This window comes from Agrobacterium sp. CCNWLW155 (assembly GCF_036888815.1).
GTDB classification, from domain to species: Bacteria; Pseudomonadota; Alphaproteobacteria; order Rhizobiales; family Rhizobiaceae; genus Agrobacterium; species Agrobacterium radiobacter.
Genome location: NZ_JBAKFW010000004.1, coordinates 115,344 through 171,623, shown reverse-complemented (window position 1 = coordinate 171,623; position 56,280 = coordinate 115,344). Strand labels below are relative to the sequence as shown.

Genomic DNA, 56,280 nt, shown 5'->3' with positions numbered 1-56,280 from the left:
AGCCCTTCGCCACCATGTCGGATCTGCGAGCCGCTCAGATGGAGCTTGACGAGGCGCTGATCGCATTTGTCGATGGTTTGGACGAAGACGGCCTTGCGGCCGACGTCAATATTCACCGCGGCAGGCGTATCCAGCGGGATCGCTGCGACGATGTTCTGTCCCATCTCTTCCAGCACCAGACGCATCATCGCGGGCAGGCGCATGCGATGTTATCAGGGACCACGGTCAAGCCGCCGCAACTGGATGAATTCATTGTGGGAGATGATGCAAAGACGAGAAAAGACGAGATGGATGCGTTAGGGTGGACGGAAACCGATTTGATGTTTCCAGCCCGCAGGCCAGCACCATGACACACGATACCAAGCAGGACACCCGCATCCGCATCAAGTTCAAGCCGAAGCGCATTTTCCAGATGCGTGTCGCGGGACTGGCGTTTCGTGATGGCCATGTGCTGGTGCACCGGGCGTCGCATGAAAAATTCTGGACCTTTCCGGGCGGCCGTGCCGAAATGGGCGAACGCTCCGAAGAAACGCTGGCGCGTGAAATGGTCGAGGAGCTTGGCGTTGAAGCCAAGGTGGGACGTCTTCTCTGGGCGGTCGAGAATTTTTTCCACTACGAGGGCAAGGACTGGCACGAACTCGGGTTTTATTACCTGATGGACCTGCCGGAAACGCTGGCCTTTCATCCGACTGACATCATTCACCGCGTTCAGGACGGCGATAACGAACTGGAGTTCCGCTGGGTTGCGGCAACCCGGCAGGCATTGACGGAGCTTGATATTCCGCCCTATTTCATCGCCGACGAAATAGAACACCTGCCGAAGACCACACGACACCTCGTCTGGCATGACGGCGATCTGGACGATAAATGATCTCTGCGCCTGAACGCCACATGATCCGGCTGGACCGGAAACCGCAGCTTTTCAGCATGCGGGTTGCGGCGCTGATCTTGCAGAATGAGCATCTTCTGGTCCAGCGCGGCACGAAGGACAGCTACTGGGCCTTGCCCGGCGGCCGTGCCGAAATCGGCGAAAGCTCCGAGGAAACCATCATCCGCGAGATCGGCGAGGAGCTTGACCGGGATTGCTCGGTCGAGCGTCTCCTCTGGTCGGCCGAAAATTTTTTCGCCTATGACGATTATGCGGCGCATGAGCTGGGATTTTATTATCTTATTTCGCTTCGCCAGCCTCTGCCGTTCCATGAAAACGATATCGTGCATCGGGTGCTGGATGGCGTCGAGGTGGAGTTCCGCTGGCTGCGCGCGCAGCCATCAGCGCTTTTGAAGAGCGATCTGAGGCCCCGTTTCATCGCGGAGCGTATCGAGGCGCTGCCTCAACGGCATGAGCATCTTATCATCCGCGAAGGTCGTTCCGATGCTGCCGAAATTCTCAAGGAGATAGTATGAGCGAGCTTGTGGTTTCGCTTTCGGGTGAACTGATCGAACATGGCCACCGCCTGACGCAACGGGTCTATTATGAGGATACGGATTTCTCCGGCCTCGTTTACCACGCCCGTTATCTGCATTTTCTCGAGCGCGGCCGCACCGATTACCTGCGTTGCCTCGGCTGCGAACAAAGCGCGCTTTTGACCGCCGATGAGGAGGGGCTGGTCTTCGTCGTGCATCGCATGGAGATCGATTTCAAAAGCCCGGCGCGGATGGATGACGTGTTGACGATCACGACCATCACCGAAAAGGCCGGCGGCGCGAAAATGGTGCTCAATCAGGAAATCCGGCGGGGCGAAACCCTGCTGGTCGCCGCCAAGGTCATCATCGCCGTCATCAATGCCAATGGCCGCCCGAGGCGTCTTCCGGAGGCGGTTGCCGAAAAATTCCTGAAGTAATTGACGGCTCCGTCCAGTAAATCCATCCGGCGTGGCCCGGCTGTAACACTCCTTTAACCATAATGGTGTCTTACTTTAGCAACTGGCATTTGTGCGGCGCACGCCTTCCTTTCACCAAATTTATTGGCAAGTAAGGCTTACTGGCAAGTATCGGGGTATGGCTAAGGGGTTGGCGGCTGCGGCTGCAGGACTTCGAGCGTTAACACGCGTTTGAATCGCCCGGTCCCGTACCGGGCGTTTGGATTCGGGGATTGGATATTTATGGAACAGGCAGGTTTGGCAGCGGCGACGCACGATGTAAGTCTCTGGGCGCTGTTTATGCAGGCGGGCCTCATCGTGAAGCTCGTGATGATCGGACTTATCGCCGCCTCGGTCTGGACGTGGGCGATCGTCTTCGACAAATATGTGAGCTTCGGCAAGGCAAAGCGCCAGTTCGACCAGTTCGAACAGGTCTTCTGGTCGGGCCAGTCGCTCGAGGAGCTTTATCGCACGCTGGCGGAACGCCAGAATGGCGGTCTTGCGGCAATTTTCGTTTCCGCCATGCGGGAATGGAAAAAATCATTCGAGCGCGGCGCGCGTTCGCCCATTGGTCTGCAGATGCGTATCGACCGGGCGATGGATGTGACGATCGCGCGTGAAGGCGAACAATACGAGGCGCGCCTTGGTTCGCTCGCCACCATCGGTTCGGCTGGTCCCTTCATCGGTCTCTTCGGTACGGTTGTTGGTATCATGACCTCGTTCCAGGCGATTGCCGGTTCGAAGTCCACCAACCTTGCGGTCGTGGCGCCGGGTATCGCTGAAGCGCTTCTGGCAACGGCCATCGGCCTTGTCGCGGCTATTCCGGCAGTTATCGCCTACAACAAGTTCACGGCCGACGCGCACAAGCTTTCCGCCCGCATGGAAGGTTTTGCCGACGAGTTCTCCGCGATCCTGTCGCGCCAGATCGATGAAAAACTTCAGACGCGGCAGGCCGCCCAGTAAGCGGCCGCATGCTGTGCATGCTGTGCAGTAATTTGCCGCAAGGCAAAATGGAGTAGATGATATGGGTATGTCAGCAGGTGGCAGCGGCGGTGGTTCCGGTGGACGCCGGGGTGGGCGCGGCGGACGACGCAAAGGCGGCGCGATCAGCGAGATCAACGTCACGCCGCTGGTCGACGTCATGCTCGTGCTGCTCATCATCTTCATGGTGGCGGCGCCGATGATGACTGTCGGCGTGCCGATCGACCTGCCGCAGACCTCCGCCAATGCGTTGAACTCGGACACGCAGCCGATCACCATTTCCGTTAATGCCAATGGCCAGATCCATCTGCAGGAAACGGAAATTCAGGCGGCCGAAGTGGCCGACAAGCTGCAGGCGATCGCCACGACTGGTTATAACGAACGCATCTTCGTGCGTGCGGATTCCGTTGCCGCCTATGGCGTCGTTGCCGACGTGATGGCGCGTATCCAGGCGGCAGGCTTCAAGAATATCGGCCTCGTGACCCAGCAGAAACAGGACAATTGACGTAAAACGATGAAGGGCAGCCTTACCACATCCGCGATCGTGCACGCGTCGCTTCTGGCTTTCGCCCTCGTTTCCCTGGGCTCGCCGGAACCGCTTGACGTGTCGCAGGCCGAGGCCCTGCCTGTCGAGCTGGTGCCGATCGAGGAATTGACCCAGATCCAGCAGGGTGACAAGAAGGCACCGAAGGCCGAAAAGTCCGCTCCTGTTCCGACCACACGTCCTGACATCATCGAGAACGCCCAGAATGTCGGCAACAACACGGCCGATCTTGACGCGCCCCCGACGCCTACCACCAAGCCTAACGACAATATTAGCGCGGCGGCTCCGCCCAAGCAGGAGAAGCCGCAGCCGGTCGTCGATACCAAGGCGAACGAGGTGAAGGAAATCGTCAAGGAAGAAACCTCGGCTCCCAAGCCGCAGGAAATGGCCGCCTTGCCGCAGACCAAGCCTGAAATCGCGCCGCAGCCGAAGACGGAACCGCCGCCGCAGGAAACCAAGGCCGAAGAGCCGCCGCCGGCAACGCAGGAGCCGGCCGAAATTCCCGTGCCGCAGAACGTGCCGCGTCCGAATTCCCGCCCGGAGCCGCCGAAGCCGGAGGAGCCGAAGCAGGCCGAGACCAAGCCCGCCGAGCAGAAGCCCGCGGAAAAACCGGCCGAGACCAAGCCCGATCAGGCGAAATCCACCGATAAGCCTTCCGACAAGAAGCCGGGCGAGAAGAAGCAGGAGACTGCAAAATCCGCCTCTTCGAAGGAAAGCGATTTCAACGCTGACGATGTTGCAGCGCTTTTGAACAAGCAGGCGCCTTCCGGCGGCGGCGCCAAGCGCTCCACCCAGCAGGCGGCCCTTGGCGGCAAGAAATCGACCGGCGGCTCTACACTCAGCCAGACGGAAATGGATGCGCTGCGCGGCGCAATCCAGAAAAACTGGCAGATCATTCCCGGCATGGCGGATGCCTCGGACGTTCGCGTCCGGGTCACCATGAAGCTTGACCGTGATGGAACCATCATCGGTCGGCCCGAGATCGAGGCAACCGGCGGTTCGGAAGGAACGCGCCGTGCTCTTTCCGGCGGAGCCTATCGCGCCATCATGCGTTCTGCTCCGTTCACGAACCTTCCTGCCGACAAATATGACGCATGGAACGAAGTCGTCGTGAACTTCGATCCCAGTGAATTGCTATGAATGCTGAAAGGCCTGGCAACATGAAGATATTTTCGCCGATCCGGCTGGTGCTCGCTGTCGCGGCCCTCATGTCGGTTTTCTCCGCACCGGCTTTTGCGCGGGTGGAAATCAACATCAACAAGGGCAATGTCGAGCCGCTGCCTATCGCCATCACCGACTTCATGTCGAGCGATGGTATCGGTGCGCAGGTTTCCGCGGTCATCGCCGCCGACCTGCAGCGTTCCGGCCTCTTCGCGCCGGTCAACAAGAACGCCTTCATCGAAAAGATCAGCAATCCGGATCAGCAGCCGCGTTTCGAGGACTGGAAGGTCATCAACGCCCAGGCGCTCGTGACCGGCCGTGTCACGCGTGAAAGCGATGGCCGCCTGCGCGCCGAGTTCCGCCTGTGGGATACTTTCGCAGGCCAGCAGATGACCGGCCAGCAGTTCTTCACGCAGCCGGAAAACTGGCGCCGTGTCGCCCACATCATCGCCGACGCGATCTATGAGCGTGTCACCGGTGAAAAGGGTTACTTCGACACCCGCGTCGTTTTCGTCTCCGAAAGCGGCCCGAAAACCGCCCGCAAGCGCCAGCTCTCGATCATGGATCAGGACGGCTTCAACGTCCGCAATCTTACCAACTCGAACGACATCGTTCTGACGCCGCGTTTTTCGCCGAACCGTCAGGAAGTGACCTACATGTCCTTCGAAGGCCAGCAGCCGCGCGTTTACCTGCTGCAGCTGGAAACCGGACAGCGCGAAGTGGTCGGCAACTTCCCCGGCATGACGTTCTCGCCGCGCTTCTCTCCTGATGGCCAGAAGGTCATCATGAGCCTGCAGCAGGATGGCAATGCCAATATCTACACCATGGACCTGCGCTCGCGCACCACGACGCGGCTGACCAATACGTCGGCGATCGATACGGCGCCGTCCTATTCGCCTGATGGTCAGCGTGTCGCCTTCGAAAGCGACCGCGGCGGCCGCCAGCAGATCTACGTCATGAATGCCGATGGTTCCGGCCAGCAGCGCGTCTCCTTCGGTGATGGTTCCTATTCCACGCCGGTCTGGTCCCCGCGCGGCGATCTGATCGCCTTCACCAAGCAGTCGGGCGGCAAGTTCTCGATCGGCGTGATGAAGACCGACGGTTCGGGCGAGCGCATTCTGACCAGCGGGTTCCACAATGAAGGCCCGACCTGGGCGCCGAACGGCCGCGTGCTGATGTTCTTCCGCCAGAACGCCGGTGCCGGTGGTCCGCAGCTCTATTCGATCGACCTGACGGGATATAACGAACAGCTCATCAAGACGCCGACCTTCGCTTCGGATCCGGCATGGTCGCCGCTTCTGGACTGATATGACTGTCATGATGGCGCCAGCATGAACCGGCGCCATCATGTTTTACCTGATACCATGGGGAAGTGTGCCTCTTTCTTGCCGCAAAGTGTTGTGAGGGAGCAAAAAACTGGGACATTTTCTTTCTGTTAACCATAAGCGTTTGCCGGCTATTAACCGCGATCAGTTAGTGTCCGGAAACGTTATTGAAATCCTAAGGAGAGACCGGCGATGAGCCGTACACACATTTCGGCACTCAGCCCCATGCAGAAACTGGCCCGTAACCCGGCTGTCATCGCCATGACGCTCGCGCTTGCTCTCGCAGGCTGCGCGAACAAGAAGAACATGCCGAACAGCGCCGGTGAACTCGGCCTTGGTGGCGCGGGCTCCGCAACGCCGGGCTCCCAGCAGGACTTCACGGTCAATGTCGGCGACCGCATCTTCTTCGACACTGACTCCACCTCGATCCGCGCCGACGCCCAGCAGACCCTGCAGCGCCAGGCCCAGTGGCTCGCCCGTTATCCGAACTACGCCATCACCGTTGAAGGCCATGCCGACGAACGCGGTACGCGTGAATACAACCTTGCGCTCGGCGCCCGTCGTGCGGCTGCAACCCGCGACTTCCTGGCTTCCCAGGGCGTTCCGGCAAACCGCATGAAGACGATCTCCTACGGCAAGGAAAAGCCGGTCGCGGTTTGCGACGACATTTCCTGCTGGTCGCAGAACCGCCGCGCCGTGACGGTTCTCGGTGGCGCGGGCATGTGATTGCCTGACGTTATTGTGATCTTGAATGGGAGGCGGTCTTCGGGCCGCCTTTTGTTTTTTTCATAGTTTGGCCGAAGTTAAGTTGCTTTTTCGGTTGATATGGAAAAAATCCGGCTTGCGCCATTCCGGTGCAAATCAGTTAAGGCAGGACGAATGAGATGAAGAAACTTGTCGTGGCGGGAATGCTGGGGCTTGCAGCCTGCACCGGCTTGAGCGGCGCAGCCGTTTCGGGTCCGCTGTTCGGTGCGGGGGGTAGTTTCGGCACGATCAACTCTCAACAGCAGCTCCCGGTCGTCCGGGTTCAGGCCAATGAAGCCTATCGGGTTCAGCAGCTTGAAGAACAGATCCGGCAGCTCAATGGCCGTATCGAAGAAATGAGCTTCCAGCTTCTGCAGATGCAGGAAACGATCCGCAAGGCGCAGGAAGACAACGAGTTCCGCTTCCAGGAACTGGAAGGCGGCAATGCCGGCGGCAAGGGTGCAAGCCCGACCGCTGCACCGAAAAAGAAGGCGGAAGCCAGTCCGGTCAATCCGGCCTCGCCGCCGACCGACGACGTTGCAACGATCATCGAAACGCCACCCGAGGGTGGCGCTTCCGTTTCTCCCTCTGCTCCCTCCAGTGCTCCGACAGGCGCACCGGGAGAGACGACGCTCGGCTCGATCGAGCTTGATTCCAAGGGAATGCCGATTGGCGGCACGCTCAATTCCGGCGCCAGTAATTCCTCCGGCAACCTTCCCGGTGTGACCACCGGCAACAGCGCCCGCAAGACCGATCCTGTCAACACGGCGGCGCTGACCAGCGAAGGCGACATCTATCAGGCCGCCTACGGCCATGTCCTTTCCGGTGACTACAAGCTGGCGGAACAGGGTTTCCAGCAATATCTGCAGGGTTACCCCAAAGGCACCAAGGCCGCCGATGCGAGCTTCTGGCTGGGCGAGGCGCAATATTCCCAGGGCAAGTTCAACGAGGCCGCCAAGACCTTCCTGAACGGCCATCAGGCCTATGGCAAGTCTCCGAAAGCGCCGGAAATGCTGATGAAGCTCGGCATGTCACTTGCCGCTCTCGACAATACTGAAACCGCCTGCGCCACGCTGCGCGAGGTGCCGAAGCGCTATCCCAATGCTTCGAAGACCGTGCTGACCAAGGTCGCCAGCGAACAGAAACGGCTGAGCTGCTGATTTTCCCCTGCCATGGCGGGTATTTCCATGCCGGTTGATGCCCGCACTCCGAATGAAAAGACAGTTGCGCCGCTCGCGGCGGCACAGTTTTTTGTCGGAAATCTACAAAACCCCGCCCATATCCTCGTCGCAATCTCCGGCGGCAGTGATTCCACCGGCCTGTTGCTGGCATTGCATGAGGCAACGGCGGGAGTGGGTAAGGACCGTTTGCGGCTTTCCGCCGTCACGGTCGACCATGCGCTGAGAGCGGAATCCGCCGATGAGGCGTGCAAGGTCGCCATGCTCTGCGCCGAACTTGGCATCCCCCACGTTACCCGCCGGTGGGATGGTGCCAAACCGGCCTCCGGCCTTTCCGAAGCCTCCCGACTTGCCCGCTACCGCCTGATTGCCGAGGTCGCCCTTGAGACTGGCGCCGATCTTGTCGTGACGGGGCATACAATCGGCGACCAGCGTGAAACCGTGGCGATGCGCGCCGCCCGCAACGGCGGCAGTAATAATCTCGGTCTATCCGGCATGGCGGACGCGGTTTTATACGATAGCCGCTACTGGGTCATGCGGCCGTTCCTGATGTGTGAGAGGCAGGCGATCCGTGACTATGTATCGTCCCGCGAGCGCGGGTGGCTTGACGATCCGAGCAATGAAAATATCAGATATGAGCGGGTGCGTGTTCGGCAGGCGCTTCCCGTCTCCCCCGCGTTGATCGATGCGGAGGTCTCTTTCAAAAGACGGGCGCTTTCCGACAAAACAGCCGTTTTCCTGCGCGATCACACGCAGATTTTCCATGCTGCTCTCGCCAGACTGGCCGACGATGCCGTCAATCCCGATCTTCCCGAGTTCCGGCACGGGTTGGCGGCGCTGATCGCCATCCTTGGCGGAAGGGCATATTTTCCGGCCGCAAGCGGCATGGAGCGCGTTTTGCGGTTTCTCAAAACGGGTGAAAACGGACGAATGACAGTCGGCCGTGTTCTTCTCGATCGGCGGCGGGATGGGCTTTATTTGTTGCGCGAGCAGCGAAACCTGCCGGAGCTTCATGTCGGCGCGCATCAGCAAGGGCTGTGGGACGATCGTTTCCTTGTGAAGAATGGATCGGCTTTTCCAATCCTTGTCAAAGCGGGCAGGGTTGGTGATGCCGTGGAAATGGCCGCGCATTTTCCGTCGGTGCCATCAGGGGTGACAAAACCGGCGATGGCGGGTCTGCCGCAAATTGCCGCAGCGGCCGAAGGGGAGGTTTCCATGCCGCAGGCCGTCACCATCACGCCGAGGCTTGCACCTTTCGATCTTTTCCTGCCGCGCTTCGACCTTGAGTTGGCAAATGCAATCGCCAATTTATTCGGACGGACGGCCTATCCACAGCCACCGGTTTAAATCCGGCCTCTTTTTCGTGAATTGCCATGGAAGAGTTTTTACACCAAAACGCATCAGATAACGCGCTTTGCCTTGGCAACGGCGGATGTCGTCCTTATGTTAGGGGCACATAATAGCGGGCAGCAGATATGCCCGTGTGAGTTCGGGGAGTTCGATGAACCCAAATTTCAGAAATTTCGCCTTGTGGGCCGTGATCGCCCTCTTGCTGATCGCGCTGTTCAGCATGTTCCAGACCTCGCCGACGCAAACGGGCTCGCGGGAAATCCCGTACTCCCAGTTTCTTCGCGATGTGGATTCCGGGCGAGTTCGCGACGTGACCGTCACCGGTAACCGGGTTCTCGGAACCTATACCGAAAACGGCACGGCCTTTCAGACCTATTCCCCCGTCATCGACGACAGCCTGATGGAGCGCTTGCAGAGCAAGAACGTCACCATCGTCGCGCGTCCCGAAAGCGATGGTTCCTCCGGTTTTCTGAGCTATCTCGGCACGCTTCTGCCGATGTTCCTCATTCTCGGCGTCTGGCTGTTCTTCATGCGGCAGATGCAGGGCGGTTCCCGTGGCGCGATGGGCTTTGGCAAGTCCAAGGCCAAGCTTCTGACGGAAGCGCATGGCCGCGTGACGTTTGATGACGTCGCAGGTGTGGACGAAGCCAAGCAGGACCTCGAGGAAATCGTGGAATTCCTGCGCGACCCGCAGAAGTTCCAGCGCCTCGGCGGCAAGATTCCGCGCGGCGTGCTGCTTGTTGGCCCTCCGGGTACCGGTAAGACGCTTCTGGCGCGTTCCGTCGCCGGCGAAGCCAATGTGCCGTTCTTCACCATTTCCGGTTCGGACTTCGTGGAAATGTTCGTCGGCGTCGGCGCAAGCCGCGTGCGTGACATGTTCGAGCAGGCTAAGAAGAATGCACCCTGCATCATCTTCATCGACGAAATCGACGCTGTCGGCCGCCATCGCGGCGCCGGTCTTGGCGGCGGTAACGACGAGCGCGAGCAGACACTGAACCAGCTGCTGGTCGAGATGGACGGTTTCGAGGCGAATGAAGGCATCATCCTCATCGCTGCCACCAACCGTCCCGATGTTCTTGACCCCGCACTTCTGCGTCCAGGCCGTTTCGACCGTCAGGTCGTCGTGCCGAACCCTGATATCGTTGGCCGCGAGCGCATCCTCAAGGTGCATATCCGCAACGTGCCGCTGGCGCCGAATGTCGATCTCAAGATTCTGGCCCGCGGCACTCCCGGTTTTTCCGGTGCGGACCTCATGAACCTCGTCAACGAAGCCGCCCTGATGGCTGCCCGCCGCAACAAGCGCGTGGTCACCATGCAGGAATTCGAAGACGCCAAGGACAAGATCATGATGGGTGCGGAGCGCCGTTCCTCCGCCATGACCGAGGCCGAAAAGAAGCTGACGGCCTATCACGAAGCCGGCCATGCCATCACCGCGCTGAAGGTTGCCGTGGCCGATCCGTTGCACAAGGCGACGATCATTCCGCGCGGCCGTGCACTGGGTATGGTTATGCAGCTGCCGGAAGGCGACCGCTATTCCATGAGCTACAAGTGGATGGTGTCGCGCCTGGTCATCATGATGGGTGGCCGCGTTGCCGAGGAATTGACCTTCGGCAAGGAGAACATCACGTCAGGCGCGTCTTCGGATATCGAGCAGGCCACCAAGCTTGCCCGCGCCATGGTCACGCAATGGGGCTTCTCCGACGCTCTCGGCCAGGTGGCCTATGGTGAGAACCAGCAGGAAGTCTTCCTCGGCCATTCCGTCTCTCAGTCGAAGAACGTCTCCGAGGCGACGGCGCAGACGATTGACACCGAAGTCCGACGTCTGATCGACGAGGCCTATACCGAGGCACGGCGTATCCTCACGGATAACCACGATGGCTTTGTCGCAATTGCCGAGGGTCTTCTCGAATACGAAACCCTGACGGGCGACGAGATCAAGGCGCTGCTGAGGGGTGAGAAGCCGGCGCGCGATCTGGGTGACGATTCTCCGGGCAGCCGTGGTTCGGCGGTGCCGAAAGCCGGCGCCAAGAAGGACGGCCCGAGCGAAGCGAAGGGTGACGGTGAGGCCGAAGGCGGCATGGAGCCGCAGCCGCATTGATCGTCCGGGCATGTTAGAAATTGTAAAAGGCCATCCGGGTTTCCGGGTGGCCTTTTCATTTTGGTAACAAGATATAAGCCATTTTTGCGGTAATTTACGTGCTGTTTATCGTGGTTTGTGGCATCTAGCCAAAAACGCTTCCGGCTGTTTTCAGCTTTTGCCGGAATGCCCGAAAGATTTGGAGTTCAAATGGCACGCCGTTATTTCGGAACCGATGGTATCCGCGGACAATCGAACGTATTCCCCATGACGCCTGATCTGGCGATGCGTGTGGGCATTGCCGTTGGAACGATCTTCCGCCGGGGCCATCATCGTCATCGCGTGGTCATCGGCAAGGATACGCGGCTTTCCGGCTATATGCTGGAGAACGCACTGGTTGCCGGTTTCACCGCCGCCGGCCTTGATGTCTTCCTGCTCGGCCCCATCCCGACGCCCGCCGTTGCCATGCTGACCCGGTCGCTGCGCGCCGATATCGGCGTGATGATCTCGGCTTCGCACAATCCCTTCTCCGATAACGGCATCAAGCTTTTCGGACCTGACGGATACAAGCTCTCCGACGAGCTGGAGCTGGAGATCGAGGACCTTCTCGACAAGGATATCTACGCCCAGCTCGCCAAGCCGAGCGAGATCGGCCGCGCCAAGCGCGTGGATGGTGACATCTATCGTTATATCGAATTCGTCAAACGCACCCTGCCGCGCGATGTGACGCTGAGCGGGCTTCGGATCGCGATCGACTGCGCCAATGGTGCTGCCTACAAGGTCGCACCCGCTGCGCTCTGGGAACTCGGTGCGGAAGTCGTCACGATCGGCAATGAGCCGAACGGCATCAACATCAATCTCGAATGTGGCTCCACCCATCCGGAAGCTCTGCAGAAGAAGGTGCATGAAGTACGGGCTGATATCGGCATTGCTCTCGACGGCGATGCGGACCGTGTCATCATCGTCGATGAGCGCGGCGAGATCGTCGATGGTGACCAGCTGATGGCTGTCATCGCTGATAGCTGGGCTGCCGACAACACGCTGCGCGGCGGCGGCATCGTCGCGACTGTCATGTCCAATCTCGGGCTGGAACGCTTCCTCGGCGACAAGGGCCTCACTCTTGCCCGCACCAAGGTGGGCGACCGTTATGTCGTCGAGCACATGCGCAACCACAATTTCAACGTCGGCGGTGAACAGTCCGGCCATATCGTGCTGTCGGACTATGGCACGACGGGCGATGGCCTCGTCGCGGCATTGCAGGTTCTCGCCAAGGTCAAGCGCTCCGGCCTCACGGTCAGCGAAGTCTGCCGCAAGTTTGAGCCGGTGCCGCAGCTTTTGAAGAACGTGCGTATCTCCGGCGGCAAGCCGCTGGAAAATCCTGTTGTGCAGCAGGCGATTGCGGATGCGGAAAGCGCATTGGCCAATAATGGCCGCCTCGTCATCCGCCCCTCCGGCACCGAGCCGCTGATCCGCGTCATGGCGGAAGGTGATGACAGCGCGAAGGTGGAGCAGATCGTCAATGATCTCGTCGGCGTCATTGCCAATGCTCGCTCGGCCGCGTGAGCCGAGGCGTCAGTAATGCCCTAACAAAGCCGGCTGCTCAGCCGGCTTTTTCTTTGCGTATTTGCTAATAAATATAGTGAATGATCGTGGTTAATCGGGACTTAACCATTTTACGTCAATCTCCATGACTGAACAGTTCACTGGCATCTGCTGCCGAAAACGCACGTGCCTCTTCTGGAGTGGAAGTCATGAAAAACGCCCTGGCCGGATTTCTGGCCGTCCTGCTGACCGGTACCAGCGCTATCGCTGCCGATCTTTATCAAGCCGAACCCGCACCGGCCTATGTCGAGGCCCCCGAGGTCGCGATCACCCAGGCGAGCGGCTGGTATCTGCGCGGCGATGTCGGTTATTCCTTCAACAAGCTGCGCGGCGCCCATTATTATCAGGGTGGCCCGGGTGGCTATCTGCAGGATTTTGATACAGCGACAATCAAGGACAGCTATGTCATCGGCGGCGGTGTCGGTTATCAGTTCAACAACTATTTCCGCAGTGACGTGACCTTTGACTATATGGGCAAATCGGATTTCAGAGGCTCCACGAGCGGCTTCTGTGGCTCTGTTCCCGGTCGTTGCGTCTCGGCGGATCTTAGCTCCCTGCGAGCCTACACGCTGATGGCCAACGCCTATGTCGATCTCGGCACCTATGGCCGCGTCACACCCTATGTGGGCGGCGGTATCGGCGGCTCTTACGTGAAATGGGACAAGCTGCGCAACACGTCGTGCAGCGTCAATGGCCTTGGCTGCGACCCGACCACCGAACATGGCGGCAAGGGCAAGTGGCGCTTTGCCTACGCTCTGATGGCCGGTGCGTCCATTGACGTCACCTGTAACCTGAAGGCCGATATCGGCTACCGTTTCCGCCACATCAACAAGGGCGATATGTTCGCTTATGAGAATGGCGGCGGTCCGGGCCGTGACAAGGGCCTTTATTCACATGAAGTGCGCGTCGGCGGCCGTTATGTCTTCAATGGCTGCGATACGGCGCAATACATGCCGCCCGCTGATATTCCGCTGCAGCCTGCCGTTTATAAATAAACGTCACGCACCGCTGGTACTTTCCGACCGTCCGCATCCTCCGGGTGCGGGCGGTTTTGTTTTACCGGCATCGGACACCGCGCATGACGCATATGGACCAAAATTCTTCTGCGCAGCGACATATTCCGCTTGACTGGGATCGGCGACAGGAATAGCAACGGCGTCAGGACACTCCACCCTAACGTGGAGCGCCTATCTGGAAGGGTAGTCAAATGACAGATATAGTGAAGCCGGACGTGCGTCCGGGCAATACGCATTTTTCCTCTGGTCCCTGCTCGAAGCGTCCCGGTTGGTCGCTAGATGCTCTCTCCGATGCGCCGCTCGGTCGCTCGCATCGCGCCAAGGTTGGCAAAGCCAAGCTGAAGCAGGCCATTGATCTCACCCGTGAAATTCTTGATGTTCCTGCCGATTATCGTATCGGCATTGTTCCCGCATCCGACACCGGCGCTGTTGAAATGGCGCTCTGGTCGCTGCTGGGCGAACGCGGCGTTGACATGCTCGCCTGGGAAAGCTTCGGCGCTGGCTGGGTTACCGACGTCATCAAGCAGCTTAAGCTGAAGGACGTGCGCAAGTTCGAGGCCGATTACGGTCTGCTGCCGAATCTCGCCGAAGTCGATTTCGACCGTGACGTCGTCTTCACCTGGAACGGCACCACCTCTGGCGTTCGCGTTCCCAATGCCGACTTCATCCCTGCCGACCGTAAGGGCCTGACCATCTGCGACGCCACCTCGGCGGCCTTCGCGCAGGACATGGACTTTACTAAACTCGACGTCGTCACCTTCTCCTGGCAGAAGGTTCTGGGCGGCGAGGGCGGCCATGGCGTCATCATTCTTTCGCCCCGCGCCGTCGAGCGCCTGCTGAGCTACGCGCCGGCATGGCCGCTTCCGAAAATCTTCCGCATGGTCTCCGGCGGCAAGCTCATCGAAGGCATATTCACCGGCGAAACCATCAATACGCCGTCCATGCTCTGCGTTGAGGACTATATCGACGCTCTGCTGTGGGCGAAGAACCTCGGTGGCCTGAAGGCGCTGATCGGCCGTGCCGACGCCAATGCCAAGGTCATCTACGACTTCATTGAGAAGAACAACTGGATCGCCAACCTGGCCGTCAAGCCGGAAACCCGCTCCAACACCTCCGTCTGCCTGAAGATCGTTGATCCCGAGGTGCAGGCGCTGGATGCCGCCGCACAGGCCGATTTCGCCAAGGGCGTCGTCGCCCTGCTCGAAAAGGAAAATGTCGCCCTCGATATCGGCGCTTACCGCGACGCACCGTCCGGTCTGCGCATCTGGGCCGGCGCGACCATCGAGACGGCCGATATGGAAGCCGTCATGCCCTGGCTCGCCTGGGCTTACCAGACGCAGAAGGCAGCACTTTCCAAGGCTGCCGCCTGATTTTGATACCGGCCCTGCGCTGATGCAGGGCCGCACATTCCCCGTTTTCAAAACTGCACCGCTTTTCAAGGAGCCCGTGAACCATGGCACCTCGCGTACTCGTATCCGACGAACTGTCGGAAACCGCCGTCCAGATTTTCCGTGATCGTGGCGTCGAAGTCGATTTCCAGCCGAAGCTCGGCAAGGACAAGGACAAACTTGCCGAAATCATCGGCAATTACGATGGTCTGGCCATTCGTTCCGCCACCAAGGCGACCGAAAAGCTGATCGAGGCGGCAACCAACCTCAAGGTCATCGGCCGCGCCGGCATCGGCGTCGACAATGTCGATATTCCGGCCGCCTCGCGCCGCGGTATCATCGTCATGAACACGCCGTTCGGCAACTCCATCACGACTGCGGAACATGCCATCGCGCTGATGTTTGCCGTTGCGCGCCAGCTTCCGGCCGCCGACAGCTCTACGCAGGCCGGCAAGTGGGAAAAGTCGAAATTCATGGGTGTCGAAATCACCGGCAAGACGCTCGGCGTCATCGGCGCCGGCAATATCGGCTCCATCGTCTGCTCGCGTGCGCTTGGTCTCAAGATGCATGTTCTGGCCTACGACCCCTTCCTGTCGCCAGAGCGCGCGCAGGAAATGGGCGTCACCAAGGTTGAGCTCGACGAACTGCTGGCGCAGGCCGATTTCATCACCCTGCATGTGCCGATGACTGACAAGACGCGCGGCATCCTCAATGCCGAAAACCTTGCCAAGACCAAGAAGGGCGTGCGTATCGTCAACTGCGCCCGTGGCGGTCTGGTGGATGAAGCGGCTCTTGCCGAAGCCATCAAGTCCGGCCATGTCGCCGGCGCCGGTTTTGACGTGTTCGAAGTCGAACCCGCCACCGAAAGCCCGCTTTTCGGCCTGCCAAACGTCGTCTGCACGCCGCATCTCGGCGCTTCGACCACGGAAGCACAGGAAAACGTCGCTCTTCAGGTTGCCGAGCAGATGTCGGATTATCTGGTCAAGGGTGCCGTCTCCAACGCCATCAACATGCCGTCGATCACGGCTGAGGAAGCACCGCGCCTGAAGCCTTTCATCCGTCTGGCGGATGTTCTCGGCTCCTTCGTCGGCCAGGTGCAGGAAAGCGCCACCAAGGAAATCGAAATCCTTTATGATGGCGCAACCGCCAACATGAACACCAAGGCGCTGACCAGCGCCCTCCTGGCCGGCCTGATCCGTAGCCAGGTTGCGGATGTGAACATGGTTTCGGCCCCGGTCATGATCAAGGAAAAGGGCATCATCCTTTCTGAAGTCAAGCGCGACAAGACCGGTGTTTACGACGGTTACATCAAGCTGACGGTCAAGACCGAAAACCAGATACGCTCGGTTGCCGGCACGGTGTTCTCGGATGGCAAGCCGCGCTTCATCCAGATCAAGAACATCAACATGGATGCGGATGTCGGATCGCACATGATCTACATCACCAACACCGACGTTCCCGGCATGATCGGCTTCATGGGCACCACGCTCGGCGAAGCTGGCGTCAACATCGCCAACTTCCAGCTCGGCCGTGAAAAGGAAGGCGGCGACGCCATCGCGCTGCTCTATGTTGACGGCCCGGTTTCCGAAGAGGTGCTGGACAAGCTGCGCGCCAACCCGGCCATCCGCCAGGTCAAGCCGCTGACGTTTAACGTCGACTGATCTATCGTTCCTCCCAAGGGGACAATAAGGACCGGTGCAGGGGCAACCCTGCGCCGGTTTTTGTTTCTCCAGTTGCCCATTTTATGGCAATCCGCGCCGGTCTCGCGCTTCGGTTGCATATCACAAAAAATTTAAGCCGAGTGGTCTAAAAATGATGATCATGAGTTGCTATATCGCCTGCTGAGATGCCGCTCATGGGAGGGCGGCCAACAGGAGATAACGATGTTTGCTGCCTTTCGGCGCTTCAAGGGTTTGTTCGCAGTCGCCGCGCTTGGTATCGCGGTGTCTTTCGTAGCTGTTGATATGGCAGAAGCACGCCGCGCCAGCGGTGGTTTCGGCAGCCGCGGCACGCGCACCTATTCGGCTCCGCCTTCGACCAGCACGGCGCCCGGCCAGACCGCGCCGATCAACCGCAGCATGACGCCCAATACTAATCAGGCAGCACCGAGCGCTGCTCAGCCGGCCCGTCCCGGTGCGCAGGCGCCGCAGCAAAATCGCGGCCTGTTCGGCGGCATGATGGGTGGTTTGATGGGCGGCCTGTTGATGGGCGGCCTGTTCGGCATGCTTCTCGGCGGTGGCTTTGGTGGCATGGCCGGTTTCTTCGGCATGCTGCTGCAGGTGGCGCTGATCGGCCTCCTCGTTATGCTCGCCATGCGTTTCTTCGCATCGCGCCGTCAGGGTCAGCCCGCTTATGGCTCGGCCGGCGGTTCGCAGCGCACGGATCATTCAAGTTCCTCCTATAATGGCGGTTCGCAGGCGGGTCCTTCCGCATCCTCGTTCAAGATTCCGAAGATTGGTGCTCTGGCCGGTGCTGCGGGTGGTGCTGCGGCTGCTACTGCGGCAACGGCAAAGCCCGTGCCCCACGCCAATGCCATCTCGGAAGGCGATGAAATCGGTATCACGCAGGGTGACCTCGAAACCTTCCAGAAAATGCTGGAAGATGTGCAGGCTGCCTATGCGGCCGAGGATTACGGCACGCTGCGCAAGCTGACGACGCCGGAAGCCATGTCCTATCTCGCGGAAGAACTGAGCGACAACGCGACCAGCGGTGTGAAAAACGACGTGCGCGACGTGACGCTGCTGCAGGGCGATGTCGCCGAAGCCTGGCACGAAGAAGGGCAGGATTACGCAACGGTTGCGATGCGTTACTCCGCCATCGACGTGATGCGTGACCGCACCTCCGGCAAGGTGGTCGAAGGCGATGAACAGCATCCGTCCGAAGCGGTCGAGATGTGGACCTTCGTCCGTCGCCCCGGCAACGATAACTGGCAGGTCGCCGCCATTCAGGCCGCCGCCTGAGGCAACAGCCCGAATTTTATAGAACGAAATGGCCCGGAGGTTCACGAACCTCCGGGCTTTTGTTTATCAGGACGCAAAGACGTCGACTGTCCTGAAATTTAGTCCCGGATACTCCTTGCCCTGGGCAGACGCGGCAGGGCAAAAAACCGATTGATAAATCTAACGGGTGATATCTCCGCCGATCATTGGCTGCAATTTCCGCTTCACCCTGCTATGCAGGGCTTTGAGCCCTGTTTGTCGTGGCATGTCGCCGGTGCATGGCTCGACCGCTTCACGGAATTGCCTTTTTTCATTCATCCGGCATTCAGTCCCTGCATCCTAACCAGAAAGCATACACGTCAATGTGACTTTTCGCGCCGGTTCTAAACCGCTTTGGAAAGGGAACCACAGCCGCAAAACAGCGTTGACAATCCAATTCCCGGCCCGCCTCCCGCAAGCCGGGCTGGGTGGCCGGGCAATGCAGGCCCTGCGAGAACGGAGAGCTATCGAGATGAAACGCTTCGACCTGATCGACGGGATGCGTGGTTACTTCCTCGTCTTCATGCTGATCAACCATCTGGTGTTTGCCGGCGGCTTCTGGCTGGTGGAAATCAATCACCGGCAGTTTGCCTTTGTCGAGGACGCGCAGGGCTTCGTCTTCCTGTCCGGCCTGCTGATCGGCATGGTCTATGCGCGCAAGATGATGAAATATGGCTATGACGCCGGCAAACAGATGATCTGGAACCGGGCGATGGAGCTTTATCGTTATGCGATGGGTCTCGTCATCGCCGTGCTGTTCTTCCGCATGGTCATCCCGCATGCGCCCTACATCTGGTACAACTGGCTTGGCATGACGACGTTCGACGATCCGCTGCGTCTGGCGGCGATTGCGACATTCCTTTTCCAGCCGACCTTCATGGATATTCTGCCGCAGTATATCGTCTACATGCTGTTTGCGCCGGTACTCGTTAAGCTCTGCCTTGACGGCAAGTGGGCCTACGTCATGGCCGGTTCCCTGCTGGTCTGGATGGCGGGCCAGCTTGGTCTTCAGCAGATCGTGACGACGCCGCTCAACGAACTCGTCAAGGGTGCGGACGAGCAGGGTATCCGCGTCAGCTTCAACCTGCTCGGCTGGCAGCTGGTTTTCTATTCGGCGCTGGTGATGGGCGCGATGACGGCGCAGAACCGCATTCCGTGGAAGGCGATCTTCTCGCCGCAGCACACATGGCTCCCGAAGGCAGCGCTTGTCATCTGCCTGTTCTTCATGCCGCTGCGCATTGCCACGGCCTGGGGCCTGATGCCGGAATTCATGATGGGCAAGTTCTCCACCATGGAAATCCGCGCCGATTTCGGCCCGGTTTACCTCATCAACTTCCTGGCGGTTGGCGTTGGCCTGACCTGGCTGGTGATTGCCGGTCCGCACCACCACCGTCCGCTTGTGCGCTCCATCGCCGAAGGCGTCATCTGGGTGCTGTCGTTGAAGTTCCTGCAACTGCTCGGCCGCCATTCGCTGCAGGTCTATGTCTGGCATGTGGCGATCGTCTACGGCGTCTATTATCTCGACGGCCGCACGGCGGAACTGTCGCAGCTGAACAAGACGCTGATCGCTTTCACGGCCATCGGATTGCTGGCCTTGCCGGCCCTGTGGCGGGAGCGCGAAAAGTGGTTCGGCAGCAGCGGCCAGAAGACGGCCGGCGCTTAACAGCCTGTCGCGGACCGAATCTGATTGCTTTGCGGGGCGGTTTTCCGCCCCGTACTTGCGTGCGCGGCCATTCCTTTCTATATGCAGCCCTTAAATCCGCAGGATGGCGAGACAGGACGGCCCGGTTGATGGCCATGGCTTCTCGCAGCGGATGACCGACAGGCGGCGGGGCCTTTACCCCCGTTATGACTGACGATGGGAAAAAACGTGAATACGCTCGATTTTGACAAGAGGCCGGAAGATACCCGGATCGTTGTCGCCATGTCCGGTGGCGTCGATTCTTCCGTGGTGGCCGGTATCCTCAAGCGCGAGGGCTATGATGTCCTCGGCATTACCCTCCAGCTTTACGACCACGGCGCCGCCGTGCACCGCGCCGGCTCCTGTTGCGCCGGGCAGGATATCGACGATGCACGCAGGGTCTGCGAAACGCTCGGTATCCCCCACTACGTGCTGGATTACGAAGCGCGATTCCGTGAAACCGTGATCAACCCCTTTGCCGAAGCTTATGCGATGGGCGAAACGCCGATCCCCTGCGTGGCCTGCAACCAGACGGTGAAATTCGCCGATCTGCTTGCCACCGCGCAGGAACTGGGCGCGGATGCCCTGGCGACCGGCCATTATATCCGGTCGCGCCCCAATCCCGTTGCCGGCCAGCCGGGGCGGCGTGCGCTCTATCGGCCGATCGACAGCGACCGTGACCAGAGCTGGTTCCTGTTTGCAACAACGCAGGAGCAGATCGACTATCTGCGCTTTCCGCTCGGCGGCCTCTCCAAGGCCGAAACGCGGGCGCTGGCGGAAGAGATGGGGCTTGTCGTCGCCAAGAAGGCCGACAGCCAGGACATCTGTTTCGTGCCGCAGGGCAAATATACCGATATCATCAACAAGCTGAAGCCGAATGCGGCATTGGCGGGCGACATTGTCCATCTCGACGGCCGCGTGCTCGGCCGCCACGATGGCATCGTGCATTATACGATCGGCCAGCGCCGTGGTATCGGTGTGGCGACCGGGGAGCCGCTTTATGTCGTGCATCTCGATGCGCGGGGCCGCCGGGTCATCGTTGGCCCGCGCGAAGCGCTGGAAACCCGCCGGGTCTATCTGCGCGACATGAACTGGCTGGGCGATGGCGAGCTGGTAAATGATGCAGGGCAGGGCTTTGCCTGTTTCGCCAAGGTGCGCTCCACCCGTCCGCCAACCGAAGCGATGCTGCATGCAGACGAAAACGGCATCTATGTGGATCTGATGACCGGTGAAGCCGGCGTCGCTCCTGGCCAGGCCTGCGTGCTCTATTCCGCACCGGGGGCCGATGCCCGCGTTTACGGCGGCGGTTTCATCGAACGGTCGGAACGCTCAGTGGATGCCGAGGCGTCGCTCAAGGCGCTTCTCGAAAAGCCGGTTGCCGCCTGAAACCATTCGCTTTTTGCAGCAATGCGGAAAGCGAATTTTTTGCGCATGTTGCGCTTGACACTTTGGGGAGCGGCACCTTATAAGCCGCTCATCCTGATGGAACGGCCGGTCACATGACTGTCACGTTTCCACTGTGGCGGGGTAGCTCAGGTGGTTAGAGCAGCGGAATCATAATCCGCGTGTCGGGGGTTCAAGTCCCTCTCCCGCTACCACTTTCCTTCATATGAAAAATCTAGCAAGTAGCGTTCTGCGCCTGTGTTTCGTCGCTTCTCCAAGCCCCGAGAAACGATGGATCAGATGGTGTTTGCCTGTAAGTTTCGCCCAAAAAAAGGGAAACCCGCTTACTGCAAAAATGCAGCCAGCGGGTCTCAACCTCTACCCCCTCCCACAAGGGCGGCTGCACAAAAGCACATTGAATGAATTATGGCAAGATCAAGGCGACCATATTGTTGCGGTGGAGGGCCCTGTTCTCCAGTTTATTGGTGGATGGCAAAGCGTGACCAGTTCCGTGTGCCGTTGGTAAGGGGAGCGGTAGGATACCAAGTTTTCGGTGCACCCCATTTTTTCAACGGTCCGCGGTTGGTAATGTGTCTTGTGCGGTGAAACCTGTTCGCGGCCATAAACGATCATGTCTGCGGCAAGCGAGGTGGTTGGTATCGACAGGACGGCGAATGCGGCAGTCAAAAGAATTCTTCTGGAATATGCGGACATGGCTCTTCCCCTGTTTATCAACGCAGGAGAACGTCCGGCGCATATGAGCCGTTCCAGGGTTGATGCTGTTATTTTCGCGCGTGGCGGCGCCAGCAAAAAAAGATGCCCGCTCAAGGCGGGCAATCAGAGGGGAACTGAGGTTAGGAGCCTCGTGTCTGAAACGGACATCTTCAACATAAGTTCCGATTGCGGGATAATTTCCGCAGCGCGTGCCGACGGGAGTGCTGTGAAGGCAAAGTATTCCAGGCCGCATCGCCCGGAACGATTCGGTGTGCGGAAACAATGGTGCTTTCCTGAGGATTCAATCTTTAGGGAAATTTGGAGCGGGCGAAGGGATTTGAACCCTCGACCCCAACCTTGGCAAGGTTGTGCTCTACCCCTGAGCTACACCCGCTCAAATCCACCGGTCCGGGGTAGTACGCTGAACCGTGGGCCGCCAAGCGGCAACGGGCGCTATATCGCTCAATCGATTCTGGAATGCAACAGGGAAATGACAAAAACGCGAAAATTTCTTTGAGAAATGCGACAAGCGGCGGAAATGATTGAGAATTTTTCATTTCACTGTTTTTTCCTGCGTTGCCAAGCGTCAGTTGCCCCCTTAATCAGGAAACAAGGAAAACGGAATCGACAGAGGCAGGCGGCAGGATATGGCGGAAAATTCCCAGAAGACGGCAAAGGAACTGTTCGAGTTTCTCGACGGGCTTGGCATTTCCCACACCACGAAGCAGCATGAGCCGGTGTTCACCGTCGCCGAATCCCAGTCGCTGCGCGACCTCATTCCCGGCGGTCATACAAAGAACCTCTTTGTAAAGGACAAGAAGGATCAGTATTTCGTGCTGACCGTTGAGGAAAACGCGGCCGTGGACCTGAAAAGCGTTCACAAGACCATCGGTGCGGCGAGCCGCGTGTCCTTCGGCCGGCCGGAAAAAATGCTGGAATATCTGGGTGTCGTGCCGGGTTCGGTCACGGTGTTCGGCGCCATCAACGACACGGACAGGCAGGTCACCTTCGTGCTCGACAGCGATCTCCTGGAAAACGAGTTGGTGAACGGCCATCCGCTTTCCAACGACCAGACGACAACGATCGCGTCCAAAGATCTCATTCGCTTTCTCGAGGCAACGGGACATGCGCCGCTTGTCTTGAAAGTCAGCGAGTGAGATACGATCTTTGCTTCAAATAAGACAGATGACAGAAGTTTACGGGAGACCGGCATGAGCGGCGACAATAATCCTTACGGCGGTTCCTATAGCGGGCAGATGACCGCAAGCGCGCATCACAATGGCGAGCTTAACGGTGCGGCCTCCGGCCACATCAAGGACACGACGACGGCCGGTTTCTCCAAGGATGTTCTTGAAGAATCCCGTCGCCAGCCGGTTCTGGTGGACTTCTGGGCGCCCTGGTGCGGCCCGTGCAAGCAGCTGACGCCGGTGCTTGAGAAGGTCATCAACGAGGCGAATGGCCGTGTGAAGCTCGTGAAGCTGAACATTGACGATCATCCGTCCATTCCCGGCCAGCTCGGCATCCAGTCGATTCCGGCAATCGTCGCCTTTGCCGACGGCCGGCCCGTGGATGGCTTCATGGGTGCCGTTCCGGAAAGCCAGATCAAGCAGTTCATCGAAAAGATTGCCGGACCTGACGCGGGCGATCCCAAGGCTGAGATCGAGGCCGTTCTGACCGACGCGAAGCAGCTTCTGGCAGATGGCGATTTTAACGGCGCAGCGCAGCTTTTCGGCGCCGTCATGCAGGCCGATCCGGAAAATCCCGCAGCGATTGCCGGTATCGCCGAATGCATGATCGCGGCCGGTCAATATGAGCGGGCCAGCGAGCTGCTCTCGTCCCTGCCTCAGGAACTCAATGACGATGCGGGCATTCAACTCGTTTCGAAAAAGATCGCGCAATATGAGGAAGCCCGCAAGATCGGCGACCCCGTGGCGCTGGAGCGCGAGCTGGCACTTGATCCCGATCAACACGAGGTGCGGGTGAAGCTTGCCAAGGTGCTGAACGCGCAGGGCCGACGCGACGAGGCGGCGGATCATCTGCTCTATATCATGCGCAAGGACCGGACCTTCGACGATGACGGCGCGCGCCGCCAGCTTCTGGAGTTTTTCGAGGCCTGGGGCTTCAAGGATCCGGCAACCGTTGCCGGCCGCCGGAAGCTTTCGGCGATACTGTTTTCGTAATGCGGGCATATCCCGGCCAGGGCGGTTGAACCGCCGGCCGGGCAGCAGTGAACAGGGGGCTTGATCCCATGCACGTCGGAAATGCGAGATATGTAAAGAACGACGACCTGCCGGAAACCGTGCCGGTCTTTCCACTTCCCGGTGCCCTGCTGCTGCCGGAAGGCCATCTTCCGCTCAATATTTTCGAGCCGCGATATCTTGCCATGATCGACACGGCACTGGCGGGCCACCGGCTCATCGGCATGGTGCAGCCGGCCCTTCATGTCATTGAGTCCGGCCTTGAGGGCGGACCTCTGAGCGCAGTCGGATGCCTCGGCCGCATCACCTCCTTTTCCGAAACAGGTGATGGCCGTTACATCATCTCGCTCACCGGTGTGTGCCGTTTCCGCCTGCTGGAAGAGGTTGGGGTGGGCGAGCCCTATCGCAGCTTCCGGCATGCGCCTTTCATCGCCGATCTCTCGGGCGAATACGACGAGGAGGCCGTGGATCGTGAAAACCTGCTGCGGGTATTCCGCTCGTTTCTGGATGCCAACCAGCTGGAAGCCGACTGGGAAAGCGTTGAAAGGGCCGGCAACCGTGTTCTCGTCAATTCGCTTTCCATGATGTCTCCATTTGGACCCGCCGAAAAACAGGCGCTGCTGGAAGCGCCTGATCTGAAGACGCGAGCCGAAACATTGATCGCCATCACCGAGATCGTTCTTGCGCAAGGATCGGGTGAGGGCGGCAACGTGCTGCAATAGGATCGCCGCCATGGACGACAGGATGAGCAGTGTCGACCCCAAGCTGCTGGAGCTTTTGGTCTGTCCTTTGACGAAGGGGCGTCTTTCCTATGATCGCGCCCGCAACGAGCTCATTTCTGAAAGCGCCAGACTTGCTTATCCAATCCGCGACGGCGTGCCGATTATGCTGATTTCGGAAGCGCGCAAGATAGAAGACTAACCTCCCCGGTTATCACCTCCACACATTGCGTGTCGCGAATTGACGAAGATGCGTTGACAACCATGCGTGGATTTGACCAGAGTCCCGCCCGACATATCTGATGCGGGGAGAATACTGATGTCGTTGCGCGCGCTCGTCCGGATTTCGTTGGTTGTGGCCTCGGCCGCCCTCATTTTTCCGCCAGCCATGGCGGCGGAGCCCTCCCGCAAGGTTGTTACCACCCAAAACGGCGATTATTTCGGCTTCGATCTTCGCACTGAGCAGAATGTCTCGCTGGAGCAATGCGGCGAGATTTGCGTAGGCGATACCGTCTGCAAGGCCTTCACCTACAATCCCAAGGTGAAATGGTGCTTCCTCAAATCGGATTTCAATCAGCTGAACGCTTTCCCCGGCGCGGTTGCCGGCAAGATCGTGGAAGTGGTAGCGGAAACCGATATCGGCGCGCCGCAACGCCTGTCCTTCGTCACTGACAGTCTGCAGCAGGAAGCGCGCCGGCTGAAATCCGGCCTTGCGGCGAATGACGGTGAAGGCGGACAGGGCGTGGAAGCCCTCGTGCAGACGGCGCGGCAGCAGGCAACCGCGGGCAATATTCCCGATGCGGTCACGACCTATAAACAGGCGCTTGCTATCACGCCTGACGACGGCGCGCTCTGGGCGGAGCTTTCCGAAAAGGCGGCGCAGGTCACCGATAATTATTCGATTGCCGGGCAGGCCGCTTCCGCCGCCATCAATGCCTACCAGCTGAGCCGCACCGTCAGCGCCCGCACCGAGGCCCTGAACCGGCTGGCGAAGGCTTTCGAAAGAACCCAGAATTATCGCGCAGCACTCAATGCCTATAAGGAGAGCCTTGCGCTTACCGACAATGCGCAGACCAAGGCGGCCTATGCCGATCTGCGCACGCGACAGGGTTTCCGCGTCATCAATAATACCGTGGATACGGATAGCGTCAGCCCGCGCGCCTGCGTGCAGTTTTCCGAGCCGCTGGTGAAGAACGGTGTCGATTATTCCTCCTTCATTACGCTGGATGGGGCAGCCCCCAAGGCCATCGAAGCGAAGGGCAGCGAGATTTGCGTCGAAGGCCTCACCCATGGCCAGCGTTACAAGATCGCGCTGCGCGCCGGTCTGCCTTCCTCGGTGGAAGAGCCGCTGGAAAAGCAGGTCGATCTCGATATTTACGTGCGTGACCGTGCCGCCAGCGTGCGCTTCACGGGTGAGAATTTCGTGCTGCCGGGTACTGCCCGTCGCGGTATCCCCATTGTCTCTGTTAATGCCGACAAGGCCGACCTGAAGCTCTATCGCGTTGGCGACCGCAACATCACCTCGCTGCTCGCAAACTCCCAGTTTCTGACGCAGATGGACGGCTACAATGCCGACCGCATCGAAAACGAGATCGGCGAACTCGTCTGGCAGGGCTCGATCGATATCCAGCCCAATCTCAATAAGGATGTGGTGACGAGCTTCCCGGTGGATGAGGCCTTGCCGGAGCGCAAGCCCGGCATCTATGTGCTGACCGCCGTGCCGCCTGGCACCGCGCCGGAAACGTGGGATTCACGCGCCACACAATGGTTCCTGGTCTCCGATACCGGCATCACCACCTATGCCGGAACCGATGGGCTGAATGTGTTCGTCCGAGCCCTTGGCAGCGCCAAGCCGCTTGCGGACGTGGATTTGCAGCTGCTCGCTAAGAATAACGAGGTGCTGGGCACGGCGAAAACCGATGCGGACGGCCGCGCGGTATTCTCCGCCGGCCTGATGCGCGGCACGGCGGCGCAGGCGCCTGCCATCCTCACCGCGCGTAACGGCGACAAGGACTACGTCTTCCTCGATATGACCCGCGCAGGCTTCGACCTCTCGGATCGCGGCGTGACGGGACGTGCAGCGCCCGGCGCGATCGACGTGTTCAGCTGGACCGAGCGCGGCATTTACCGCGCCGGCGAGACCGTGCATGCCGCAGCGCTTGCCCGTGATGTCGACGGCAAGGCAATCGAGGATCTGCCGCTCACCTTCATCTTCTCGCGCCCGGACGGTGTCGAAGACCGGCGCTTCGTCAGCGACGGCAAGGCGCTGGGCGGCCATGCGGTCGATCTGCCGCTGCAGGCGAATGCCATGCGCGGCACCTGGACATTGCGCATCCATACCGACCCGAAAACGCCTGCGATCAGCGAAAAGAGCTTTCTCGTCGACGATTTCGTGCCTGATCGCACCGAGTTCGACCTCTCGAGCAAGGCGAAACAGATCGATCCGGGAGCGGAGACCGCAATCGACGTCGATGGCCGTTATCTCTATGGCGCGCCGGCCGCCGGTCTGACGCTGGAAGGCGAGGTCGCGATCAAGCCGACGCGCACCAGCGCCGATTTCGAAGGTTATTTCTTCGGTCTGGCGGATGAGGAAAGCGAAGAGGAAAACCGCACCGCGCTCGCCGACCTGCCGGTGCTGGACGAAGTGGGCAAGGCGAGTTTCAATGTTGACCTCACCGATCTGCCCTCCACCACTCAACTTCTTTCCGCCAACATCACTGTGCGCATGCGCGAAGCCGGTGGCCGCGCCGTGGAGCGCTCGCTGACGCTGCCTATCAAGGCGGAAGCCTCTGTTATCGGGATCAAGCCGCAGTTTTCGGGCGATCTCGCCCAGAATTCCGTCGGCCGTTTCCATATCATCGGCGTCAGCGCCGATGGCGCCAGGCAGGCGATGAACGGCCTCAACTGGAAGCTCATCAAGGTCGAGCGGAACTATCAATGGTATCGTCAGGGCAATTCCTGGCGTTACGAGCCGGTGGAATATACCAAGCAGCAGGAAGCGGGCACCTTGTCCGTCGATGCCAATGGCGGCGAGATTTCCGTGCCCGTCACCTGGGGCCGCTACCGGCTGGAAGTGGAGGGCGCGGGTAACGGCGCACCGGTTTCCAGCGTCGAATTCGATGCCGGCTTCTACGTCGAGGCAAGCTCGACGGAAACGCCGGATGCACTGGAAATTGCCCTCGACAAACAGAGCTACAAGATCGGCGATACGGCCAAACTCAAGGTATCCTCGCGTTTTGCCGGTGAGTTGATGGTGACATCAGGTTCGGAAAAGCTGATTGCCGTGCAGAATGCCGAGGTCGGTGAGGATGGCGGCGAGATCGACATTCCGGTCACCGAGGAATGGGGTGCGGGCGCTTACGTCACCGCCACGCTGTTCCGCCCCGGCGATGCGCAGGAAAGCCGCATGCCGATGCGCGCCATCGGTATCAAATGGCTCGCCGTCGATCCGGCTGAGCGCAAGCTTGCCGTCACCCTCGGCGCGCCGCAGAAAACACTGCCGCGCCAGCCGCTTGAAATTCCGATCACGGTTGCGGGCACTGGCGTCGGCGAAAAGGCCTATGCCATCGTTGCGGCCGTCGATGTCGGCATATTGAACCTCACCCGCTATGAACCGCCAAAGCCCGATGAATGGTATTTTGGCCAGCGCCGGCTGGGGCTGGAAATCCGCGATCTCTATGGCCGGCTGATCGATGGTTCGCTTGGCGCCACCGGCCGGCTGCGCACCGGCGGTGACGGCGGAGGGGCGGCCCTTCAGGGCAGCCCGCCCACCGAAAAGCTCGTAGCCTTCTTTGCCGGTCCGGTCGAACTCGACGCTAACGGCAAGGCGACGGTGAGCTTCGATATTCCGCAGTTCAACGGTACGGCCCGCATCATGGCGGTGGCCTGGACGAAGACAGGCGTAGGACATGCCGTCTCCGATGCCATCATCCGCGATCCCGTGGTAGTCACGGCCAGCGCGCCGAAATTCCTCGCCCCCGGCGATGTCTCGCAATTGCGACTCGATATCGCCAATACGGATGGCGAGGCCGGCGATTACCGGCTGGATGTGACCAGCAACACGGCCTTGACCGTCGATCAGGGAGAGATGTCGCAGACATTGGCGCTGCAGAAAGGCGGCAAGTCTTCGCTGACCGTGCCGCTGACGGGTGAACAGCCCGGCAATGGCGCGATCACCATCAAGGTTTCCAATGCCGCGGGTGTTTCGCTGGAGCAGGTTCTGAACGTTCCTGTGCGTCCGGCTGTCCTGCCGGTGACGACGCGGCGCGAAATCAAGATTGCGCCGAACAGCAGCCTGACGATCAATGGTGATCTTCTGGCCGACAGCATGCTGCTCGGCTCCTCGGTCGCCGTCAACGTCACGCGCTCGCCCGCCTTCGATATTCCGGCGCTGGTGATGATGCTGGACAAATATCCTTATGGCTGCGCCGAGCAGACGACGAGCCGCGCTTTGCCGCTGCTTTATGTCTCGGAACTGACGAAGGACAGCGGCATGGCTGAGGACCCTGATACCCGCAAGCGGGTGCAGGAAGCGATCTACCGTGTGCTGTCCTTCCAGTCGAGTTCGGGCAGTTTCGGCCTCTGGTCGCCTGGTTATGGCGATCTGTGGCTGGATGCCTATATCAGCGACTTTCTGACAAGGGCGCGCGAGCAGAATTACGACGTTCCCGAAGCGGCCATGGTGCAGGCGCTGAACAACCTGCAGAACGGTCTTTCCTATGACAGCAATGTCAAGGATCGCGGCAACGAGATCGCCTATTCGCTTTATGTGCTGGCGCGCAACCGCAAGGCGGCGATCAACGATCTCAGATATTACGCGGATACGGCGCTCGCCGATTTCCCGACGCCGCTTGCCAAGGCGCAGGTTGCCGCCGCCCTTTCGCTTTACGGCGATCAGGCCCGTTCGAAGACCGTGTTCGGCGCTTCGCTCGATATGGCAAGCCGCGCCACCAATGTCAGCCTCGCGCGTGCGGATTATGGTTCCGCCCTGCGCGATGGTGCGGCGACGCTGGCGCTTGCGGCCGAAAGCCGTCCGGTTCCGGCCGTCGTGCCGCAGCTTGCCGGTGCCGTGGCCAAGGAATGGGAAAAGAAGCCCTATACCAGCACCCAGGAACAGGCATGGATGCTGCTTGCCGCCCGCGCTGTCAAAGGCGAGGACAAGGATATCCGTCTCGATGTGAATGGTGATTTGCAGACTGGCGGTTTCGGCAAGCGGATGAGCGGCGATGAATTGCTGGCAGCTCCCTTGAAGATCGCCAATGCCTCGGCCGATCCGGTCACGGCTGTTGTCACCACCGTGGCGCCCCCGGCCCAGCCGCTCGCTGCCGGCGGCGAAGGCTTCACCATCACCCGCACCTATTATTCCATGGATGGCGAGGAGGTGAACCCGAGCGAGGTCACGCAGAACGAGCGTTATGTTGTGGTGCTGAATATCGTACCGAAGAATAACTGGCAGTCGCGCATTCTGGTGACGGATCTGCTGCCCTCCGGCTTCGAAATCGACAATCCCAGCCTCGTCAATTCGGCGGAACTGTCGAATTTCGACTGGTTGCCGGAAACAGAAGCGGCCCATACCGAGTTCCGTTACGACCGTTTCGTGGCGGCCTTCGACCGCTCTGCCGGTGACAGTTCGGAAATTGCGCTCGCCTATGTGGTCCGTGCTGTTACCCCCGGCACCTATGATCATCCGGCAGCTTCGGTTGAGGATATGTACCGGCCGCAATTTGCCGCCCGCACGGCAACCGGCCGCATGGAGGTGCGCTCGGCAACCCCATGAGCCGGAAAAAGGCAATCATCGTTGGCATCGTGACGGCCGCGTTGCTTCTGGGCGGCGCGGCCTTCGGTCTCGATGCGCTGGACAAGGCCTATCCGCCGCCGCTGGAGGCCGCACGGCAGCGATCTTTCGAGGTGCTGGATCGCGATGGCAAACTGCTGCGGGCCTTTGCGACAGCAGATGGCCGCTGGCGGCTCAAAACCACGGCGGCCGAGGTCGATCCGCAGTTACTGCGCATGCTGGTCGCTTACGAGGATCAGCGTTTCTACGATCACCACGGGGTCGATCCCTGGGCGCTTCTGCGCTCCGCGTGGCAATTGGCCAGCAACGGCCGGATCGTTTCCGGCGCATCGACGTTGTCCATGCAGGTGGCGCGGCTGATCGAGCCGCGCGCCGACCGGTCATTCTCGGCGAAATTGCTGCAGGCCGTGCGTGCTCTCCAGATCGAAAGAAGGCTCAGCAAAGCTGATATCCTCGATCTCTATCTGAATATCGCACCCTATGGCGGCAATCTCGAAGGCGTCAGGGCCGCAAGCCTTGCCTGGTTCGGCAAGGAGCCGGGCCGGCTGGATACGGCGGAGGCGGCTCTTCTGGTGGCGCTGCCGCAATTGCCGGAAAAACGCCGCCCGGATCGCTTTCCAGAGGCGGCGAAGCAGGCGCGGGAGCGCGTATTGCAACGGCTTGCCGTCGAGCGCGTGGTGGGCGACGGGGAGGCGGCGCGGGCGGCTCTTGCAGATGTGCCTTCCAGCAGGCGCGATCTTCCCTCCTATGCGCCGCATATGGCCGTTGCCGCACGGGCGAAATTCCCGAATACCGCCAAAGTGCGCTCTACGCTGACGCTGCCGATTCAGCGGGAACTGGAAGATGTTGCCCGCCATGCGGCGGAAAAGCTTGAGGACAAAGTCTCCGTCGCCATCGTCATGGCCGACGCGCAGACCGGCGATATTCTGGCGGAGGTCGGTTCGGCGGATTATCTCGATACGGCAAGACGCGGTTTCGTGGAGATGAGCCGGGCGGTGCGTTCGCCGGGCTCCACCCTCAAGCCGTTTATCTATGGCCTCGCCTTCGAAAATGGCCTCATTGGGCAGGAAACCATCATCGAGGATCGCCCGGCTGATTTTTCCGGCTACCGGCCACGCAATTTCGACATGCATTACCAGGGTGATGTCAGCATTCGCCAAGCGCTGCAATTGTCGCTCAACGTGCCTGCTGTCAAGCTGCTCGATGCGGTCAGTCCCTCGGCGCTGATGGTGCGGTTCCGGCGGGTGGGTGTCCGGCTCGTGCTGCCCACCAGCGAAGCGCCGGGGCTTGCCATCGCCCTTGGTGGTGCCGGCATTTCGCTGGTCGATCTGGTGCAGCTCTATGCCGGGCTTGCCGGCGGTGGTGATCCTGTGCGGCTTGGAGATGGTGTCCGCTCTGCCCCGGAACGGCTGGAGGGCGACCGGTTATTCTCCGATGCCGCGATCTGGAATGTCTCGGATATTCTCTCCGGCGTGTTGCCCCCGCTCGGCATGAAACAGCGCGGCATCGCCTACAAGACCGGCACCAGTTATGGGTATCGCGACGCATGGTCGGTGGGCTATGACGGGCGGCACGTCATCGGCGTCTGGGTTGGCCGTGCTGACAATGGCGCGGTGCCGGGCGTTGCCGGATACGCAACGGCGGCCCCGATCCTGTTCGAGGCTTTCGCAAAATCCGGTGTGGCGGTGACGCCGATGCCGGCCGCACCCTCCGGTGTCGCCCGCGTTGCCGTGAGCGACCTACCCGCCAACCAGCGGCGTTTCACCACGACGGCCAGCGGCCTGCTTGCGGCATCGAGGCGGGAAAGCGCCCCGCGTATCGTTTACCCGCCGGAAGGCGCGCGGGTGGAGCTCTCCGGCCAGTCAGGCATTTCGCCGCTGGTGCTCAAGCTGCAGGGCGGGCGCGCACCCTTCCGCTGGCTTGCCAATGGCTTGCCTTTGCCGGATGCGTCCCACCGCCGCAACAGCGAATGGCGACCGGAAGGTCAGGGATTTTCCACACTCACGGTAATCGACGCCGATGGCCGTGCTTCGAGTGTACGGATTTTCGTCGAATAGCAGGGACGTCCAACTCAACAAAGGGTCGCCCCCCGTGCTTGCGTCGTACAGCGCCGCGAGCGTCTCATCAGTTCTTTTCCGCCGTCTTGCCTATTGCGCCACATCGAATGAATGGCGGTCGATCCGCTCCTGAAGCGCAGCCACGACGGCTTGCAGAAACTCCCGGCGCCTCGGGTTGGTCGTCGCCGTCAGCGTTATCTGTAACCGGCTTCTGATCCTGTTCAGAAATCCAACGTGATTGAAACTATCGGCGGCGATATTGACCTCTACCTCGTCCATGTAATGCGCCAGATGCGGCTCCAATACGAGATTTGCATCCGTCTGGTAGCAGGCAGCCATCTGTTCCCCAAGCGTAGATACCTGCGCATATGGACCATATTCGTCGATCATCAAATCTCCTTCCTCTAGCGCAAACAATTCTGACAGGCGCCTCATCATCACTGATAGGAAATAGGAAGCAATTGCCGGCTTTCAACGTTCCCTTTTGAAGCTTTGAATTTTCCGTGTTCGTGAAGGATGTCGCCGATACTTCGGTCGAGGCAGAGACGTGTCAAATGGCCGGCGGCTGCGCCGGGTGAGGCTGCGCTCAATCTACATCGTTGTTTTTACAAGATTTTACAGGAAAAATGGCGTCCACGAGAGGATTCGAACCTCCGACCCCAGGATTCATACCGCTTCGGCTTTCGCCGCCGTCCCGCCGTTGCCGGGCAAAACGTTCGTGGTCTGGACTGTCCCTTCACCATGGGCCGTCAGGCCTTTAGGTGCTGCCCATCCAGTCTCTACACCTTCACCGGATTTCTCCGGAGCTTGGCTCGGGATTGGCATGCTGGAAGACCAGCGAAGCTTTCCCCGACTTTGAGCAGATCGATTGCGTCGTTTCCGGGCGCAACCCCCAATTTGTCTTAGGAATCCTGTGCTCTATCCTGCTGAGCTACGTGGACACTGAATTGCTCTTTAACCCGGCGATGCCTGCGGATCAACCGCGTTCTTTATCGCGGTTGATCTCGTCCTCGGCTTTCTTCACTTCCGCCGGCAGTCAGCTCGCCAGGCGCTGTTCGGCGAGCTTCACCCAATAGGAAATGCCGTAGGCGATGGCGTCATCGTTGAAATCATAACCGGCATTGTGGAGGCCTGCCGAATCGCCGTTGCCGATGAAGATGAAGCAGCCCGGTCTTTCCTTCAGCATGAAGGAGAAATCTTCACCCGCCATGGAAGGATCGACATCGGCGTCGACATTCGGTTCGCCCGCCACATCGCGGGCAACAAGGATGGCGTGGTCGGTCTCGGTGGCGTGGTTGAAGGTCACCGGGCAATAACGCTCGTAGACGACTTCCGCTTCCGCTCCGTTGGCAAGGGCAATGCCTTCCGCCATCTGCTTGATGCGATCCTGCGCCAGATCGCGCACCGTTTCATCCAGGCTCCGCACCGTGCCGGCGATCAAGGCCTCGTTGGGGATGATGTTGTGGCTGGAACCGGCGTGAAAACGGGTGACGGAGACGACGACGGAACGGATCGGATCGGCGTTGCGGGAGGCGATCATCTGCAGGTTGCCGACGATCTGCGCGCCGATGGTAATCGGATCGATGGTGCGGTGCGGCTGGGCCGCATGGCCACCGCGGCCCTTGACCGTGATCGAGAACTTGTCGGGTGCGGCCATGATGCCGCCCTTGCGGATGGCGAAGGCGCCGAGCGGAATGCCCGGCATATTGTGCATGCCGTAGACCTCGTTGATGCCGAAACGCTCCATCAGGCCGTCCTCGACCATGGCAAGCGCGCCGGCACCTCCTTCTTCCGCCGGCTGGAAGATGACGGCGATGGAGCCGGCGAAGTTGCGGGTCTCGGTGAGATATTTGGCCGCGCCAAGCAGCATGGCCGTGTGGCCATCATGGCCGCAGGCATGCATGGCGCCCGCGGTTTTGGAGGCCCAGGGCTTGCCGGTTTCCTCCAGAATTGGGAGGGCGTCCATATCCGCCCTGAAGCCGATGGTGCGATTGCCCGGAAGATTGCCCCTGATGATGCCGACCACACCTGTGCGACCGAGACCGGTCACGATTTCGTCAACGCCGAAAGATTTCAGCTTCTCCGCAACGAAGGCTGCGGTGTTGTCGACATCATACAAAATCTCGGGATTTTCATGCAGGTGATGCCGCCATTCGCTGACTTCCTGCTGGAGTTCGGCGGCTCTGTTCAAAATCGGCATTCGTTCATTCCTGGGTTCATCGGTACGGCGTGTCGTAAAATCCTATCCTCCGTGGTGGATAGTGCGCCGCATAATTGACGTAATCAATGTACTTTGCCATTGCTAGGACATATATGGTGAATATTGCCATTCCCCGACCGAAGACGGGAATTCGAGGACTAGCCTTGCCACAGACTTTTAAATCGCCAAACGCCGCCCGGCGGCTCTCCGCAGCTATTGCCATCATGACCGCAGGCCTCGTGGCCGTGGCGCCCGTGGCAAATGCCAATCCGAAAATGGTGGTCGATGTCAAAACCGGCAAGGTGATTTCCCATCAGGAAGCCTTCCGCAAGTGGTATCCCGCTTCGCTGACCAAGCTGATGACCGCCTATATCGCCTTTTCGCAGATGAAGGCCGGCAAGATCAGCCCGCAGACGGAAGTGGTGATGAGCAAGAAGGCCGCCGACCAGCCGGCCTCGAAAATGTATTTCAAGCCGGGCCAAAAGCTGACCATGGACAGCGCCTTGAAGCTGCTGCTCATCAAATCCGCCAATGACATCGCCGTGGCGATCGCCGAAACCATCGGCGGCACCAGCGACAATTTCGTGGCGCAGATGAATGCGCAGGCGCAGCGGCTGGGCATGAGCTCGACCCGTTACATCAATGCCAATGGCCTGCCCGGCAAGGGGCAATATACGACCGCCCGGGATCTGGCGTTGCTGGCGCTGATCATCAAGCGGGAATTCCCGGAATATGCCCATTATTTCTCGCTGGAGGGCGTCAGCACCGGCAAGAAGAATTACGCCAACTTCAACATGCTGGTCGGCCGCTTCGATGGCGCTGACGGCATGAAGACCGGCTTCATCTGTGCCTCCGGCTTCAACCAGGTATCCTCAGCCGTGCGCAATGGCCGCTCGGTCATCACGGTCGTGCTGGGCGCGGACAGCCTTGCCGGGCGCACCGACCAGTCGGCCGATCTGCTGCAGATGGGACTGACCGCGCCTTCCGGCCAGGGTGTTTCGCTTGCCTCGCTGGCGCCCTATGGCGATACCGGCGACGTGAATGATGTCAGCGCCGAGATCTGCAATCCGAAGGCTGCCAAGGTGCGCAGCGAAAGCCGCGACGAGGCTGGCCGCATGGTCATCCATTCGCCCTACGTGCAGGAAATGACCCGCCCGCCGGAATATTCCTTCGCCGGTCTCATTCCGGGCAGCGAGACGGTGGCGGTGAATGCCGCCAAGGGAGCTGGCAAGGGTGAACTCGCGAACGTGCCGATCCCGATCCCGCGCCCGACATTCTGATCGTCGGTGGTGGCCTTGAGGGGCCAGTGCCGGGGTGGCGATGCACTTTGTGTATTCGCAGGCCAATGATGTTATGATATTACAATGTCGCTCGTGGCTTCCAGCCTCGGGCGATTTCTTTTAGCTCCATGCGGCTCCGGGTTTCGCGTCGTCCAGTGACCTGCCGGAGCGGCCATCAACATACAGGCAAGTCATGTCTCGCGATCGCATCCCGGTTTCCATCATCACCGGATTTCTCGGCGCCGGAAAATCGACGCTGCTCAACCGGCTTCTCAAGGATCCCGCGATGAGCGATGCGGCGATCATCATCAATGAATTCGGCGATGTCAGCATCGATCACATGCTGGTCGAAAGCGCCGGCGAGGGCATCATCGAACTGGCGGAGGGTTGCCTCTGCTGCACGGTACGTGGCGAGCTGGTGGATACGCTGGCGGAACTGATGGATGGTATCCAGACAGGTAAGCTGAAGCCGGTAAAACGGGTGGTGATCGAGACCACGGGCCTTGCCGATCCCGCCCCCGTCATGCAGTCGGTCATGGGCAACCCCGTTATCGCACAGAATTTCGTGCTGAACGGCATGATTACGGTGGTGGATGCCGTGAATGGCCTTTCCACTCTGGATAACCATCAGGAGGCGGTGAAACAGGCGGCCGTGGCCGACCGTCTGGTGATGACCAAGCGCGCTCTTGCCGATGCCGCCACGATTTCCGCGCTGACAGCCCGCCTCCAGATTCTTAATCCGCGCGCGACAATTGAGGATGGTGACAAAACCGACTGGAGCGCTGCGGAGCTTCTCGATAACGGCCTTTACGATGCCGGCAGCAAGAATGCCGATGTCGGCCGCTGGCTGGGCGAAGAGGCGGCAGACGATCACCACCACCACGACCACGACCACGACCACGACCATGATCATCACCACCATCATGACGACCACGACGACCATCACCATCATCACGATGTGAACCGGCACGACGCATCCATCCGGTCCTTCTCGATCATCCACGACCAGCCGGTCAGCCCGATGGCGATCGACATGTTCGTGGATTTGCTGCGCTCGGCGCATGGTGAAAAGCTCCTGCGCATGAAGGCGATCGTCAAGCTGTCGGATAATCCGGGCCGGCCGCTGGTGCTGCATGGGGTGCAGAATATTTTCCACACGCCCGAGCGCCTCGCGGCCTGGCCGGACCCGGCCGATCAGCGTACGCGCATGGTGCTGATTACGAAGGATTTGCCGGAAGCCTTCGTAAAGGACCTGTTCGCCGCCTTTACAAGTGCACCGGGCATTGACCGGCCGGACAGGCAGGCGATGACGGATAATCCGTTGGCGGTTTCCGGGTTGCGGTTCTAGGTCGCGCCGTGATGGCCTAGGTCGGTGGGTGTGGTTCACCCCCCCCTCTGTCCTGCCGGACATCTCCCCCTCAAGGGGGGAAAGATCGACTTGCGGCTAGGTCTCGCCCATCTTAACCGTTGCGAATGTACTGGCGACGACGCATCTTGCTGATCTCCCCCCTTGAGGGGGAGATGCCCGGCAGGGCAGAGGGGGGTGAGCCACCGGCGACACCGTCAAATGTCGGTTTCCCCACCCTTCACAATCCGAAACCGATGCCCCTTATCCAGCGCAGTGGTCTCAACCAGACTATGCCCATCTTCATTACACATATGGGTAATATCGATCACCGCCAGCGGATCGGTCGTCTCGACGGTCAGAACATCGCCCCTCTTCAGGGTTGCGAGTTTCTTGCGGCTTCTCAAAACCGGAAGGGGGCATTTAAGCCCCCTCAAGTCATAAGCGATCTCGGCCGTTTCGCTCATTCCTTGGCCCAGAACTTCCAGAACGGCTTCTTTTCCGGCGCTTCCGGTGCCGGTGCGGCGGAATAGGCAAGCGGGTTCATGGCCGGAACGGGGATGCTCTGGGCGGCAGCTCCGGTCTGACCGGCTGCGGCCGGGGTGGCTGAGGCAACCATCGTCGGTGCCGCGGGTGCCGGGTTCGATTGCGGTGCCGTGGCGGGCTGGACGGCCGAAGGACGCGGGCCGCGCAGGGCCGAGGCGGTTGCGGTTGTGGCCGGTGAGGACGACGTCACCTGCTGCGCCTTCTTCTCCATCAGCGCGGCATATTCCGTTTCCTTCATCAGCTTGCCAGCTTTCAGCGCCGAGCCGGTCGGCGCATAGGCGGGTTCGCGGCCCTTGCGCTTTTCGGCCACCAGCGCCTTGCGCTCCGCCTCGCTCGGGTCGTACCAGGCCATGCCGTCATATTTCTTCATCGCCGTTGCATAGGCGAGATCGTAGGTCTTTTCGTAGCTCGAAAGCGCGCTTGCGAGTGCCGGCGGCGTGCTCATCGGCGGGCACTGGGCGGCGGCATTGAAACTGCCGCCTTCGGTCTGCTGGTTGAAGACATATTTCTTCTCGCAGACATTCACTTCCGGCGGGCGCTTGGTGACTTCGAAATTGTCGTAACCGACCTTCAGCATCTTCCAGAATTGGAGATGCTCGCTCTGGCGATGGCGAGCCATGTTTTCCGCCGTCATGCGGAAGGGGAAGGCCTGCAGCTGCACGGTTTTCTGGCCGCCCTTGAAGGCGTCGCGCGCGAAACCGTAGATTTCAAGAATCTGTGCATCCGTCATCGAATAGCAGCCAGAGGACGAGCAGGCGCCATGGATCATCAGATTGGTGCCGTTGCGGCCATTGGCGGCATCGTAACGGTTCGGGAAACCGGTATTGATGGCGAGATAATATTTCGAATTCGGGTTCAGATGAGCGGGAGTGAGGTTGTAGAAACCTTCCGGCGCCTGCCGGTCACCCTCTTTCACCTTGGGGCCGAGTTTGCCGGACCATGCGCAAATCTCGTAGCCGGCGATCTTCTCGAAACGGTTGTCGCGCCTCGCTTTCCAGATTTCCAAGGCACCTTCTTCCTTGAAGATGCGGATCATGATCGGCGAGGTGCGGTCCATGCCCCTTTTGTCGATCTCGGCCAGAATGGACGGAGACAGCGGGTAATCGACCTTGTTCTTGACGTGTGAGACGTCGCGCTCAACGGTTTCGAGCGTATCGTTGCAGCCGGCAAGAACGAGCGCGGTGCAGGCAAGAAGTGCAAAATGTGTCAAACGCATGATCTGATCCGAAAGACGATGGCACGAAGCGGCGGCAGTTCTACACCGTCCCGTGTGTATTTTAAATACGGTATTAACCGTTTACATCTTCTTAACTCAAATCGGATCCGCCCCCGCGGCCACCGATACATCTTTTGATGTGACCGGACTATGGCCGAGTTGGGGCGATATTCAAGGAAAATAAGGCCGGGCTTAAAGGTTCCGGCCGATATCCAGGAATTTCTGGCGGCGTTCGGCGCGCAGCTGTGTGCCGGAACGCTGGGAAAGATCGGCCAGAGCCTTGGCGATGACGTCACCGGTTGCACTGATGACGGTTTCCGGGGCGCGATGCGCGCCGCCGATCGGCTCCGGAATGATCCCGTCGATGACGCCGAGCGACTTCAGATCTTCCGAAGTGATCTTCATATTGGTCGCGGCTTCCTTGGCGCGGGTCGAATCACGCCAGAGAATGGAGGCGGCACCTTCCGGCGAGATCACCGAATAGATCGCATGTTCGAGCATGTAGACGCGGTTGCCGGTGGCGATCGCGATTGCGCCGCCCGAACCACCTTCGCCGATGACGACGGAGACGATCGGCACCTTCACGTTGAGGCACATTTCCGTCGAGCGGGCGATGGCTTCGGCCTGGCCGCGCTCTTCAGCGCCAACGCCGGGATAGGCGCCAGCCGTATCGATGAGGGTGACGACCGGCAGCGAGAAACGATCGGCCAGTTCCAGCACGCGGATCGCCTTGCGGTAACCTTCCGGGCGCGGGCTGCCAAAATTATGCTTCAGGCGGCTTTTGGTGTCGTTGCCCTTTTCCTGGCCGATGATGGCGATGGGCTGGCCGTTAAAACGGGCAAGGCCCGCCTGAATGGCAGCGTCTTCGGAAAATTTGCGGTCGCCGGCAAGCGGCGTGAAGTCCGTGAACAGTGCCTTGGCGTAGTCGACGAAATGGGGGCGCTGCGGATGACGCGCGACCTGCGTTTTCTGCCAGGCGTTCAGCTTGGAATAGATGTCCTGCATCGCGTCGTTGACGCGCGATTCCAGACGGTTGATCTCCTCCGAGGTGTCTATGCTCTCGTCTTCATCGGCAAGCTTCTTCAGCTCGATGATCTTGCCCTCAAGGTCCGAGATAGGTTTTTCGAAGTCGAGATAATTGTGCATGAGATCCGTTTCCGATCGTTTTGCGCAAGGTTTGACCGGATTATCCGGCGGTTCCGGTCGCTCTAATCAAGGTTTTTGCCCTGTTTGGCAAGGGGGTGATGTGTTTGTACCAGCTCTTGCAGGCGTTCTTCCAGCACATGTGTATAGATTTGTGTCGTTGAAATGTCGGAATGGCCGAGCAGTTCCTGCACCGCGCGCAGATCCGCACCGTTCTGCAGAAGGTGGCTGGCAAAGGCGTGGCGCAGCACATGCGGCGATATCACGGACGGGGTCAGACCCGCGCGAATGGCGATGTCCTTGAGGTCGCGCGCGAAGACCTGGCGGGGTAGGTGCCCTTGCCTGCTGCTGGAAGGAAAGAGCCATGGGCTCTCCGTGGCTTCGGCCTTTTTCGGCGCCTTGTCTTTTTCCTGCACGAGCGCCTTTCGGGCTGCCTCGTATTTTTCCATCGCCTCGATGGCGGCACGGGAAAGAAGAACCATGCGGTCCTTGTTGCCCTTGCCGCGGATCATCAGGAAGCGGCCTTCCTGGCGCAGCACCTTGACGGGCAAGGACACGAGTTCGCTGACACGCATGCCGGTGGCATAAAGCAGCTCAAGCAGCAGATGCATGCGGATGCGGGCAAGCTGGCCGGGACCTGCGGTTGCAGCCTCTTGCGCCGCGAGCCCAAGTAGCCTGTTCACATCGGCGACGCTCATCGTTTTCGGCAGGGCGAGGCCTTTCTTGGGCGCATCGATGATGCCGGTCGGGTCGTCACCGCGCAGCCCTTCCGAATAAAGAAAGCGATAAAACTGCCGCATGGAGGAAAGGCGTCTTGCCTGCGAGGTTGCGGCAAAGCCCTGAGCGGAAAGGTGGGTCAGGTACGCGGAAAGGTCTGGTGTCGCGGCATCGGTCAATGACTGGCCGCGGTGGCTGAGAAATTCACTGAGATCGACAAGGTCGCGCTCATAGGAAGAGAGCGTGTTGGCGGCGGCGCCGCGCTCGGCGCTCATCATTTCCAGAAAACTTTCGAGCCGCGCGCCGTCGCGCCCTGTCGTCGGTTGCCCGCTCATGGGGTGCGCCTTGCCGGTTCTGTCGCCGGCGGGTTCAGCCGCTCGGAGGGGATGCGTACAGTCACCTCGCGGTCGCGCGGCTTGACGACCATGACGAGCAGCACCATGCCGCCATAGATCAGCCCCGCGATGGTCGCCAGTATCATCGTGAAGCGGAAGAGGGTGGGCATGGCGGCTCCGTAAGGGTGGCGGTCGAAATCTATATGCGGTGCGGCGAAAGCGGCGACAAGATCAAAATGGCCGCTCCGCCCCGTGCCGCATGCGGCGATGATTGTGATTCACCGCAATTCAGTCAGCAATTTGGCTTGACGCTTCGTAAACATTTGCAGATATCCATGCCAAACGGGCTTTCAAATTTATGAATGAAACGAATTTATCCGTCCCGGCCACACTCGGGGAGCAAGCGCGGGCAAAGCTCGGACGGCGCAACATCGTCTTCGTCGGGCTGATGGGGGCTGGAAAGTCGGCGGTGGGCCGCATGGTCGCCCAGCAGCTCAAGGTTCCGTTCATTGATACGGATGTCGAAATCGAGCGCGTATCGCGCATGACGATATCGGAACTTTTCGCCACCTATGGCGAAGAGGAGTTCCGTGCGCTGGAAACGCGGGTCATCAAGCGCCTGCTGCGCGGAGGCCCCAAGGTCATCTCCACCGGCGGCGGCGCCTTCATCAACGACAATACCCGCCGGCACATTACGCGCGGCGGCATTTCATTTTGGCTGAAGGCCGATCTCGAGGTGTTGTGGGAAAGGGTCAACAAGCGCGACCACCGTCCGCTTCTCAAGACCGAAAATCCCAAGGCCACCCTGGCGGCGCTGATGGAGAAGCGCTACCCGATTTATGCGGAAGCGGACATGACCATCGAATCCCGTGATGTCCGCAAGGAAATCATCGTGACCGAAGTGTTGACCGCCATAGCCGGCATCGAACAGAAAGACTGACACCATGACGCCTTCCGAAATCCACGCCGATGAACGTCTCGTCCATGTGCCGCTCGGCGAGCGCGCCTATGACATTCTGATCGGGCCTGGCCTGATCGGCCGGGCGGGCGGTGAAATTTCGGCGCGGCTGAAGGGCAGGCGCGCGGCGATCATCACCGATGAACATGTCGCGCCGCTTTATCTCGAAGGTTTGATGGATGGCCTGCAGACTGATGGCATCGAGGCCGTTTCGCTCACCCTGCCGGCTGGCGAAAAGACCAAGAGCTTCGAGCATCTGGTCACCGTCTGCGATGCGGTTCTGGCAGCAAGAGTGGAGCGTAACGATGCGGTGATCGCACTCGGCGGCGGCGTTATCGGCGATCTCGCCGGTTTTGCGGCGGGCATCGTGCGCCGCGGTGTGCGCTTCGTGCAGATACCGACCTCGCTGCTGGCGCAGGTCGATTCTTCCGTCGGCGGCAAGACCGGCATCAACACCCGCCACGGCAAGAACCTCGTCGGCGTTTTCCACCAGCCCGATCTGGTGCTGGCGGATACGGCGGTGCTCGATACGCTGAGCCCGCGGGAGTTCCGCGCCGGTTATGCCGAAGTCGTCAAATATGGCCTGATCGACAAGCCGGATTTCTTCTTCTGGCTGGAAAAGAACTGGGATGAAATCCGCACCGGCGGCCCTGCCCGCATCCAGGCGATTGCGACCAGCTGCCAGGCCAAGGCCGATGTGGTGGTGGCCGACGAGAAAGAAAACGGCGTGCGCGCCCTTCTCAATCTCGGCCACACCTTCGGCCATGCGCTGGAAGCGGCGACCAATTATGACAGCAAGCGGCTGGTTCACGGCGAAGGCGTCGCCATCGGCATGGTGCTGGCGCACCAGTTCTCCGCACGCCTGAACCTCGCAAGCCCTGATGATGCGGCCCGCGTCGAAGCGCATCTGAAGGCAGTTGGCCTGCCGACAACGATGAAGGATATTCCCGGTGAACTGCCGCCGGTCGAAACGCTGATGACGGCGATCGGGCAGGACAAGAAGGTCAAGGGCGGCAAGCTCACCTTCATCCTCACCCACGGTATTGGTCAGTCCTTCGTGGCTGACGATGTTGCGGCGTCCGAGGTGCAGTCCTTCCTGTCGGAGAAGCATCCGGGTTAAGTTATCCCCGGCGCCACGCGGTCAAAAGGCGCCGGTCTCGCTGGCAAGGCGTCCTATCGTTTGCAGCGGCATCGTCGACACATCTGCACGCCTTTGAAATCGGATTTTGCCGCCGCCGAAGGTTTCATAAAGCTGCAAATGTCCCGCAAAGGAGGATGACGTCGTCCGCGTCCAATAATCTCCTGCCCAAGCCAGAAGTGCCGCCTGATCGCTTTCGGTCTCGCCGTGCTGCGCTCCGCGCCGCAACAGGCCCTCGCGGCATTCTGCCTAGGGGAGGTCGAGCCATATCAGCACCTTCGCGCGCGGCAACGCCGTTTCAACCAGCCAGCCATAGACCCCTTCGATGATCCAGTCGCTGGTATTGGCATGCCGGGCCACCAGAAGTCTGGCTTCCGCCTCGTCCCGTTTGCGGCCATCCTCCTCCCAGTGAAGGCGATCGAGATCGTAAAAGGGCAATTTCAGCGCCGAACCGGCTTTTGCGGCGAGACTGCTTTTGCCGGATCCGCTGTTGCCGATGATGGCGATGCGGAGCGAAGGGCTGGCTGCTATCGACATTTGGGTAATCCGTCGAGTTAAGGTTCTCTCTTGGAATGCAGAATCTTTGCACCAACTGGATTTTTAGCCCGGAAATACGAAAGCAATGTTGCGTGGTTAAAACTAGAACCGCACCGCTTCCCCCGGCGCCGCCGCCTCGATCGCCAGCGCATGCAGCCCCGCGTCGAGTTCCGGCTTCAAAAGTGCGTTGATCGCCCGGTGGCGTTCGACGCGAGACTTGCCGGAAAAGCTTTCGGATACTATCTGAACACGCATATGCGTCTCGCCTGTGCCGGTCATATCCGGCTGGTGGCCCGCATGCATCTGGCTTTCATCGACGACCCTCAGGCGCTCGGGTGAAAAGCTCTCCCGGAGCTTGGTTTCTATGCGTTCTCGCAGGGACATGCGACGGGCTCCATTCTCGTTGGCTGGTCTTGAAGGGGGCTACCTAAAAGCCAGCAACATTCCGCTTTGTCAATTCTTGTTGTGCAGCTTTTCGCACCCCATAATCAGGGCATCATGAAACTGGATTCGAAATATTTCGATCGCATCCGCACGCGCCGGAAAAGGGAGCGGGAACCTGAGGTTCAGGCCCCCACCTGCCAGTGGGACGGATGCGATAAACCGGGCATTCACCGGGCACCCGTCGGCCGCAATGCCGAGGGGCAATTCTTCCTGTTCTGTTTTGAGCACGTGAAGGAATACAACAAGGGCTATAATTATTTTTCCGGCCTCTCCGACAGCGAGATTGCCCGCTACCAGAAGGAAGCGATCACCGGTCATCGCCCCACCTGGACGGTCGGCGTCAACAAGACGGCCCGCGACAGCCCGCTGCATTCCACGCTGCGTTCCGGCACGGCCAGCGGCAATGCCCGTATCCGCGATCCTTTCGGCTTTGCCGGCGGTTTTGCGGGCGGCGCAAAGGCAGGCGGCACCCGCCTGCAGCAGGACCGCAAATTGAAGACGCTGGAGGCAAAAGCCTTCGATACGCTCGGTCTTTCTTCCAGCGCAAAGCAGGAAGACATAAAAAGGCGCTACAAGGAGCTTGTCAAAAAGCATCATCCTGATGCTAATGGTGGCGATCGTGGTTCGGAAGAGCGTTTTCGGGCTGTTGTTCAAGCATATCAATTGTTAAAGCAGTCAGGTTTCTGCTAAGCCAACTTACGTGTTTACCGCCTGATTGATGATGTGGCCGGGTGGCTGCCGCCCGCCTTGGAGACGTGATGAGCAAAATCGACCTTGATATTTCCAACCTGCCCGACACGACGGTGTCCGTACGGGAGGTTTTCGGCATTGATACGGATCTGCGGGTCCCCGCCTATTCGCAGGGCGACGCCTATGTGCCTGACCTTGATCCCGACTATCTGTTCGACCGCGATACGACACTCGCGATCCTTGCCGGTTTTGCTCACAACCGACGTGTCATGGTCTCCGGTTTCCACGGCACCGGTAAGTCCACCCATATCGAGCAGGTGGCTGCCCGCCTCAATTGGCCCTGCGTGCGCGTCAACCTCGACAGCCACGTCAGCCGTATCGACCTCGTCGGCAAGGACGCCATCGTCCTGAAAGACGGCAAGCAGGTTACCGAATTCAAGGACGGCATTCTGCCCTGGGCCTACCAGCACAATGTCGCGCTCGTCTTCGACGAATATGATGCCGGCCGTCCGGATGTCATGTTCGTTATCCAGCGCGTGCTGGAATCCTCGGGCCGCCTGACCCTGCTCGACCAGAGCCGCGTCATCCGTCCTCACCCGGCCTTCCGCATTTTCGCGACCGCCAACACGGTCGGCCTTGGCGATACGACGGGTCTTTACCACGGCACTCAGCAGATCAACCAGGCGCAGATGGACCGCTGGTCCATCGTCACGACGCTGAACTACCTGCCGCATGAGCAGGAAGTGAACATCATCGCCGCCAAGGTGAAGAGCCTCGACAATCCGAAGGGACGCGAAACCGTTTCCAAGATGGTGCGCGTGGCCGATCTCACCCGTTCGGCCTTCGTCAATGGCGATCTTTCCACCGTCATGAGCCCGCGTACCGTCATCACCTGGGCGGAAAATGCGGAAATCTTCGGCGATCTCGCCTTTGCCTTCCGTGTGACCTTCCTCAACAAGTGCGACGAGCTTGAGCGCACGCTGGTGGCCGAACAATATCAGCGGGCCTTTGGCGTCGAGCTGAAGGAAAGCGCTGCGAACATCGTTCTCAGCGCCTGATCGTCCCCGGCTTGTCCGGAGACGATTTCGATGACTTGAAGACGCCGGCAGACCGCGCACATATCGATGGGCGGTCTCCACGCGTCGGCAAATGACAGGAAAGACAATGGCAGCGCGCGGCGACAATTCCAGAGCAAAACCGGGTACGGCTGTTGATACGGAGCCGTTGCGTCAGGCGATTGCCGGATGTGTGCGATCCGTTGCCGGCGATGCCGAGGTCGAGGTCGTCTTCGCCAATGAGCGGCCGGGCCTTGCCGGTGAGCGCATGCGCCTGCCGGAAATCTCCAAGAAACCGACCGCACAGGAAATCGCGATCACCCGCGGCCTCGGTGATTCCATGGCGCTGCGCCTCGCCTGCCATGACGCCGACACGCATGCGGTGATGTCGCCGCAGGGCGCCGAGGCGCGGCTGATCTTCGACGCGGTTGAACAGGCGCGCGTGGAATCGATCGGCGCGCTGCGCATGCCGGGCATGGCCTCCAACATCCAGGCCATGAACACGGAAAAATACGCCAAGGCCAACTTCGCCGGCATCACCAACAAGGACGACGCGCCGCTCGCCGAAGCCGTGGCGCTTCTGGTGCGCGAGAAGCTGACGGGCGAAAAGCCGCCGGAAAGCGCCGGCAAGGTTGTCGATCTGTGGCGCGATTTCATCGAGGACAAGGCCGCCGGCGATCTCAAGGATCTCTCCAGCGTCATCACCGACCAGAAGGCGTTTTCGCGACTGGTGCGCAAGATGCTGACCTCCATGCAGATGGCGGAAGATTTCGGCGACGAGGATAACGAGCCTGACAGTCAGGAAGCGGAGTCCAACGAGGACCAGCCGCGCACCAACGAGACGGAAGAAGAGCAGGTCGAGGAAGAGGCCGGCTCGGACGCGACGCCCGCCGATGAAAACGAGGCCTCGCAGGAGGAAATGGAAGAAGGCGAGATGGACGGCGCCGAGATGTCGGACGAGGAGATGTCCGACGATCTCGACGAGGATTCCGAAACGCCCGGCGAGACCCGCCGCCCCAACAGCCCCTTCGACGACTTTAATGAAAAGGTCGATTACCGCATCTTCACGCAGGAATTCGACGAGGAAATCCACGCCGAGGAATTGTGTGACGAGGCCGAGCTTGATCGTCTGCGCGCCTTCCTCGACAAGCAGCTCGCCCATCTTCAGGGTGCGGTCGGGCGCTTAGCGAACCGGCTGCAGCGCCGCCTGATGGCGCAGCAGAACCGTTCCTGGGACTTCGATCTGGAAGAGGGTTATCTCGATCCGGCTCGCCTCGTCAGGCTCATCATCGATCCCATGCAGCCGCTCTCCTTCAAGAAGGAACGCGACACCAAGTTCCGCGATACCGTCGTGTCGCTCGTCATCGACAATTCCGGTTCGATGCGCGGCCGGCCCATCACTGTTGCGGCCACCTGCGCGGATATTCTGGCGCGCACGCTGGAGCGCTCGGGCGTGAAGGTGGAAATTCTGGGCTTCACCACCAAGGCGTGGAAGGGCGGGCAATCGCGTGAGCAATGGCTGGCCAGCGGCAAGCCGGCTTCGCCCGGCCGTCTCAATGATCTGCGGCACATCATCTACAAATCGGCGGATGCCCCGTGGCGGCGCGCGCGACGCAATCTCGGCCTGATGATGCGCGAAGGCCTGCTGAAGGAAAACATCGACGGTGAGGCGTTGATGTGGGCGCATAACCGTCTGATCGGTCGCCCCGAGCAGCGCAAGATCATGATGATGATCTCGGACGGTGCGCCGGTGGACGATTCGACCCTGTCGGTCAATCCGGGCAACTATCTGGAACGGCACCTGCGCGCCGTCATCGAGCAGATCGAGACACGGTCGCCGGTGGAACTGCTGGCAATCGGTATCGGCCATGACGTGACACGTTATTATCGTCGCGCCGTGACCATCGTGGATGCCGACGAACTGGCGGGCGCGATGACCGAGCAGCTCGCAGCGCTCTTCGAGGATACGAGCAACGCTTCCGGTTCGTCCCGCAGGGTTCGCCGTGCGGGATAAGCGGGGCCGGGTTTTCTCCGCCTGTAAAACGCTCTCAATGGCCGCCATTCTGGCGGCCGCATCGCTGTTCCCGGTTTCCATCGGCGCTTCGACCATCGATGTGCCGGTGAGTGCGCGTCTCCTCTCGTCTTTCGAAGTCGGCACCAGCGAGAAACGTTTTGGCAAGCTGGAATTTGTCGGCGGCATGGTGATGAGCGCGCCGGAAAAACTGTTCGGGGCCATATCCTCCATCCGCTTTCGCCCAAACGGTGAGGATTTTATTGCGGTGCTGGATACGGGCCATTGGCTGACGGGCAGAGTCACGCGTGATGCTGTCGGGGCGCTGTCTGGCCTTGCTGAAGTCCGTATCACCTCCATGCTGGACATGAGCGGACGCGAACCGCCGCGCAAGATGGAGATGGATGCCGAAGGGCTGGCGCTACGCGACGGCAAGGTTTTCGTCAGTTACGAGCAACGTCACAGGATCGATATCTATCCCGATCCAGGCTTCGCCACCTCGAAACCGCTCGACCGCCTGCCGCATCTCATCCCCAATAACGAGTTGCGCCATAATGGCGGCATGGAGGCGCTTGCTGTATCGCCGGCCGATTCGCCGCTCGCCGGCGCTCTCGTCGTGGTGGCCGAAAAGAGCATCGATACCGACGGCAATCTTCTTGCCGCCATATTGGAAGGCCCGCTCAAGGGCACATTTGCCGTTACCCATCACCCCTCATTCGACGTGACTGATGGCGCTTTCCTGCCAAACGGCGATCTGCTGCTTCTCGAGCGGCGCTTCAACTTCGCCGAAGGTGTGGGCATGCGCATCCGCCGCATCCGCGGGGCGGATATCCGGCCGGGCGCGGTGGTGGATGGCGAAATCCTCATGGAAGCGGGCATGGCCTACCAGATCGACAATATGGAAGGCATGGATGTGGTGAAGGGGCCGGACGGTTCCACGCGCCTCATCATCGTTTCCGATGACAACCACTCGTTTCTCCAGCGCAATCTGATGCTGGAATTCAAGCTGGTGGAGTGAATATCAGGCCTGCTCCTGTGCCGCCTTGTAGGCAGCCAGGAGATCCTCGACCGGAATGCCGTCGATCTTCATGCCGGTCATTCGGCACGCGGTTATCTGCGCGCCGGAGAGGTTCGTGTTGCTCAGCTTCAGTCCGGTAAAATTGACGTCATCGATCGACCAGCCGGACATGTTGCTGTCCGTAAACGACGCACCGGAAAAGTTGATGTCATTGAAGCGTGTGTCGGCCAGATTGACATTGTTGAAGACCGTCCCCGACAGATTGACGTTATCGAAGCTGGAGCCCGAAAGCGTGGCGCTCGTCGCATCCACAATGTCGATAACGTCCTTGATCTGCATGCCGGTCCGCCTCCGAGCTTTGCCACGGACGGCAGATTGCAACGCCACCCGTGGGTTTGCAAGCGTGATCTGATCATGCATCCCCCGGCCTCAAATCTCGCTGACGGAAAGTATCAGCTCGGTTTGGCGGTGCCTGGCATGGGCTTCAGCGTGTTCATCAGCGCGCCATAAGGCAGCAGCATGACGAGGCCGACAAGGACCTTCACCGAAAGATCGCCCAGCGCCCAGGAAATCCACCGGGGGGCTTCCAGAGCGAAGATGCCGAGCAGCGGCGCGTTTTCGATGGCGAAGGCATCATTGGGGCCGACAAAGGAGAAGCTCGCGGCAAAGGCGATTGAGAAGAACAGAGCCGTATCCAGCACCGAACCCAGCATCGAGCCGGCCAGCGGCGCATGCCACCAGCGCTGGCGGCGCAGGCGGTTGAACACGGAAATATCCAGCAGTTGGCCGATGAGATAGGCGGTGCCGGAAGCAACAGCGATGCGCGGGATGGATGTCCAGAAGGACAGCGTGACGCCGACGACGAAGCCCGCAAGCACGACGCGACGCGCGATGGACGGACCGAACTGGCGGTTGGTCAGATCGGTAACAAGGAACGCGATCGGATAGGTAAAGGCGCCCCAGGTCAGAAGGTCGCCGAGATTGACGCCGAACAGCGAGCCGGAGAGCGGGTATTGCACCAGAATATTGGACGCGACGACGACGAGCGTCATCAGCAGAACATAGATAAGCGTATAGCGCAGATAGGGCATTTTTTTATCCTGGGTGATGCCACCAGTTGAAGCCAAGCATCGGAGCGAAACGTCTCAAACGGTTTCCGCAAAACTCGATACAACGAAAATCTAAAACAAACAAAAGGCTTGAGCGGCAAAAGCCATTCAAGCCCTCTGAATATCAGATGATGTCGAAACCGCTATTAAGCAGCTTCAGCAGTCTTCTTGGCGATCTGGCGGCGCAGGAGACGAGCGCGCATGCTCAGTTCGTTTTCGCCGGACTTCAGAAGGAAGGCATCGAGGCCGCCACGGTGTTCAACGGAGCGCAGAGCGGCTGCGGAAACACGCAGGCGGAAGCGCTGGCCGAGAGCATCGGAGATCAACGTGACCTGGCAGAGGTTCGGAAGGAACCGGCGCTTGGTCTTGTTGTTGGCGTGGCTGACGTTGTTGCCCGTCTGGACGCCCTTGCCGGTCAATTCGCATACACGGGACATGGGTACACCTATTTCGTTTCGTCTGTTTCACCACTGGCTCGCCACCGGCAAAACCGGGGTGGCAATCCAACTGGCCATGATTGGAAAGTTGCGGTTCTATAGTCAGACGGGACTTAACAGTCAAGCCGCCCGCGAGCAAATCAAAGGAAATTCCGGCGTTTTCAACCGTCGTCCGCTTTTTTATTGCCACAAGTCAGCGTATATGATCGCCCGATAAGGCCGCTTCCGCGCCTCTTTTAAGGTGATATCGAAATGATTGCCAGAGGAAAAAGCATTTTCATAGCCGCTACCATGGCGCTTGCGGGTGTCTCCCCCTCGCTCGCCGCCGAAGCGCGCCACACAAGCGAATACAGCATCAATCTCGGCATTTTGCCGATTGCGCGGGCAAGTTTTTCGACTCGCATGGATGGGCCGAATTATTCGATCTCCGGTTCCTTCAGCGCCGCCGGCCTTGCCAGCATCCTCAAGGATATTTCCGGCAAAACGACGGTTTCCGGCGCCAAGCGCGGCCACCGGCTGCAGGCCAATGAATATTCGCTGGTCTACAAGGACGGCAAGCGGGTGCGCACCTATGACGTCGTCTATCGCAACGGCAACGTCACATCGACGACAGTGAAACCCGAGCCTAAGGCGCGGCCGGACAACTGGGTTGACGTGAAGGACCGCGATCTGCGCTCGGTTCTCGATCCGATTTCCGGTCTCATCATTCCCGCGGGCGGCCGCATCTGCCCGACTCGCCTGCCGATCTATGACGGCGAATCGCGGCTGGATCTCGTTTTGAGCTCCAGCGGCACCAAGCCGTTCAAGACCAATGGTTTTAATGGCGACGCCATCGTCTGCAAGGCGCGTTATGTGCCGAAGTCGGGCTATCGGCAGGGACGCAAGGATATCGAATATCTGAAATCCATTTCGATGGAGATCTGGTTTGCGAAATCCAACAACATGGATGTCTATGCGCCGGTCTACGCCATCATTCCGACGCGGGTGGGACAGGTCTACATTACCGCTACGAAATACGGCGGCTGATTGCTGGCGCATGGCGGGGTAAGTGACACGGCGGTGCGGTTCGGTTCTTCTCCCCGCCGGGGAGAAGAAACAAGTGGCATCCGCTCATTCCGCCGGCATTGCGCTGAGAATTACGGCGCATCGCCCGGCGACCAGCCGGGTTCCGCCATGACGAAGCTCGAAAAGGCAAAGCCCGGCGAGACGGTGCAGCCGACGAGGGTGAAATCGCCGAGGCTTTCGGCCGATTGCCAGCAGTTGGCGGGAACGATCACCTGCGGGCGCTCGCCTTCCAGAATGGCGGGGCCGAGCGTGAAGGTCTGCACCTCTCGGCCGTCCTGCGAAAGATGCAGCGCGATCGGCGCGCCGGCATAATAGTGCCAGACCTCGACCGCATCGGTGACCCGATGCCAGTGCGAGCGATCGCCTTTTTCCAGGAGATAATAGATCGCCGTGGAGTGGCCGCGCTCGCCGCCGGCCTTGTCACGGAAAGTCTGGTGGTAAAAACCGCCCTCGGGATGTGGCTCCAGCCCCAGTTCACGAATGATCGCCTGCGCGGATATATCCGTTCCCATCAGAAATTGTCCTTGCGCGTGCGGATTTCCGCGAAGACGTCGGCATCGGTGGCGCTTTCCAGGCCAAGATATTTGCGGATGCCGGGATCGGCCACCCGCATATAGGGATTGGTCTGTTTTTCGAGCCCGATGCTGGTGGGAATGGTGAATTCATTCGCCTGCCGCGCCTTTTCCACCTGCTCCGCGCGGTCGCGCAGCACGGTATTGTCGGGATCGACGGTCAAGGCGAAACGGGCATTCGTCAGCGTATATTCATGGCCGAAATAGACCTTGGTCTCATCCGGCAGGGCAATGAGTTTCTGGAAGGAGTGCCACATATCCGCCGCCGGGCGTTCGAACAGGCGACCGCAGCCCATGGCGAACAGCGTATCGGCGGCAAACAGCAGCCCGTCATCCGGCATATAATAACAGATATGTCCCGCCGTATGACCGGGTGTGGCGATGATCTGAACGCGGCGACCGGCGAATTCGAATTCGTCGCCATCGGCCTGCGAGCGGTCGAGCCCGGGTATTGCAACAGCCTCATCATAGGGACCGTGAATTTCGCACTGAAACTTGTCCTTCAGCGCCAGATTGGCTTCCACGTGGTCCTGATGATGATGGGTGGTGAAAATATGGGTGAGCTTCCAGCCGTGGCCGTCGAGAGCATGCAGGATAGGGCCTTCTTCCGGGGCGTCGATGGCGGCGGTCGCTCCGCTTTCGGGGTCATGCAGGAGAACCCCGAAATTGTCGCTGCGGCAAAGAAAGACGTCTATTTCCAAAGGTTTCATCTTATCCTCTCCATTTGCCGGCCAAAACCGGCGCATTCGCCCGCCTGATCTTCTATGTAAGGGCAGACGCCTTGAAGTCCAACCGCCTGATGCTACATTCTCGCCATGAATACCGATATCGTCGATCTGCGCGAATTCTATCATTCTCCGCTTGGCCGCTCGGCCGAGCAGGCGATCACCATGGCGCTTTCGACGCTCTGGCCGCCTTTGCCGGAAGAGCGTCTGGTCGGGCTGGGTTATGCCGTGCCGTTTCTGGACCGGTTCCGCCGCGATACGGAGCGCACCTTCGCCTTCATGCCGGCGGGGCAGGGGGCGGTGAACTGGCCGGCGGGCGAGCTTTCCTCCACCGCGCTGGTGTTCGATGAAGAACTGCCGCTGCCTGATTCGTCGATAGACCGGGTCCTGATGGTGCATGCACTGGAATTTGCCGAAAATCCGCGCGAAACGCTGAAAGAACTCTGGCGGGTGCTGGCGCCCGGTGGCCGCCTCGTCATCGTGGTGCCGAACCGGCGCGGTGTCTGGGCACGCATGGAACATACGCCCTTCGGTTCCGGAAGGCCCTATTCGCGCGGGCAGCTGACGGCGCTTTTGCGCGAAACCAATTTCACACCGGGCGCCTCCGCGGAGGCGCTGTTCTTCCCGCCGACCACAAGCCGGCCGGTGCTGAAATTCCGTCGTTATCTCGAGCATACCGGTCGCCGGCTGTGGCCGCTATTTTCCGGTGTCATCGTGGTGGAAGCGCAAAAACGCCTCTATCAGGGATTGCCCGTCACGCAGCGCGCCTCGCGCCGGGTTTTCGTGCCGGTTCTGGCGCCGCAGGGGGTGCCCACCACCCGCGCCGCCGTGCAGCAGGGAAAGCCGCGCTAACCCTCGACAAAACGCACATTCCGGTCTAATGCCTCCGGCATTGCTTTTGCCGGGTTCTCCGGCGCATTTCCAAAGGTCGATCAAATGAGTGCAGAGCTTAGCCAACCTGTTCCGCGTCCGGGTATTCTGGATATCGCTGCTTATGTTCCCGGCAAGGAACATGTGGACGGTGTTGCGAAGGTTTATAAGCTCTCCTCCAATGAAACGCCGCTTGGGCCCAGCCCGAAAGCCATAGAGGCCTTCGGCACCGCGGCCAGCCATCTGGAAATCTATCCGGACGGACAGGCGATTGCGCTGCGCCAGGCGATTGCCGACGTGCACGGTCTCAACATTGCGAATATCATGTGCGGCAACGGTTCGGACGAGCTGCTCGGCATGCTTTGCCACGTCTATCTGGGCGCGGGCGATGAGGCGATCATCACCGAACATGGTTTCCTCGTCTACAAGATCCAGATCATGGGCGCGGGCGCGACCCCGGTGACGGTGAAGGAAAAGGACTGCGCGGTGGACGTGGATGCGATCCTCGCCGCCGTGACGCCGAAGACGAAGATGGTTTTCGTCGCCAATCCCGGCAATCCCACCGGCACCTATGTTCCCGTTGCGGAAATCCGCCGCCTGCAGGCCAGCCTGCCGAAACATGTCGTGCTGGTGCTGGATGCGGCCTATGCCGAATATGTCCGCAAGAACGACTACGAGGCCGGGCTTGAGCTGGTATCCGGCAACCGCAACGTGGTGATGACCCGCACCTTCTCGAAGGTCTATGGTCTCGCCGCCCTGCGCGTCGGCTGGATGTATGGTCCCGCCGCCATCATCGATGCGCTGAACCGCGTGCGCGGCCCATTCAACATGAGCGCGCCGGCCATTGCTGCCGGTGCCGCTGCGATTCGCGATCAGGCCTTCGTAGAGAAGGCCGTGGCGCATAACGCGCTGTGGATGGAAAAGCTGGTCACGACCTTTACCGGCCTTGGTCTCACCGTCACACCATCCGTCACCAACTTCATCCTCATCCATTTCCCGGATCAGGACGGCAAGCGGGCAACGGATGCCGACGAGTTCCTGAGCCGCCGCGGTTATATTCTGCGTGCAGTGCGCGGTTACGGCTTCCCGAATGCGCTGAGAATGACCGTCGGTTCTGAAGAGGCCAATCTCGGCGTCATCGCTGCTCTTACCGAGTTCATGGGGCAGGCGTGATGGCTGAGATCATGTTTGAACGCATCGCGCTGATTGGCATCGGCCTGATCGGCTCGTCGATTGCCCGCGATATCAGGGAACTGGGTCTTGCCCGCCATGTGACGATTTCCACCCGCAGCGAAGAGACGCTGAAACGGGCGGAAGAACTGGAGCTCGGCACGGATTACACCGTTTCGGGGGCGGAGGCGGTCAAGGATGCCGATCTCGTCATCGTCTCGGTGCCTGTTGGTGCATCGGAAAGCGTGGCACAGCAGATCGCGCCGCATCTGAAACCGGGAGCTATCGTTACCGATGTCGGCTCCACCAAGGCCTCGGTTATCGCGCAGATGGCTCCGCATATGCCTGATAACGTGCATTTCATTCCCGGCCACCCGCTGGCGGGTACGGAAAAATCCGGCCCGGATGCCGGTTTTGCCGGTCTCTTCCGCGACCGCTGGTGCATCTTCACGCCGCTGCCGGGCACGGATGCGGCGGCGCTGGAAAAGCTCAAGGATTTCTGGCGCGCGCTCGGCTCCCGTGTCGATGAAATGGATGCCGAACACCATGACAAGGTTCTGGCGATCGTTTCGCATCTGCCGCACATCATCGCTTACAATATCGTCGGCACGGCGGATGATCTGGAGACGGTGACCGAATCGGAAGTCATCAAATATTCCGCCTCTGGTTTCCGTGACTTCACCCGTCTGGCCGCCTCCGATCCCACCATGTGGCGCGATGTCTGCCTGCACAACAAGGATGCCATCCTTGAAATGCTGGCGCGGTTTTCCGAAGACCTCGCCTCCCTGCAAAGGGCGATCCGCTGGGGAGAGGGCGACAAGCTGTTCGAGTTGTTTTCCCGCACTCGCGCCATCCGCCGCTCTATCGTGCAGGCCGGTCAGGATGTCGATGCGCCGGACTTCGGGCGTCATGCGCTGGATCAGAAGAAGTAAGGCGCATTTCGCTTATAG

At 60.0% G+C, this 56,280-nt stretch carries 52 protein-coding genes and 2 tRNA genes (1 of these 54 cut by a window edge); 39 read left to right on the top strand and 15 right to left on the bottom strand.

Annotated features, from left to right (window positions below; genetic code table 11):
- From V6S97_RS15310 to V6S97_RS15215, 20 genes are all read left to right on the top strand, one after another.
- Nucleotides 1-350 carry the 3' portion of a DinB family protein gene (locus V6S97_RS15310; protein ID WP_003506229.1) on the top strand. Its footprint begins 232 nt before the window's first position, so 350 of the gene's 582 nt are visible here — the last part of the coding sequence; the start codon falls outside the window, past its left edge; the stop codon is at nucleotides 348-350.
- A complete protein-coding gene (locus V6S97_RS15305) occupies nucleotides 347-871 on the top strand; it encodes an NUDIX hydrolase (RefSeq protein ID WP_003506231.1) in 525 nt (174 codons plus the stop codon). The genes V6S97_RS15310 and V6S97_RS15305 overlap by 4 nt, the downstream gene beginning before the upstream one ends.
- Nucleotides 868-1,404 carry an NUDIX hydrolase gene (locus V6S97_RS15300; RefSeq protein WP_003506234.1) on the top strand — a complete coding sequence of 179 codons (537 nt, stop codon included), beginning with the start codon at nucleotides 868-870 and terminating at the stop codon, nucleotides 1,402-1,404. The genes V6S97_RS15305 and V6S97_RS15300 overlap by 4 nt, the downstream gene beginning before the upstream one ends.
- Nucleotides 1,401-1,841, top strand: a complete 441-nt coding sequence (gene ybgC, locus V6S97_RS15295) for a tol-pal system-associated acyl-CoA thioesterase (protein ID WP_003506236.1) — start codon at nucleotides 1,401-1,403, stop codon at nucleotides 1,839-1,841. Before V6S97_RS15300 ends, ybgC begins: the two co-directional genes overlap by 4 nt.
- 261 nt (nucleotides 1,842-2,102) lie before the next feature.
- The gene (gene tolQ / locus V6S97_RS15290; protein ID WP_003497570.1) at nucleotides 2,103-2,822 is read left to right on the top strand and encodes a protein TolQ; all 720 of its coding nucleotides are present in this window, start codon (nucleotides 2,103-2,105) and stop codon (nucleotides 2,820-2,822) included.
- Nucleotides 2,823-2,883: 61 nt separating this feature from the next.
- Complete coding sequence (tolR, locus tag V6S97_RS15285; protein WP_003506238.1) at nucleotides 2,884-3,345, top strand: protein TolR; 462 nt, start codon at nucleotides 2,884-2,886, stop codon at nucleotides 3,343-3,345.
- A 9-nt stretch (nucleotides 3,346-3,354) separates the two neighbouring features.
- Nucleotides 3,355-4,524 carry a hypothetical protein gene (locus tag V6S97_RS15280; protein ID WP_060723155.1) on the top strand — a complete coding sequence of 390 codons (1,170 nt, stop codon included), beginning with the start codon at nucleotides 3,355-3,357 and terminating at the stop codon, nucleotides 4,522-4,524.
- 20 nt (nucleotides 4,525-4,544) lie between these two features.
- Nucleotides 4,545-5,852 (top strand): Tol-Pal system beta propeller repeat protein TolB, encoded by a 1,308-nt coding sequence (gene tolB, locus V6S97_RS15275; RefSeq protein WP_003506242.1) that lies wholly within the window; start codon nucleotides 4,545-4,547, stop codon nucleotides 5,850-5,852.
- 210 nt (nucleotides 5,853-6,062) lie between these two features.
- Nucleotides 6,063-6,596, top strand: a complete 534-nt coding sequence (gene pal / locus V6S97_RS15270) for a peptidoglycan-associated lipoprotein Pal (protein WP_003506243.1) — start codon at nucleotides 6,063-6,065, stop codon at nucleotides 6,594-6,596.
- Nucleotides 6,597-6,754: 158 nt separating this feature from the next.
- A complete protein-coding gene (gene ybgF / locus V6S97_RS15265; RefSeq protein WP_003506245.1) occupies nucleotides 6,755-7,774 on the top strand; it encodes a tol-pal system protein YbgF in 1,020 nt (339 codons plus the stop codon).
- 12 nt (nucleotides 7,775-7,786) lie between these two features.
- Nucleotides 7,787-9,139 carry a tRNA lysidine(34) synthetase TilS gene (gene tilS, locus V6S97_RS15260; protein ID WP_003506248.1) on the top strand — a complete coding sequence of 451 codons (1,353 nt, stop codon included), beginning with the start codon at nucleotides 7,787-7,789 and terminating at the stop codon, nucleotides 9,137-9,139.
- Between the two features lie 154 nt (nucleotides 9,140-9,293).
- A complete protein-coding gene (ftsH, locus tag V6S97_RS15255; RefSeq protein WP_003506249.1) occupies nucleotides 9,294-11,240 on the top strand; it encodes an ATP-dependent zinc metalloprotease FtsH in 1,947 nt (648 codons plus the stop codon).
- Between the two features lie 189 nt (nucleotides 11,241-11,429).
- The gene (gene glmM / locus V6S97_RS15250; RefSeq protein WP_003523248.1) at nucleotides 11,430-12,782 is read left to right on the top strand and encodes a phosphoglucosamine mutase; all 1,353 of its coding nucleotides are present in this window, start codon (nucleotides 11,430-11,432) and stop codon (nucleotides 12,780-12,782) included.
- Between the two features lie 188 nt (nucleotides 12,783-12,970).
- Nucleotides 12,971-13,816, top strand: coding sequence for an outer membrane protein (locus V6S97_RS15245; RefSeq protein WP_003506253.1), 846 nt, complete (start codon nucleotides 12,971-12,973; stop codon nucleotides 13,814-13,816).
- A gap of 212 nt (nucleotides 13,817-14,028) precedes the next feature.
- Nucleotides 14,029-15,207 (top strand): phosphoserine transaminase, encoded by a 1,179-nt coding sequence (locus tag V6S97_RS15240; protein WP_060723156.1) that lies wholly within the window; start codon nucleotides 14,029-14,031, stop codon nucleotides 15,205-15,207.
- A gap of 83 nt (nucleotides 15,208-15,290) precedes the next feature.
- Nucleotides 15,291-16,886, top strand: a complete 1,596-nt coding sequence (serA, locus tag V6S97_RS15235) for a phosphoglycerate dehydrogenase (RefSeq protein WP_003506257.1) — start codon at nucleotides 15,291-15,293, stop codon at nucleotides 16,884-16,886.
- A 222-nt stretch (nucleotides 16,887-17,108) separates the two neighbouring features.
- Nucleotides 17,109-18,185, top strand: a complete 1,077-nt coding sequence (locus V6S97_RS15230; protein WP_003506258.1) for a Tim44 domain-containing protein — start codon at nucleotides 17,109-17,111, stop codon at nucleotides 18,183-18,185.
- Nucleotides 18,186-18,675: 490 nt separating this feature from the next.
- The gene (locus V6S97_RS15225; RefSeq protein ID WP_112346447.1) at nucleotides 18,676-19,866 is read left to right on the top strand and encodes an OpgC family protein; all 1,191 of its coding nucleotides are present in this window, start codon (nucleotides 18,676-18,678) and stop codon (nucleotides 19,864-19,866) included.
- Nucleotides 19,867-20,073: 207 nt separating this feature from the next.
- On the top strand, nucleotides 20,074-21,270 hold the full coding sequence (mnmA, locus tag V6S97_RS15220; protein WP_026364036.1) for a tRNA 2-thiouridine(34) synthase MnmA: 1,197 nt from the start codon (nucleotides 20,074-20,076) through the stop codon (nucleotides 21,268-21,270).
- Nucleotides 21,271-21,405: 135 nt separating this feature from the next.
- A tRNA-Met gene (locus V6S97_RS15215) sits at nucleotides 21,406-21,482 on the top strand.
- 818 nt (nucleotides 21,483-22,300) lie between these two features.
- Here V6S97_RS15215 and V6S97_RS15210 read toward each other — a convergent pair.
- Nucleotides 22,301-22,375 (bottom strand) — tRNA-Gly (locus V6S97_RS15210).
- Nucleotides 22,376-22,628: 253 nt separating this feature from the next.
- Here V6S97_RS15210 and V6S97_RS15205 point away from each other — a divergent pair.
- The 6 genes from V6S97_RS15205 to pbpC all read left to right on the top strand — a co-directional run bounded on the left by V6S97_RS15205 (nucleotide 22,629) and on the right by pbpC (nucleotide 32,749).
- Nucleotides 22,629-23,138 carry a prolyl-tRNA synthetase associated domain-containing protein gene (locus tag V6S97_RS15205; protein WP_003506262.1) on the top strand — a complete coding sequence of 170 codons (510 nt, stop codon included), beginning with the start codon at nucleotides 22,629-22,631 and terminating at the stop codon, nucleotides 23,136-23,138.
- Nucleotides 23,139-23,192: 54 nt separating this feature from the next.
- Complete coding sequence (trxA, locus tag V6S97_RS15200; RefSeq protein WP_003506265.1) at nucleotides 23,193-24,161, top strand: thioredoxin; 969 nt, start codon at nucleotides 23,193-23,195, stop codon at nucleotides 24,159-24,161.
- A 68-nt stretch (nucleotides 24,162-24,229) separates the two neighbouring features.
- Complete coding sequence (locus tag V6S97_RS15195; RefSeq protein ID WP_003506267.1) at nucleotides 24,230-24,901, top strand: LON peptidase substrate-binding domain-containing protein; 672 nt, start codon at nucleotides 24,230-24,232, stop codon at nucleotides 24,899-24,901.
- A 10-nt stretch (nucleotides 24,902-24,911) separates the two neighbouring features.
- Nucleotides 24,912-25,100: a Trm112 family protein gene (locus V6S97_RS15190; protein ID WP_003506270.1), complete on the top strand. Its 189-nt coding sequence runs from the start codon at nucleotides 24,912-24,914 to the stop codon at nucleotides 25,098-25,100.
- A gap of 117 nt (nucleotides 25,101-25,217) precedes the next feature.
- Nucleotides 25,218-30,674 carry an alpha-2-macroglobulin family protein gene (locus V6S97_RS15185; protein ID WP_334427332.1) on the top strand — a complete coding sequence of 1,819 codons (5,457 nt, stop codon included), beginning with the start codon at nucleotides 25,218-25,220 and terminating at the stop codon, nucleotides 30,672-30,674.
- Nucleotides 30,671-32,749 carry a penicillin-binding protein 1C gene (gene pbpC, locus V6S97_RS15180; protein WP_153315256.1) on the top strand — a complete coding sequence of 693 codons (2,079 nt, stop codon included), beginning with the start codon at nucleotides 30,671-30,673 and terminating at the stop codon, nucleotides 32,747-32,749. Before V6S97_RS15185 ends, pbpC begins: the two co-directional genes overlap by 4 nt.
- Before the next feature lie 90 nt (nucleotides 32,750-32,839).
- Here the strand turns inward: pbpC and V6S97_RS15175 are convergent, their stop codons facing one another.
- Nucleotides 32,840-33,139, bottom strand: coding sequence for a hypothetical protein (locus V6S97_RS15175; RefSeq protein WP_112356468.1), 300 nt, complete (start codon nucleotides 33,137-33,139; stop codon nucleotides 32,840-32,842).
- 646 nt (nucleotides 33,140-33,785) lie between these two features.
- Nucleotides 33,786-34,949, bottom strand: a complete 1,164-nt coding sequence (locus V6S97_RS15170) for a M20 aminoacylase family protein (protein ID WP_080864763.1) — start codon at nucleotides 34,947-34,949, stop codon at nucleotides 33,786-33,788.
- 224 nt (nucleotides 34,950-35,173) lie between these two features.
- Here V6S97_RS15170 and V6S97_RS15165 point away from each other — a divergent pair, with 224 nt between their 5' ends.
- Nucleotides 35,174-36,229 carry a D-alanyl-D-alanine carboxypeptidase family protein gene (locus tag V6S97_RS15165; RefSeq protein ID WP_049832333.1) on the top strand — a complete coding sequence of 352 codons (1,056 nt, stop codon included), beginning with the start codon at nucleotides 35,174-35,176 and terminating at the stop codon, nucleotides 36,227-36,229.
- Nucleotides 36,230-36,422: 193 nt separating this feature from the next.
- Nucleotides 36,423-37,577 (top strand): CobW family GTP-binding protein, encoded by a 1,155-nt coding sequence (locus V6S97_RS15160; protein WP_129566333.1) that lies wholly within the window; start codon nucleotides 36,423-36,425, stop codon nucleotides 37,575-37,577.
- A 215-nt stretch (nucleotides 37,578-37,792) separates the two neighbouring features.
- On the opposite strand, the gene V6S97_RS15155 is transcribed toward V6S97_RS15160, so the two are convergent.
- The 5 genes from V6S97_RS15155 to V6S97_RS15135 form a co-directional block, all read right to left on the bottom strand.
- The gene (locus tag V6S97_RS15155) at nucleotides 37,793-38,041 is read right to left on the bottom strand and encodes a sulfurtransferase TusA family protein (protein ID WP_003509859.1); all 249 of its coding nucleotides are present in this window, start codon (nucleotides 38,039-38,041) and stop codon (nucleotides 37,793-37,795) included.
- Nucleotides 38,038-39,336, bottom strand: coding sequence for a L,D-transpeptidase family protein (locus tag V6S97_RS15150; protein ID WP_060726950.1), 1,299 nt, complete (start codon nucleotides 39,334-39,336; stop codon nucleotides 38,038-38,040). Before V6S97_RS15150 ends, V6S97_RS15155 begins: the two co-directional genes overlap by 4 nt.
- Before the next feature lie 192 nt (nucleotides 39,337-39,528).
- Nucleotides 39,529-40,482: an acetyl-CoA carboxylase carboxyltransferase subunit alpha gene (locus V6S97_RS15145; RefSeq protein ID WP_112293216.1), complete on the bottom strand. Its 954-nt coding sequence runs from the start codon at nucleotides 40,480-40,482 to the stop codon at nucleotides 39,529-39,531.
- 62 nt (nucleotides 40,483-40,544) lie between these two features.
- Complete coding sequence (gene xerD / locus V6S97_RS15140) at nucleotides 40,545-41,531, bottom strand: site-specific tyrosine recombinase XerD (protein ID WP_003509866.1); 987 nt, start codon at nucleotides 41,529-41,531, stop codon at nucleotides 40,545-40,547.
- Nucleotides 41,528-41,701, bottom strand: a complete 174-nt coding sequence (locus tag V6S97_RS15135; RefSeq protein ID WP_003509868.1) for a hypothetical protein — start codon at nucleotides 41,699-41,701, stop codon at nucleotides 41,528-41,530. Before V6S97_RS15135 ends, xerD begins: the two co-directional genes overlap by 4 nt.
- A 188-nt stretch (nucleotides 41,702-41,889) precedes the next feature.
- On the opposite strand from V6S97_RS15135, the gene V6S97_RS15130 reads away from it, so the two are divergent.
- The gene (locus tag V6S97_RS15130; protein WP_003509869.1) at nucleotides 41,890-42,471 is read left to right on the top strand and encodes a shikimate kinase; all 582 of its coding nucleotides are present in this window, start codon (nucleotides 41,890-41,892) and stop codon (nucleotides 42,469-42,471) included.
- A gap of 4 nt (nucleotides 42,472-42,475) precedes the next feature.
- Complete coding sequence (gene aroB / locus V6S97_RS15125; protein ID WP_003509871.1) at nucleotides 42,476-43,609, top strand: 3-dehydroquinate synthase; 1,134 nt, start codon at nucleotides 42,476-42,478, stop codon at nucleotides 43,607-43,609.
- A 267-nt stretch (nucleotides 43,610-43,876) separates the two neighbouring features.
- On the opposite strand, the gene V6S97_RS15120 is transcribed toward aroB, so the two are convergent.
- Nucleotides 43,877-44,164 carry a hypothetical protein gene (locus V6S97_RS15120; RefSeq protein ID WP_334427323.1) on the bottom strand — a complete coding sequence of 96 codons (288 nt, stop codon included), beginning with the start codon at nucleotides 44,162-44,164 and terminating at the stop codon, nucleotides 43,877-43,879.
- Between the two features lie 102 nt (nucleotides 44,165-44,266).
- Entirely contained in the window at nucleotides 44,267-44,548 is a 282-nt protein-coding gene (locus V6S97_RS15115) for a BolA family protein (RefSeq protein ID WP_003509873.1), read from the bottom strand.
- Nucleotides 44,549-44,662: 114 nt separating this feature from the next.
- Here V6S97_RS15115 and V6S97_RS15110 point away from each other — a divergent pair, with 114 nt between their 5' ends.
- The 4 genes from V6S97_RS15110 (at nucleotide 44,663) to V6S97_RS15095 (ending at nucleotide 49,382) form a co-directional block, all read left to right on the top strand.
- On the top strand, nucleotides 44,663-45,298 hold the full coding sequence (locus tag V6S97_RS15110) for a J domain-containing protein (RefSeq protein ID WP_020012181.1): 636 nt from the start codon (nucleotides 44,663-44,665) through the stop codon (nucleotides 45,296-45,298).
- A 68-nt stretch (nucleotides 45,299-45,366) separates the two neighbouring features.
- Nucleotides 45,367-46,356 (top strand): cobaltochelatase subunit CobS, encoded by a 990-nt coding sequence (gene cobS / locus V6S97_RS15105; RefSeq protein WP_003509875.1) that lies wholly within the window; start codon nucleotides 45,367-45,369, stop codon nucleotides 46,354-46,356.
- A gap of 106 nt (nucleotides 46,357-46,462) precedes the next feature.
- Entirely contained in the window at nucleotides 46,463-48,367 is a 1,905-nt protein-coding gene (cobT, locus tag V6S97_RS15100) for a cobaltochelatase subunit CobT (protein ID WP_003509876.1), read from the top strand.
- 37 nt (nucleotides 48,368-48,404) lie between these two features.
- A complete protein-coding gene (locus tag V6S97_RS15095; protein WP_334427319.1) occupies nucleotides 48,405-49,382 on the top strand; it encodes an esterase-like activity of phytase family protein in 978 nt (325 codons plus the stop codon).
- 3 nt (nucleotides 49,383-49,385) lie between these two features.
- Here the strand turns inward: V6S97_RS15095 and V6S97_RS15090 are convergent, their stop codons facing one another.
- The 3 genes from V6S97_RS15090 to rpmB all read right to left on the bottom strand — a co-directional run bounded on the left by V6S97_RS15090 (nucleotide 49,386) and on the right by rpmB (nucleotide 50,928).
- On the bottom strand, nucleotides 49,386-49,721 hold the full coding sequence (locus V6S97_RS15090) for a pentapeptide repeat-containing protein (RefSeq protein WP_334427318.1): 336 nt from the start codon (nucleotides 49,719-49,721) through the stop codon (nucleotides 49,386-49,388).
- Nucleotides 49,722-49,834: 113 nt separating this feature from the next.
- On the bottom strand, nucleotides 49,835-50,473 hold the full coding sequence (locus V6S97_RS15085; RefSeq protein ID WP_003509887.1) for a queuosine precursor transporter: 639 nt from the start codon (nucleotides 50,471-50,473) through the stop codon (nucleotides 49,835-49,837).
- A 164-nt stretch (nucleotides 50,474-50,637) separates the two neighbouring features.
- On the bottom strand, nucleotides 50,638-50,928 hold the full coding sequence (gene rpmB, locus V6S97_RS15080) for a 50S ribosomal protein L28 (protein WP_003509888.1): 291 nt from the start codon (nucleotides 50,926-50,928) through the stop codon (nucleotides 50,638-50,640).
- On the opposite strand from rpmB, the gene V6S97_RS15075 reads away from it, so the two are divergent.
- A complete protein-coding gene (locus tag V6S97_RS15075; protein WP_099087313.1) occupies nucleotides 50,927-51,145 on the top strand; it encodes a hypothetical protein in 219 nt (72 codons plus the stop codon). The two genes, rpmB and V6S97_RS15075, sit on opposite strands and share 2 nt — an antisense overlap.
- A gap of 35 nt (nucleotides 51,146-51,180) precedes the next feature.
- The gene (locus V6S97_RS15070) at nucleotides 51,181-51,954 is read left to right on the top strand and encodes a DUF3108 domain-containing protein (protein ID WP_334427314.1); all 774 of its coding nucleotides are present in this window, start codon (nucleotides 51,181-51,183) and stop codon (nucleotides 51,952-51,954) included.
- 110 nt (nucleotides 51,955-52,064) lie between these two features.
- Here V6S97_RS15070 and V6S97_RS15065 read toward each other — a convergent pair whose 3' ends face one another.
- The gene (locus tag V6S97_RS15065) at nucleotides 52,065-52,505 is read right to left on the bottom strand and encodes a cupin domain-containing protein (RefSeq protein ID WP_162691912.1); all 441 of its coding nucleotides are present in this window, start codon (nucleotides 52,503-52,505) and stop codon (nucleotides 52,065-52,067) included.
- Nucleotides 52,505-53,275, bottom strand: coding sequence for a hydroxyacylglutathione hydrolase (gene gloB / locus V6S97_RS15060; protein ID WP_060724966.1), 771 nt, complete (start codon nucleotides 53,273-53,275; stop codon nucleotides 52,505-52,507). Before gloB ends, V6S97_RS15065 begins: the two co-directional genes overlap by 1 nt.
- Before the next feature lie 105 nt (nucleotides 53,276-53,380).
- Here gloB and V6S97_RS15055 point away from each other — a divergent pair, with 105 nt between their 5' ends.
- The 3 genes from V6S97_RS15055 (at nucleotide 53,381) to V6S97_RS15045 (ending at nucleotide 56,262) form a co-directional block, all read left to right on the top strand.
- Nucleotides 53,381-54,142 (top strand): class I SAM-dependent methyltransferase, encoded by a 762-nt coding sequence (locus tag V6S97_RS15055; protein WP_209788272.1) that lies wholly within the window; start codon nucleotides 53,381-53,383, stop codon nucleotides 54,140-54,142.
- Between the two features lie 84 nt (nucleotides 54,143-54,226).
- Nucleotides 54,227-55,333, top strand: a complete 1,107-nt coding sequence (gene hisC / locus V6S97_RS15050; RefSeq protein ID WP_003509893.1) for a histidinol-phosphate transaminase — start codon at nucleotides 54,227-54,229, stop codon at nucleotides 55,331-55,333.
- Nucleotides 55,333-56,262 carry a prephenate/arogenate dehydrogenase family protein gene (locus V6S97_RS15045; protein WP_111784694.1) on the top strand — a complete coding sequence of 310 codons (930 nt, stop codon included), beginning with the start codon at nucleotides 55,333-55,335 and terminating at the stop codon, nucleotides 56,260-56,262. Before hisC ends, V6S97_RS15045 begins: the two co-directional genes overlap by 1 nt.
- Nucleotides 56,263-56,280: the final 18 nt, after the last annotated feature.

Excerpts from the sequence above, each read along its gene's own strand:
- V6S97_RS15305 (WP_003506231.1), top strand. The coding sequence starts at position 347 with ATGACACACGATACCAAGCAGGACACCCGCATCCGCATCAAGTTCAAG.
- V6S97_RS15300 (WP_003506234.1), top strand. The coding sequence starts at position 868 with ATGATCTCTGCGCCTGAACGCCACATGATCCGGCTGGACCGGAAACCG.
- ybgC (WP_003506236.1), top strand. The coding sequence starts at position 1,401 with ATGAGCGAGCTTGTGGTTTCGCTTTCGGGTGAACTGATCGAACATGGC.
- tolQ (WP_003497570.1), top strand. The coding sequence starts at position 2,103 with ATGGAACAGGCAGGTTTGGCAGCGGCGACGCACGATGTAAGTCTCTGG.
- tolR (WP_003506238.1), top strand. The coding sequence starts at position 2,884 with ATGGGTATGTCAGCAGGTGGCAGCGGCGGTGGTTCCGGTGGACGCCGG.
- V6S97_RS15280 (WP_060723155.1), top strand. The coding sequence starts at position 3,355 with ATGAAGGGCAGCCTTACCACATCCGCGATCGTGCACGCGTCGCTTCTG.
- tolB (WP_003506242.1), top strand. The coding sequence starts at position 4,545 with ATGAAGATATTTTCGCCGATCCGGCTGGTGCTCGCTGTCGCGGCCCTC.
- pal (WP_003506243.1), top strand. The coding sequence starts at position 6,063 with ATGAGCCGTACACACATTTCGGCACTCAGCCCCATGCAGAAACTGGCC.
- ybgF (WP_003506245.1), top strand. The coding sequence starts at position 6,755 with ATGAAGAAACTTGTCGTGGCGGGAATGCTGGGGCTTGCAGCCTGCACC.
- tilS (WP_003506248.1), top strand. The coding sequence starts at position 7,787 with ATGGCGGGTATTTCCATGCCGGTTGATGCCCGCACTCCGAATGAAAAG.
- ftsH (WP_003506249.1), top strand. The coding sequence starts at position 9,294 with ATGAACCCAAATTTCAGAAATTTCGCCTTGTGGGCCGTGATCGCCCTC.
- glmM (WP_003523248.1), top strand. The coding sequence starts at position 11,430 with ATGGCACGCCGTTATTTCGGAACCGATGGTATCCGCGGACAATCGAAC.
- V6S97_RS15245 (WP_003506253.1), top strand. The coding sequence starts at position 12,971 with ATGAAAAACGCCCTGGCCGGATTTCTGGCCGTCCTGCTGACCGGTACC.
- V6S97_RS15240 (WP_060723156.1), top strand. The coding sequence starts at position 14,029 with ATGACAGATATAGTGAAGCCGGACGTGCGTCCGGGCAATACGCATTTT.
- serA (WP_003506257.1), top strand. The coding sequence starts at position 15,291 with ATGGCACCTCGCGTACTCGTATCCGACGAACTGTCGGAAACCGCCGTC.
- V6S97_RS15230 (WP_003506258.1), top strand. The coding sequence starts at position 17,109 with ATGTTTGCTGCCTTTCGGCGCTTCAAGGGTTTGTTCGCAGTCGCCGCG.
- V6S97_RS15225 (WP_112346447.1), top strand. The coding sequence starts at position 18,676 with ATGAAACGCTTCGACCTGATCGACGGGATGCGTGGTTACTTCCTCGTC.
- V6S97_RS15205 (WP_003506262.1), top strand. The coding sequence starts at position 22,629 with ATGGCGGAAAATTCCCAGAAGACGGCAAAGGAACTGTTCGAGTTTCTC.
- trxA (WP_003506265.1), top strand. The coding sequence starts at position 23,193 with ATGAGCGGCGACAATAATCCTTACGGCGGTTCCTATAGCGGGCAGATG.
- V6S97_RS15195 (WP_003506267.1), top strand. The coding sequence starts at position 24,230 with ATGCACGTCGGAAATGCGAGATATGTAAAGAACGACGACCTGCCGGAA.
- V6S97_RS15190 (WP_003506270.1), top strand. The coding sequence starts at position 24,912 with ATGGACGACAGGATGAGCAGTGTCGACCCCAAGCTGCTGGAGCTTTTG.
- V6S97_RS15185 (WP_334427332.1), top strand. The coding sequence starts at position 25,218 with ATGTCGTTGCGCGCGCTCGTCCGGATTTCGTTGGTTGTGGCCTCGGCC.
- pbpC (WP_153315256.1), top strand. The coding sequence starts at position 30,671 with ATGAGCCGGAAAAAGGCAATCATCGTTGGCATCGTGACGGCCGCGTTG.
- V6S97_RS15175 (WP_112356468.1), bottom strand. The coding sequence starts at position 33,139 with ATGATCGACGAATATGGTCCATATGCGCAGGTATCTACGCTTGGGGAA.
- V6S97_RS15170 (WP_080864763.1), bottom strand. The coding sequence starts at position 34,949 with ATGCCGATTTTGAACAGAGCCGCCGAACTCCAGCAGGAAGTCAGCGAA.
- V6S97_RS15165 (WP_049832333.1), top strand. The coding sequence starts at position 35,174 with ATGACCGCAGGCCTCGTGGCCGTGGCGCCCGTGGCAAATGCCAATCCG.
- V6S97_RS15160 (WP_129566333.1), top strand. The coding sequence starts at position 36,423 with ATGTCTCGCGATCGCATCCCGGTTTCCATCATCACCGGATTTCTCGGC.
- V6S97_RS15155 (WP_003509859.1), bottom strand. The coding sequence starts at position 38,041 with ATGAGCGAAACGGCCGAGATCGCTTATGACTTGAGGGGGCTTAAATGC.
- V6S97_RS15150 (WP_060726950.1), bottom strand. The coding sequence starts at position 39,336 with ATGCGTTTGACACATTTTGCACTTCTTGCCTGCACCGCGCTCGTTCTT.
- V6S97_RS15145 (WP_112293216.1), bottom strand. The coding sequence starts at position 40,482 with ATGCACAATTATCTCGACTTCGAAAAACCTATCTCGGACCTTGAGGGC.
- xerD (WP_003509866.1), bottom strand. The coding sequence starts at position 41,531 with ATGAGCGGGCAACCGACGACAGGGCGCGACGGCGCGCGGCTCGAAAGT.
- V6S97_RS15135 (WP_003509868.1), bottom strand. The coding sequence starts at position 41,701 with ATGCCCACCCTCTTCCGCTTCACGATGATACTGGCGACCATCGCGGGG.
- V6S97_RS15130 (WP_003509869.1), top strand. The coding sequence starts at position 41,890 with ATGAATGAAACGAATTTATCCGTCCCGGCCACACTCGGGGAGCAAGCG.
- aroB (WP_003509871.1), top strand. The coding sequence starts at position 42,476 with ATGACGCCTTCCGAAATCCACGCCGATGAACGTCTCGTCCATGTGCCG.
- V6S97_RS15120 (WP_334427323.1), bottom strand. The coding sequence starts at position 44,164 with ATGTCGATAGCAGCCAGCCCTTCGCTCCGCATCGCCATCATCGGCAAC.
- V6S97_RS15115 (WP_003509873.1), bottom strand. The coding sequence starts at position 44,548 with ATGTCCCTGCGAGAACGCATAGAAACCAAGCTCCGGGAGAGCTTTTCA.
- V6S97_RS15110 (WP_020012181.1), top strand. The coding sequence starts at position 44,663 with ATGAAACTGGATTCGAAATATTTCGATCGCATCCGCACGCGCCGGAAA.
- cobS (WP_003509875.1), top strand. The coding sequence starts at position 45,367 with ATGAGCAAAATCGACCTTGATATTTCCAACCTGCCCGACACGACGGTG.
- cobT (WP_003509876.1), top strand. The coding sequence starts at position 46,463 with ATGGCAGCGCGCGGCGACAATTCCAGAGCAAAACCGGGTACGGCTGTT.
- V6S97_RS15095 (WP_334427319.1), top strand. The coding sequence starts at position 48,405 with ATGGCCGCCATTCTGGCGGCCGCATCGCTGTTCCCGGTTTCCATCGGC.
- V6S97_RS15090 (WP_334427318.1), bottom strand. The coding sequence starts at position 49,721 with ATGCAGATCAAGGACGTTATCGACATTGTGGATGCGACGAGCGCCACG.
- V6S97_RS15085 (WP_003509887.1), bottom strand. The coding sequence starts at position 50,473 with ATGCCCTATCTGCGCTATACGCTTATCTATGTTCTGCTGATGACGCTC.
- V6S97_RS15075 (WP_099087313.1), top strand. The coding sequence starts at position 50,927 with ATGGGTACACCTATTTCGTTTCGTCTGTTTCACCACTGGCTCGCCACC.
- rpmB (WP_003509888.1), bottom strand. The coding sequence starts at position 50,928 with ATGTCCCGTGTATGCGAATTGACCGGCAAGGGCGTCCAGACGGGCAAC.
- V6S97_RS15070 (WP_334427314.1), top strand. The coding sequence starts at position 51,181 with ATGATTGCCAGAGGAAAAAGCATTTTCATAGCCGCTACCATGGCGCTT.
- V6S97_RS15065 (WP_162691912.1), bottom strand. The coding sequence starts at position 52,505 with ATGGGAACGGATATATCCGCGCAGGCGATCATTCGTGAACTGGGGCTG.
- gloB (WP_060724966.1), bottom strand. The coding sequence starts at position 53,275 with ATGAAACCTTTGGAAATAGACGTCTTTCTTTGCCGCAGCGACAATTTC.
- V6S97_RS15055 (WP_209788272.1), top strand. The coding sequence starts at position 53,381 with ATGAATACCGATATCGTCGATCTGCGCGAATTCTATCATTCTCCGCTT.
- hisC (WP_003509893.1), top strand. The coding sequence starts at position 54,227 with ATGAGTGCAGAGCTTAGCCAACCTGTTCCGCGTCCGGGTATTCTGGAT.
- V6S97_RS15045 (WP_111784694.1), top strand. The coding sequence starts at position 55,333 with ATGGCTGAGATCATGTTTGAACGCATCGCGCTGATTGGCATCGGCCTG.